General features: G+C 41.7%; 52 protein-coding genes and 2 pseudogenes. 34 read left to right on the forward strand and 20 right to left on the reverse strand.

Features of this window, described 5'->3' with window-relative positions; all coding sequences use genetic code 11:
* Together VB836_RS30400 and VB836_RS21900 are read right to left on the reverse strand one after the other, a co-directional pair.
* Positions 1-382, reverse strand: a 382-nt coding sequence (locus tag VB836_RS30400) for a helix-turn-helix domain-containing protein (RefSeq protein ID WP_323306958.1), incomplete at its 3' end; no start/stop codon positions are given.
* Positions 321-605: pseudogene (locus tag VB836_RS21900) on the reverse strand (IS607 family transposase); the annotation flags it as partial. The pseudogene VB836_RS21900 and the gene VB836_RS30400, both read right to left, overlap by 62 nt.
* 408 nt (positions 606-1,013) lie before the next feature.
* On the opposite strand from VB836_RS21900, the gene VB836_RS21905 reads away from it, so the two are divergent.
* The 6 genes from VB836_RS21905 (at position 1,014) to VB836_RS21930 (ending at position 3,631) form a co-directional block, all read left to right on the forward strand.
* Positions 1,014-1,355: a rubredoxin gene (locus VB836_RS21905; protein ID WP_046278839.1), complete on the forward strand. Its 342-nt coding sequence runs from the start codon at positions 1,014-1,016 to the stop codon at positions 1,353-1,355.
* Positions 1,356-1,381: 26 nt separating this feature from the next.
* Entirely contained in the window at positions 1,382-2,392 is a 1,011-nt protein-coding gene (locus VB836_RS21910; RefSeq protein ID WP_323222522.1) for a photosynthesis system II assembly factor Ycf48, read from the forward strand.
* A 298-nt stretch (positions 2,393-2,690) separates the two neighbouring features.
* Positions 2,691-2,942, forward strand: coding sequence for a cytochrome b559 subunit alpha (gene psbE / locus VB836_RS21915; RefSeq protein ID WP_046278841.1), 252 nt, complete (start codon positions 2,691-2,693; stop codon positions 2,940-2,942).
* Between the two features lie 22 nt (positions 2,943-2,964).
* The gene (gene psbF, locus VB836_RS21920) at positions 2,965-3,102 is read left to right on the forward strand and encodes a cytochrome b559 subunit beta (RefSeq protein ID WP_046278842.1); all 138 of its coding nucleotides are present in this window, start codon (positions 2,965-2,967) and stop codon (positions 3,100-3,102) included.
* A 9-nt stretch (positions 3,103-3,111) separates the two neighbouring features.
* Positions 3,112-3,231: a photosystem II reaction center protein L gene (locus VB836_RS21925; protein WP_072075572.1), complete on the forward strand. Its 120-nt coding sequence runs from the start codon at positions 3,112-3,114 to the stop codon at positions 3,229-3,231.
* Positions 3,232-3,511: 280 nt separating this feature from the next.
* On the forward strand, positions 3,512-3,631 hold the full coding sequence (locus VB836_RS21930; protein ID WP_023064980.1) for a photosystem II reaction center protein J: 120 nt from the start codon (positions 3,512-3,514) through the stop codon (positions 3,629-3,631).
* Between the two features lie 111 nt (positions 3,632-3,742).
* On the opposite strand, the gene VB836_RS21935 is transcribed toward VB836_RS21930, so the two are convergent.
* Positions 3,743-4,393 carry a YdcF family protein gene (locus VB836_RS21935; RefSeq protein ID WP_323222525.1) on the reverse strand — a complete coding sequence of 217 codons (651 nt, stop codon included), beginning with the start codon at positions 4,391-4,393 and terminating at the stop codon, positions 3,743-3,745.
* A 247-nt stretch (positions 4,394-4,640) separates the two neighbouring features.
* On the opposite strand from VB836_RS21935, the gene VB836_RS21940 reads away from it, so the two are divergent.
* The 4 genes from VB836_RS21940 (at position 4,641) to VB836_RS21955 (ending at position 8,601) form a co-directional block, all read left to right on the forward strand.
* Positions 4,641-5,621, forward strand: a complete 981-nt coding sequence (locus tag VB836_RS21940; RefSeq protein WP_323222526.1) for a 2-keto-4-pentenoate hydratase — start codon at positions 4,641-4,643, stop codon at positions 5,619-5,621.
* Between the two features lie 170 nt (positions 5,622-5,791).
* The gene (locus VB836_RS21945; RefSeq protein WP_323222528.1) at positions 5,792-6,046 is read left to right on the forward strand and encodes a SemiSWEET transporter; all 255 of its coding nucleotides are present in this window, start codon (positions 5,792-5,794) and stop codon (positions 6,044-6,046) included.
* Between the two features lie 91 nt (positions 6,047-6,137).
* On the forward strand, positions 6,138-7,781 hold the full coding sequence (locus tag VB836_RS21950; protein WP_323222530.1) for a B12-binding domain-containing radical SAM protein: 1,644 nt from the start codon (positions 6,138-6,140) through the stop codon (positions 7,779-7,781).
* A 43-nt stretch (positions 7,782-7,824) separates the two neighbouring features.
* Positions 7,825-8,601: a WecB/TagA/CpsF family glycosyltransferase gene (locus VB836_RS21955; protein WP_323222532.1), complete on the forward strand. Its 777-nt coding sequence runs from the start codon at positions 7,825-7,827 to the stop codon at positions 8,599-8,601.
* A gap of 16 nt (positions 8,602-8,617) precedes the next feature.
* On the opposite strand, the gene VB836_RS21960 is transcribed toward VB836_RS21955, so the two are convergent.
* From VB836_RS21960 to thyD, 5 genes and pseudogenes are all read right to left on the reverse strand, one after another.
* A complete protein-coding gene (locus VB836_RS21960; protein WP_323222534.1) occupies positions 8,618-10,120 on the reverse strand; it encodes a sugar transferase in 1,503 nt (500 codons plus the stop codon).
* A 270-nt stretch (positions 10,121-10,390) separates the two neighbouring features.
* Entirely contained in the window at positions 10,391-10,741 is a 351-nt protein-coding gene (locus tag VB836_RS21965; protein WP_323222537.1) for a hypothetical protein, read from the reverse strand.
* Positions 10,742-10,787: 46 nt separating this feature from the next.
* Positions 10,788-11,117 (reverse strand): annotated as a pseudogene (locus VB836_RS21970) (helix-turn-helix domain-containing protein); the annotation flags it as partial.
* 221 nt (positions 11,118-11,338) lie between these two features.
* On the reverse strand, positions 11,339-12,739 hold the full coding sequence (locus VB836_RS21975) for a DUF697 domain-containing protein (RefSeq protein WP_323222539.1): 1,401 nt from the start codon (positions 12,737-12,739) through the stop codon (positions 11,339-11,341).
* A 2-nt stretch (positions 12,740-12,741) separates the two neighbouring features.
* Positions 12,742-13,662 (reverse strand): thylakoid membrane protein ThyD, encoded by a 921-nt coding sequence (thyD, locus tag VB836_RS21980; protein ID WP_323222541.1) that lies wholly within the window; start codon positions 13,660-13,662, stop codon positions 12,742-12,744.
* Positions 13,663-14,049: 387 nt separating this feature from the next.
* Between thyD and VB836_RS21985 the strand changes: the two genes are divergently transcribed.
* The 8 genes from VB836_RS21985 (at position 14,050) to VB836_RS22020 (ending at position 21,782) form a co-directional block, all read left to right on the forward strand.
* A complete protein-coding gene (locus VB836_RS21985; protein ID WP_323222543.1) occupies positions 14,050-15,693 on the forward strand; it encodes a DUF3352 domain-containing protein in 1,644 nt (547 codons plus the stop codon).
* A gap of 143 nt (positions 15,694-15,836) precedes the next feature.
* On the forward strand, positions 15,837-17,123 hold the full coding sequence (locus VB836_RS21990) for a WcaI family glycosyltransferase (protein WP_323222545.1): 1,287 nt from the start codon (positions 15,837-15,839) through the stop codon (positions 17,121-17,123).
* Positions 17,124-17,155: 32 nt separating this feature from the next.
* Positions 17,156-17,779 carry a bis(5'-nucleosyl)-tetraphosphatase (symmetrical) YqeK gene (gene yqeK, locus VB836_RS21995; RefSeq protein ID WP_323222547.1) on the forward strand — a complete coding sequence of 208 codons (624 nt, stop codon included), beginning with the start codon at positions 17,156-17,158 and terminating at the stop codon, positions 17,777-17,779.
* Positions 17,780-17,940: 161 nt separating this feature from the next.
* The gene (gene rsfS / locus VB836_RS22000; RefSeq protein ID WP_323222549.1) at positions 17,941-18,363 is read left to right on the forward strand and encodes a ribosome silencing factor; all 423 of its coding nucleotides are present in this window, start codon (positions 17,941-17,943) and stop codon (positions 18,361-18,363) included.
* A gap of 93 nt (positions 18,364-18,456) precedes the next feature.
* Positions 18,457-19,548 carry an RNA-guided endonuclease InsQ/TnpB family protein gene (locus tag VB836_RS22005; protein ID WP_323222551.1) on the forward strand — a complete coding sequence of 364 codons (1,092 nt, stop codon included), beginning with the start codon at positions 18,457-18,459 and terminating at the stop codon, positions 19,546-19,548.
* Between the two features lie 179 nt (positions 19,549-19,727).
* The gene (locus tag VB836_RS22010; protein WP_046277330.1) at positions 19,728-20,228 is read left to right on the forward strand and encodes a CGLD27 family protein; all 501 of its coding nucleotides are present in this window, start codon (positions 19,728-19,730) and stop codon (positions 20,226-20,228) included.
* Between the two features lie 108 nt (positions 20,229-20,336).
* Positions 20,337-21,290, forward strand: a complete 954-nt coding sequence (locus VB836_RS22015; RefSeq protein WP_323222554.1) for an asparaginase — start codon at positions 20,337-20,339, stop codon at positions 21,288-21,290.
* A 9-nt stretch (positions 21,291-21,299) separates the two neighbouring features.
* Entirely contained in the window at positions 21,300-21,782 is a 483-nt protein-coding gene (locus VB836_RS22020) for a GNAT family N-acetyltransferase (protein ID WP_323222556.1), read from the forward strand.
* Between the two features lie 173 nt (positions 21,783-21,955).
* On the opposite strand, the gene VB836_RS22025 is transcribed toward VB836_RS22020, so the two are convergent.
* From VB836_RS22025 to VB836_RS22050, 6 genes are all read right to left on the reverse strand, one after another.
* Positions 21,956-22,513 carry a carbonic anhydrase gene (locus VB836_RS22025; RefSeq protein ID WP_323222558.1) on the reverse strand — a complete coding sequence of 186 codons (558 nt, stop codon included), beginning with the start codon at positions 22,511-22,513 and terminating at the stop codon, positions 21,956-21,958.
* A gap of 169 nt (positions 22,514-22,682) precedes the next feature.
* The gene (locus VB836_RS22030; protein ID WP_323222560.1) at positions 22,683-24,374 is read right to left on the reverse strand and encodes a SulP family inorganic anion transporter; all 1,692 of its coding nucleotides are present in this window, start codon (positions 24,372-24,374) and stop codon (positions 22,683-22,685) included.
* Between the two features lie 51 nt (positions 24,375-24,425).
* A complete protein-coding gene (locus VB836_RS22035) occupies positions 24,426-24,746 on the reverse strand; it encodes an ArsR/SmtB family transcription factor (protein ID WP_323222562.1) in 321 nt (106 codons plus the stop codon).
* 70 nt (positions 24,747-24,816) lie between these two features.
* Entirely contained in the window at positions 24,817-25,449 is a 633-nt protein-coding gene (locus tag VB836_RS22040; protein WP_323222564.1) for a hypothetical protein, read from the reverse strand.
* A gap of 58 nt (positions 25,450-25,507) precedes the next feature.
* Positions 25,508-26,617, reverse strand: coding sequence for a glycine oxidase ThiO (gene thiO, locus VB836_RS22045; protein ID WP_323222566.1), 1,110 nt, complete (start codon positions 26,615-26,617; stop codon positions 25,508-25,510).
* A 142-nt stretch (positions 26,618-26,759) separates the two neighbouring features.
* Positions 26,760-28,553, reverse strand: coding sequence for a hypothetical protein (locus tag VB836_RS22050; RefSeq protein ID WP_323222568.1), 1,794 nt, complete (start codon positions 28,551-28,553; stop codon positions 26,760-26,762).
* 145 nt (positions 28,554-28,698) lie between these two features.
* On the opposite strand from VB836_RS22050, the gene VB836_RS22055 reads away from it, so the two are divergent.
* The gene (locus VB836_RS22055; protein ID WP_323222570.1) at positions 28,699-29,136 is read left to right on the forward strand and encodes a flagellar basal body L-ring protein FlgH; all 438 of its coding nucleotides are present in this window, start codon (positions 28,699-28,701) and stop codon (positions 29,134-29,136) included.
* Positions 29,137-29,173: 37 nt separating this feature from the next.
* On the opposite strand, the gene VB836_RS22060 is transcribed toward VB836_RS22055, so the two are convergent.
* Positions 29,174-31,015, reverse strand: coding sequence for a hypothetical protein (locus VB836_RS22060; protein ID WP_323222572.1), 1,842 nt, complete (start codon positions 31,013-31,015; stop codon positions 29,174-29,176).
* A gap of 44 nt (positions 31,016-31,059) precedes the next feature.
* On the opposite strand from VB836_RS22060, the gene VB836_RS22065 reads away from it, so the two are divergent.
* The 9 genes from VB836_RS22065 to VB836_RS22105 all read left to right on the forward strand — a co-directional run bounded on the left by VB836_RS22065 (position 31,060) and on the right by VB836_RS22105 (position 40,270).
* Positions 31,060-31,491 (forward strand): hypothetical protein, encoded by a 432-nt coding sequence (locus tag VB836_RS22065; protein WP_323222574.1) that lies wholly within the window; start codon positions 31,060-31,062, stop codon positions 31,489-31,491.
* A 22-nt stretch (positions 31,492-31,513) separates the two neighbouring features.
* The gene (locus tag VB836_RS22070; RefSeq protein WP_323222577.1) at positions 31,514-32,998 is read left to right on the forward strand and encodes a GMC family oxidoreductase; all 1,485 of its coding nucleotides are present in this window, start codon (positions 31,514-31,516) and stop codon (positions 32,996-32,998) included.
* 8 nt (positions 32,999-33,006) lie between these two features.
* Positions 33,007-34,074: an NAD-dependent epimerase/dehydratase family protein gene (locus tag VB836_RS22075; RefSeq protein WP_323222579.1), complete on the forward strand. Its 1,068-nt coding sequence runs from the start codon at positions 33,007-33,009 to the stop codon at positions 34,072-34,074.
* Positions 34,074-34,658: a YdcF family protein gene (locus tag VB836_RS22080; RefSeq protein ID WP_046280041.1), complete on the forward strand. Its 585-nt coding sequence runs from the start codon at positions 34,074-34,076 to the stop codon at positions 34,656-34,658. The genes VB836_RS22075 and VB836_RS22080 overlap by 1 nt, the downstream gene beginning before the upstream one ends.
* A 107-nt stretch (positions 34,659-34,765) precedes the next feature.
* Positions 34,766-35,791 carry an NAD-dependent epimerase/dehydratase family protein gene (locus tag VB836_RS22085; protein WP_046280042.1) on the forward strand — a complete coding sequence of 342 codons (1,026 nt, stop codon included), beginning with the start codon at positions 34,766-34,768 and terminating at the stop codon, positions 35,789-35,791.
* Between the two features lie 12 nt (positions 35,792-35,803).
* On the forward strand, positions 35,804-37,429 hold the full coding sequence (locus VB836_RS22090) for a hypothetical protein (RefSeq protein ID WP_323222583.1): 1,626 nt from the start codon (positions 35,804-35,806) through the stop codon (positions 37,427-37,429).
* Positions 37,430-37,448: 19 nt separating this feature from the next.
* On the forward strand, positions 37,449-37,799 hold the full coding sequence (locus VB836_RS22095; protein ID WP_323222585.1) for a DMT family transporter: 351 nt from the start codon (positions 37,449-37,451) through the stop codon (positions 37,797-37,799).
* 62 nt (positions 37,800-37,861) lie between these two features.
* Positions 37,862-38,923, forward strand: a complete 1,062-nt coding sequence (locus VB836_RS22100) for a UbiA prenyltransferase family protein (RefSeq protein ID WP_323222586.1) — start codon at positions 37,862-37,864, stop codon at positions 38,921-38,923.
* A 144-nt stretch (positions 38,924-39,067) separates the two neighbouring features.
* Positions 39,068-40,270: an argininosuccinate synthase gene (locus tag VB836_RS22105; protein ID WP_049561639.1), complete on the forward strand. Its 1,203-nt coding sequence runs from the start codon at positions 39,068-39,070 to the stop codon at positions 40,268-40,270.
* Between the two features lie 115 nt (positions 40,271-40,385).
* On the opposite strand, the gene VB836_RS22110 is transcribed toward VB836_RS22105, so the two are convergent.
* Both VB836_RS22110 and VB836_RS22115 read right to left on the reverse strand, forming a co-directional pair.
* A complete protein-coding gene (locus VB836_RS22110; RefSeq protein WP_323222588.1) occupies positions 40,386-41,411 on the reverse strand; it encodes a long-chain acyl-[acyl-carrier-protein] reductase in 1,026 nt (341 codons plus the stop codon).
* A 187-nt stretch (positions 41,412-41,598) separates the two neighbouring features.
* A complete protein-coding gene (locus VB836_RS22115; RefSeq protein WP_046278874.1) occupies positions 41,599-42,294 on the reverse strand; it encodes an aldehyde oxygenase (deformylating) in 696 nt (231 codons plus the stop codon).
* Positions 42,295-42,803: 509 nt separating this feature from the next.
* On the opposite strand from VB836_RS22115, the gene VB836_RS22120 reads away from it, so the two are divergent.
* Positions 42,804-43,610 (forward strand): carbohydrate ABC transporter permease, encoded by an 807-nt coding sequence (locus VB836_RS22120; protein ID WP_407659725.1) that lies wholly within the window; start codon positions 42,804-42,806, stop codon positions 43,608-43,610.
* A gap of 88 nt (positions 43,611-43,698) precedes the next feature.
* On the opposite strand, the gene VB836_RS22125 is transcribed toward VB836_RS22120, so the two are convergent.
* Together VB836_RS22125 and VB836_RS22130 are read right to left on the reverse strand one after the other, a co-directional pair.
* On the reverse strand, positions 43,699-44,082 hold the full coding sequence (locus VB836_RS22125; protein ID WP_046278876.1) for a hypothetical protein: 384 nt from the start codon (positions 44,080-44,082) through the stop codon (positions 43,699-43,701).
* A gap of 427 nt (positions 44,083-44,509) precedes the next feature.
* Positions 44,510-45,727 carry an RNA-guided endonuclease InsQ/TnpB family protein gene (locus tag VB836_RS22130; protein ID WP_323222592.1) on the reverse strand — a complete coding sequence of 406 codons (1,218 nt, stop codon included), beginning with the start codon at positions 45,725-45,727 and terminating at the stop codon, positions 44,510-44,512.
* A gap of 212 nt (positions 45,728-45,939) precedes the next feature.
* Here VB836_RS22130 and VB836_RS22135 point away from each other — a divergent pair, with 212 nt between their 5' ends.
* The 4 genes from VB836_RS22135 (at position 45,940) to VB836_RS22150 (ending at position 50,718) form a co-directional block, all read left to right on the forward strand.
* Entirely contained in the window at positions 45,940-47,418 is a 1,479-nt protein-coding gene (locus VB836_RS22135; RefSeq protein ID WP_323222594.1) for a CIA30 family protein, read from the forward strand.
* A gap of 308 nt (positions 47,419-47,726) precedes the next feature.
* Positions 47,727-48,632, forward strand: a complete 906-nt coding sequence (locus tag VB836_RS22140; protein WP_323222597.1) for a carbohydrate ABC transporter permease — start codon at positions 47,727-47,729, stop codon at positions 48,630-48,632.
* A 28-nt stretch (positions 48,633-48,660) separates the two neighbouring features.
* A complete protein-coding gene (locus tag VB836_RS22145) occupies positions 48,661-49,659 on the forward strand; it encodes an endonuclease/exonuclease/phosphatase family protein (protein WP_323222599.1) in 999 nt (332 codons plus the stop codon).
* Positions 49,660-49,968: 309 nt separating this feature from the next.
* Positions 49,969-50,718, forward strand: a complete 750-nt coding sequence (locus VB836_RS22150; protein ID WP_323222601.1) for a glutathione S-transferase family protein — start codon at positions 49,969-49,971, stop codon at positions 50,716-50,718.
* A 48-nt stretch (positions 50,719-50,766) separates the two neighbouring features.
* Here the strand turns inward: VB836_RS22150 and VB836_RS22155 are convergent, their stop codons facing one another.
* Entirely contained in the window at positions 50,767-51,183 is a 417-nt protein-coding gene (locus VB836_RS22155; protein WP_323222603.1) for a winged helix-turn-helix transcriptional regulator, read from the reverse strand.
* Positions 51,184-51,554: 371 nt separating this feature from the next.
* Between VB836_RS22155 and ppsA the strand changes: the two genes are divergently transcribed.
* Positions 51,555-54,095: a phosphoenolpyruvate synthase gene (gene ppsA, locus VB836_RS22160; protein WP_323222605.1), complete on the forward strand. Its 2,541-nt coding sequence runs from the start codon at positions 51,555-51,557 to the stop codon at positions 54,093-54,095.
* Positions 54,096-54,265 lie beyond the last annotated feature (170 nt).

Genomic DNA, 54,265 nt, shown 5'->3' on the forward strand with positions numbered 1-54,265 from the left:
CCGCTTTACAAGCATCCTTAACCGCTATTGACTTAATTTGGTAAGGTACTGACTTACAAAAGTCTGGCAATGAATTCAAAATACCTGTTTTAATTGCCTTCCAATTTGCCTTAGTATCAGGTTCTTGCAGGTATTTAACGGTGGTGTTAAAAACAAGTCTTGACACTCCAAACCACTGTCTAACGAGATTTCTTTGAGATGCTGTTAGGTATATCCGGATCTTCAGAGATCTTTTTCCCGTATTTTCTGAGTCCGTGCATTCGGCAACTAAAGACGTGAATGATGGAGAGAAGATAGGCGGTGAGTATGACGCTGGCGCGTCACGCTTCGCGAACAGTTTCCGGGCAGTGAACAGTGTTGTCCAGAACCACGATTTTTCCACCGTTATGTTTGACCATCCATTCAATAAGCTCGAATCCGAACCTAGCAAGTCTGTCGGGACAGGCAACAATAAGCGTGAACTGGTCGCCTCGCATAAGTCGTTCCAGTAAGGTTTGAAGACCTTTTCGCTTAAAGTTGAGTCCAGAGCCGATGTCTTTGATGATTTCGGCTTGTGGGAAGACGGACACCATGTAAGCAACTTGTCTATCCAAGTCGTCGAGCTGTTTTGTCTTGCTCTTTTTTGTTTTCCGTCAAAAGTGCCACGCTATTTCAGTGGAATTTTCACGATATCGGTGGATTCTCAACCTGAAAGCTAGTTTAAATATATCACAAGTTTGTTGGTCGAAATTCATCGAAGGAGCCGACCTTGCTGGTACAGCGCGAGCCTTCTTTCGACATTAAAGGTAAGTGAAGTAGGGAACAGTTTTTACAGGCAATTTTGCAATCATGCAAGAGGTAACAACAGTTTTTTCCCGACTCCCTCATCTTCCCGGGAACCCCATTCCCCCATTCCCTGTCCCCTGTCCTCTGTCCCCTGTTCCCTATTGCCTGTTTTTTGATTGGCTTTGGTGAGATTCTGTAATATTATGTAATAGACATTTTAAGAATTAACGACTCCTCCAGGTTAAGCTATGAGCGAGCAAGCTACTGAAGTCCAACCGCTAGATCAATACGAATGTAGAGCCTGCGGTTACGTTTACGAGCCAAACAAAGGGAGTTCAATGGGAAAAGTTGCAGTTCCGGCTGGAACTCCTTTTGAAGAACTACCCGGGGGCTGGCGTTGTCCAGTCTGTGGGGCGCCAAGAAGTCAGTTTGCCAATATTGGATCAAAAGAGGGGCCTTCGGGGTTCAAAGAAAATTTGAATTATGGCTTAGGAGTCAATACCCTCAGTTCTCAACAGAAAAATTTACTGATCTTTGGCGGACTTGCTTTAGGTTTTCTGTTCTTTATGAGCTTATATGCTTTGAAATAAAAGCGATTTGAATTGATCTAAAACCCATGAGTTTAATGAAATTTTTGCGAAAAATTCTAATTGTATTTGCCGTTCTTCTGCTTTGCACCAGTTGTAAATTTCTGCCCGTAATAAGTTATAACCCCTGGGAAGTCGTTCCCGCAGCAACCGATGCCAACTTATTTGATGTGGCTTTTTCAGAAACAGACCCGAATCATGGTTGGGTTGTTGGCAGTAATGCCACCCTTTTAGAAACAACCGACGGGGGTAAAACTTGGGAAACCAAAGCCCTAGATTTAGGCGAAGAAAAAGCTCGTTTAGCTTCAGTCAGTTTCTCCGGTTCTGAAGGTTGGGTTGTCGGTGAACCTTCCGTTTTATTACATACCACCGATGATGGCAACTCTTGGACTCGTATTCAACTCAGTTCAAAACTTCCCGGTGCGCCCTATAATATTGTTGCACTCGGCCCGCAGTCGGCCGAAATGACCACCGATATCGGTGCGATTTATGCCACAGAAGACGGGGGAACAAACTGGAAAGCTCTAGTCGAAGAAGCGGTTGGGGTTGTTCGTAGTATTGCCCGTTCCTCTGAGGGTGAATATATGACCGTATCCGCCAAGGGAAATTTCTACTCCACCTGGACACCGGGCGAAAAAGCTTGGCAACCTCATAACCGTTATAGCTCTAAACGGTTAGAAAATATTGGTTTTGGTGAAGATGGTCGTTTGTGGATGATCGCCCGTGGCGGTGAACTGCGGTTCGCTGACCCGGAAAATCCCGAAGAATGGAGTGAAGTGATTAAACCCGAGTATGCCACCAGTTGGGGATTATTGGATTTAGCCTATCGCACTTCCTCAGAAATTTGGGTCAGTGGCGGTAGTGGGAACTTGGTCTGTAGTTTTGATGGTGGAGAAACTTGGCTCAAAGATCGCGAAGTAGAAAATATTCCCGCGAACTTTAACCGCATTAAGTTTATCAACCCAGACAAAGGTTTTATCCTGGGTCAAAGAGGAACGCTATTAAGATATACACCGCAGTCTTCCCAAAGTGCCACTTAAACTCTAGACTAGGTTAAAGCAGATCAATGATTCGATTGGGTTGTTAGAAATTCGCCAATTTTGTATCATAATACATTGATAGGCGTTTAACACCCTGAAAAACTTTTGGAACTGAAACGCTAAGATGTCAGACTTGAGAAATGTTGGATTCCCCTCGTTTAAGAATCGGGATAAAAATAGAACCAGCCTTTGTTAAAAAGCAGAGGAAATTGGCTTTTCAACCCCACTCACAAAACGTAGTATAATTTCAAGTCTCTCATCCTTATTTGTAAACCGTTGTAATTGAGGAGAATTACGCATGGCAGGTGATACCGGAGAGCGTCCTTTTGGCGATATTATTACCAGTGTTCGTTACTGGGTGATTCATAGCATCACCATTCCCGCTTTGTTTATTGCAGGTTGGTTATTTGTCAGCACAGGCTTGGCTTATGATGCTTTTGGAACCCCCCGTCCTGATGAGTATTTCCCGACTCAAGAACGTCAAGAAATTCCGATTGTGTCTGATCGCTTTAGCGGTAAACAACAAATCGATGAATACACCGGGAAGTAGTTAAAATAAGGAGTTTAATAACATGAGTAGCAGTTCTAATCCCAATCAACCCGTAAGTTACCCAATTTTTACCGTTCGTTGGCTTGCTGTTCACACCCTGGCTGTCCCAACCGTATTTTTCTTAGGCGCGATCGCCGCAATGCAGTTTATTCAACGCTAGGAGGTTTTTATGGATCGTACTCCCAACCGGAATCGTCAGCCCGTCGAGTTAAACCGGACTTCTCTTTATCTGGGTTTACTCTTGATTTTTGTACTGGGTATTTTATTCTCCAGTTACTTCTTTAACTAAATATCGCGCCGGAGTCCCACTCCAAAAACGAGCGCGTTGGGGTTGGGATGAATTGTGCTCAAATAATCCTGTTGGCACAGAACACAAAAACGCGAAAACCAAGCGTAGAAAAATTTAGCCTGTGGAAGACGGGTGTCTGCCTGTGGACGCTGTGTAAGACCCATTTGTATCCGTACAAAAAGGCAACGGCTGATGAAGCAGGAAGCCTACACCATAGGCGAATAGCGTTGGTGATAGGTACTTCACGTCCGTAACGTTTTGAAATAAGAGGTAAAAAACCGTGTCTGGACAAGCTCGAATTCCGTTGTGGTTAGTAGCCACCGTTGCTGGAACTGGTGTTTTAGTCGTTGTTGGTATCTTCTTCTACGGTTCTTACGTGGGTGTTGGTTCAGCAATGTAAGACAGAAGCCATCTCTTGGCTAATGAGAAACAGAATCTTGGTTTGTATTTAGATCTCTAAAATCCCACTCGACACCGAGCGGGATTTTGAGTTTTTGATGGAGAATTGGTTTTAACTGGGTTCCGGTAAAGGGGCTGCATCTCGTTCCGCGATCGCCCTTCGTAAAGCATAACGGGGATTGAGGTTTTCTCCCGCCCAACCCGTAAACCTCCAAACAATAGCCCGACTCAGATCTCGCGCAATCCGAATACCCGATTCTGAGGGATAATCTTGGCTAGAAATCGCTACAGGTGTAAAAGCAATTCCTTGACTGCCAAAGACAACTGATGCGACGGCTGTCGCCCGAGGCATATGAAAATCTGAAGTGATCAAGTAAACATGAGAAATATCCCGTTTTTTCAAGTCTTCAACCAAAGTTGAAAAATTCGTCACCGTATCAACAGCCCGATAGTCTAGATGTACCCGCCCCAGATCAACCCCGGCTTGTTGAAAAATCTCCGTTGCGGTGCGGCGATCGACACCCGATGAAACCCAAACCTCTAAATGATCATGCTGTTTGGCAAACGAGGCCGTAAATTCTTCGCGATCTATACTTCCACCTAACATGAGAATGGCTTGAGGTTCGGGGGCTTGTTGAAGTGCTAAGGTGGAGCGAACTGTAATCACATTTGCTAAAGTTGTTAAGGCAACACCGACTGATAAGGCAGAGGTTACGCCTAGAGTTGGTAGATTGAAAGATTGAAAGAGTTGTTTGATATTCATATGACTCTTTTTAACTGACTTGCTCCCGTCAAAACAGCCTCTAAGTATTTTTAGAAATCGAGATGCACAAATTTCGCTAAACTTTTGTTAAATTCACTCACACCCTGATGCGATGAAACAGTGAGAATCAATCAGCATCAATATATAAGCTACAATCAAGACCTCAGCAGTGACTTCCCCAATAGAGAGGATAAACCCTCGCCCAAACGGGTGAAACTTCACTGGTTTGATCCATCTGTTTAAACTAATGCTGACTCGACTAAATAATTTGTGGCTACGATTCTCCATTGCTACTGTCTGTGCTAGTATTAGCACCCTCGTCTGTGTAAATTTGGCTAACGCAATTCGCTCTCCTCACAAATTCTCGACATCGGATAGCCTGCTATTAACCCCAGCACGAGAACTGGATCTCCTCTCCACCGAAATAATTGCCACAGACTCCAGTTTAGCGCAACAACTGGCAAATACCTACTTAAAACGTGAACCTGTTGCTGCTATCAATGAGAATCTCTCTCTACAACAAGGGATTAGCATACAAAAAGAATTTATTAAGATCCTTATTCCCCATTTAGGGCCTATCGTGGGTTATAAAGCCGCCCTGACAAATCCCATCGCCCAACAACGTTTCAATGTTTCTCATCCCGTGCGGGGTGTTCTCCTCAAACAGATGTTACTCGATAATGGTGCAGTTGTTTCGGCGGACTTTGGGGCTAGACCTCAATTTGAAGCCGATTTAATCGTTCGAGTCGGTAATGATAGCATTAACGAAGCCAGGACGCCCCAGGAATTGCTTGCAGGTTTAGATGCAGTGATTCCCTTTATCGAACTGCCCGATTTAGTTTATCAACCCGATGTTAAACTCAATGCAGCCGCTTTAGTCGCAATTAATGCGGGTGCGCGTTTAGGAGTTTTGGGAAAAGTGATCCCGCTTACCGCAACGCCGGACTGGGAAAAACGTTTAGGAAATTTTAAGGTTATTTTAGTTGATGAAAATGACCAGGAATTAGCCCAAGGTGAGGGTTCGGCTTTACTGGGACATCCTTTAAAAGCGGTATTATGGCTGCGGGATGATTTGAAAGCCGCAGGGATACGCCTTCAGCCCGGTGATTTGTTATCTCTGGGAACGATTACCCCGTTAATGCCAGTTCAAGCAAAAACCACCATTCGCGCCCGTTATATTGGCTTAGAAGCCAAAACTGTGGACGTTTCTGTGACCTTTTCAGAGTGAATAGTCAGAGGCAAAAGGCATGAGGCAAAAGGCAAAAGGGAAAAAACTTTTAACTGGTAAGGGTAATTCATGAATTGCCCCTACAAGACTGGTGACTGATAACTGTCTTCCGACACCTTAACGAATGATTGATTTAGAATGAGAGAGGCTAAATTCAGGGTAATACTGCGATGGATTTAATTACCGCAATTGGACTGCTGGCGGGTAGTTTAACGACAATTTCTTTTTTACCGCAAGTGATTAAAACCTGGAAAACCAAATCGACTCGTGATGTTTCCCTGCAAATGTTCGTGCTTTTTTGTTCGGGTGTATTTTTGTGGATAGTCTATGGACTTCTGATTGGGAATATTCCAATTATTGCCACCAATATTGTGACTTTTAGTTTAGCATCAATGATTCTGTTTTTCAAACTCAAATATCGTTAATCCTAACATTTTAATCACGACAGTCTATCCTTGATAACCTCTGTTAATTTTCACGGATTCATCTAAACTCGATCTAATTTTAACTTAACCTGTGAATACTTCTGTTTTCGACTCTGAACGTCTTCTGTTTACTCCGGCGACACCGGATATTAATGCCATTCCGATTATTTTTGCCTTTCCAAACCAGTATACTGTCGGAATTACCAGTTTAGGGTATCAAATTGTTTGGGCGACTTTGGCGTTGCGTTCCGATGTACAAGTTAGTCGGCTATTTACTGATATTTCTGAACCTCTACCCACCCAACCGGAATTACTCGGCTTTTCTGTATCTTGGGAACTCGATTATATCAATATTTTAGAACGATTAGAATTTCTCAATATTCCGATTCGTTCAATAAACCGAGAAGATTCTCATCCGTTAGTATTTGGAGGTGGGCCAGTTTTAACGGCAAATCCTGAACCCTTTGCTGACTTTTTTGATCTTATTTTATTGGGAGATGGAGAGGAATTATTACCCAATTTTATCACCGCCTATCAACAGGTGAGAACAGCGAACCGTCAAACCAAATTAAAACATCTTGCTCAAGTTCCCGGCGTTTATGTTCCGAGTTTGTATCAAGTCACTTACGAGAGTCCAGACGGTAAAATCACATCTATTGAACCAATTATAGCAGAAATTCCGGCAAAAGTTCACAAACAAACCTATCGCGGAAATACTTTATCTGCTTCTACAGTTGTTACCGAAAAAGCCGCCTGGGAAAATATTTTCATGGTGGAAGTGGTTCGCAGTTGTCCTGAAATGTGCCGCTTTTGTTTAGCCAGTTATCTAACATTACCGTTTAGAACCGCGAGTTTAGAAGCTTCACTCATTCCTGCTATTGAACAGGGTTTAAGCATTACGAACCGCATTGGTTTATTGGGGGCTTCTGTGACTCAACACCCAGAATTTTCTGAGTTATTAGACTATCTCAGTAAACCTCAATATGAAGATGTTAGGTTAAGTATTGCTTCAGTTAGAACGAATACAGTTACCGTTCAACTCGCAGAAACTTTAGCCAAGCGAGACACCAAAAGTTTAACCATAGCGATAGAAAGCGGAAGTGATAAAGTTCGTAAAATCATTAACAAGAAATTAGAAAACGAAGAAATTATTCAAGCCGCAATCAATGCTAAAATCGGAGGATTAAAAGCCTTAAAACTCTATGGAATGGTGGGAATTCCCGGAGAAAAACCGGAAGATTTAGAAGCAACGCTGGCTTTAATGAAACAACTCAAAAAAGCCGCTCCAGGTTTAAAATTAACCCTGGGTTGTAGTACCTTTGTTCCGAAATCTCACACGCCCTTTCAATGGTTTGGGGTGAACTCAGAAGCCGAAAAAAGACTCAAATTGTTAGAAAAAAATCTCAGAAAAGACGGGATTGATTTTCGCCCAGAAAGTTATAAATGGTCAGTCATTCAAGCCGTGATTTCTCGAGGCGATCGCCGTATCTCTCATCTGCTAGAATTAGTGAGAGACTATGGTGATTCTTTGGGCAGTTATCGACGAGCATTTAAACAGTTACGCGGACAATTACCCGAACTTGACTACTATGTTTTTGAGAATTGGCATCTTGATGATATTCTGCCTTGGCATCATCTACAAGGGCCACTTCCAGAAGCCACACTGAAAAAGCATTTAGCTGAGGCAAATTCTCACTTTCAAAAAGAGTTTAATTTGACTCAAATAACAGTATAATAAAAGTAGCCTAATCGCAGGTTATCTTCGTCGGGGAATTCTGATGATTGATTTAGGGAAATATAACCTTTTAGGGGTAAAAGTCAATGCGATTGACTATGAAAGTGCTGTCAATCACGTTATGAATGGGGCTAAAAATCAGCAATCTCTGATTGTCGCCGCTCAACCCGTTCATGGTATTATGACGGCAGTTTTAGATAAAGCTTATCGTTATCGTCTGAATCGTTTTGATTTAGTTTGCCCCGATGGTCAACCTGTGAGATGGGCTTTAAATTTACTCTACAAAACAAATCTCAAAGACCGAGTTTATGGGCCTAATTTAACATTATATATCTGTGAAAAAGCCGCCCAACAAGATACAGGTATTTTTTTATATGGTTCGACTCCCAAAGTTTTAGAAAAATTAGAATCTAATCTCATCCACAAATTTCCCCATCTGAAAATTTGCGGTTCTATTTCTCCTCCCTATCGCCCTTTAACTATCGAAGAAGATGCTGCTTTTATCCAACAAATTCAAACTTCGGAAGCCCGAATTGTCTTTGTGGGTTTAGGTTGTCCTCGTCAAGAAACTTGGGCATTTGAACATCGAGATTTGTTAAATTGTCCGATTCTTTGTGTGGGGGCGGCGTTTGATTTTCATGCAGGAAATATTCCTCAAGCCCCCAGTTGGATGCAACGAGGGGGCTTAGAATGGGCGTTTCGACTGTGGCAAGAACCCAAACGGCTTTGGAAACGATATGTTTTCCTGAACCCGCTTTATTTAATTCTATTATTTCTGCAATTTATTCGGGTACTTCCGGTTGAAAAGTGGTCAAAGTAATTAACTTTAGATGTAATTAATAAGCCCCTTTGCGTTTTAATACCACTTGAACTGTTTTCCACAAAATCTGAAAATCTAGCAACAGCGACCAGTTATTAATATACATCACATCAAGCCGAAAAGCATTCTCAAAATCAATAATATCTGAACGTCCAGAAACTTGCCACAACCCTGTAATTCCGGGTAAAACATTTTGTCGAGCAAAGTGATGAGGGGCAAATCCTTCTACATCTCGCAGAGGCAATGGACGCGGCCCTACTAAACTCATTTGACCAATCAAAACATTAATCAGTTGGGGGAGTTCATCTAAACTATATTGACGCAAAACCTTACCGACTTTTGTAATGCGAGGGTCATCTTTCATTTTAAAGAGAACACCGCCTTTAATTTCATTTTTAGCTTCCAATTCTTTCATCAATTGGTCAGCGTTAATCACCATTGTTCTAAATTTCCACACCTTAAAATGACGCCCTCGCAAACCTAAACGAGTTTGTTTGTAGAAAATCGGCCCCGGTGAGTCCAGTTTAATCAAAACTGCAATTAACAACAAAATCGGACTAGCAAAAATCACAATTAATACCGCAACTGTTAAATCAAATCCCCGTTTCACCCAGAAGTCTGTACCGACAATGGCGGGTGTTGTAAACTGAATGGTTGGCATTCGACCAATCATTTCAATTTGAGGGGATTGATAGGGAAGTTCTAAGCCCACAGGTAACACTCGTAAGTTAATTCCGGCGGTTTTTAAACTCCAGTAAAAGGACATAGAATTGGGGATGGACTGCCAAGAACAAACAAAGACTTCACCAACTTGTTGGTGTTGAATCTCTTGAAGAATAGACGGCCATTTCTTTTGTGCTTCAATCGTGGATAAATCAATTTGACCTGTGATTTTAAATTCTCGATTACTAATCAGTTTGAGTGCAATTTTTGCCGCCAAAGTATCTCTGGGTGTTCCGATGAGAAAAATCTTCCGGGTGAGTATTCCTTTGCTGCGAACTTTTATTACTGCTAACTCAAGCACAAACCGACCGAATAACACAAAAACAACGCTAAAAAACCAAGCCAGTAAGAAAAGAGATCGAGAAAGAAATATACCCGGTTTATACAGAAAAGCTAGTACAATGAAAATAATTTGCGCTAAAGTCAAACAACTGACTAAACGCAAAAAGCGACGACGAGTATCACGGCGACTATAAAGCCCTGCTGAGGCGATAATACTAATTGTCATCGCTAAAATGAGCAGCAGATAACCCGGTTTTTCAGGAGAGGAACCAATCAGATCAAAAGATTCTACACTCTGAAAATTTTTGTTACTAATAACAACCCATTTAGCAGTCAACCATCCCAGTGAAATAAAAGTGGCATCAAAGAGTAAAAGAATCAGATTTCGGACGAACGCAACGGCTGCGCCTTTGTCAAGATGAACTAAAATACTGGGAGCGCGTTGATCGTTAAATTGAGTGTTGTCAACTTTAGGATCATTTTTCTTTTCAGGGTTCGGCACATTTTTTAGCATTGTTTTGTCACTCGGGTTTAAAATTCATACAATTCAAATAAAGTTGCTCTCAAAATGAGAAATTTACTTGTCTCGTTCCGCAAAGAACAATTGATAAAACTGATAATATATCTACTCGTTGAAAATGCAACCCTGATGAAATTAACGAACCAAGAGAATCAATAGATCAGAATTGGAGTTTAGATAAACTCTAGCAAGCTCTAGTCGAGTTAAACTGTCAAATCAATAACTAAAGCGTTTTTTTCAAGAAAAAATAGAAAATATTTCAGGTCATCTCTGTACAGAACATTGACTCCGATCTCTAATATTTAGACTTGAGATTGTTTCCGGTAATCTTGTGAAGCTCATCGAGAGTTTAAATCGTGAAAATCTGTTGATATCTGTCTCGAATTCAGTGATCAACAATGGAACATCATCTGCTATCGAAAACTGATATAACACGGTACAAACCGTATTAAAGTTTCGTTCCTGCTTCATCTCGGACTGTCGGCAGTACCCGATCGACAGGCTCAAACCGAATAGCCTTCGGCGTAATGTTCGCGCATTGAGGCTTGCGTTCAAGTCGCGGCCGATTGATATGTGGCAAGCTTCACAGTTGAAAACTCGTTCTTTAAGCGGCATTTCTTGAACATGACCGCAGCTTGAACAAGTCTTAGATTATGGATAAAATCGTAAAGCTATCGTTTCTGCCTTTTTTCTTGAATTTAGGATGTTTGGCAACGCCTTGAAAAAAGCGACTGAAAGCTTCCCCTAAGTGCATGAAAGCAAATTGATAAACTCTAGAACTTAGCGTTGACTGCCAGGGATAGTTTGGCTTAATGTGATTGGTGTAGAACTTTTTTAGCTTATTCGTTGAAGGTTTTAAACCCTGTTTGTAAGCTTCATTCCACATCGCCAAAGCCCAATTCCAGACCCACCTAGAATATCCGGCGTGGGTCGCCATTAAGGTTCTTTGACGGTTGTTAAGTTTGAGTTGGGTTTGAAAGGCTCGTTGCATAGATCTATTATCTGATCTTACAGATAGTACCGTTTTGTACCATAAATCGTCTACTAAGTTACTTCTCCCTAACTGGGGATGGGGGTTTTCCCACAATTCCCCAATCTGATCGCAAATCTATCATACCAAATCCGGGTGAATTTCCCACTCTTTCTAAGATTATTTAACACAGCTTTAACGATGAACAATTGCCCATCTTTATTGTCAAAATATAAATAAGTTTAATTTTTTGTTAACTCTTGTCGCAATCGGTAAACAATTGTATCGCGGTCAACTTGGTTAATAATCTCTTGAATCACCGTATCAATACCCGATTCTCCCCAAGTACAGCCTTGCTCAAGATAAACCTGAGCCGCTCGACCCACCGTATAAGTTCCATAGGCGGAAATTGAAGCTTGAGTGAAAGCAACACCCGCATAAGTCGAAATATCCGTCGCTAATCCCGCCGCACTTTTACCGAATCCTAATATTGCACCGCTTCCCCATTCCGCCAGAATCATTCCCCCCGCACTTAATAGAATTTTTTGTAATAGCTTACTGGCTTGATAATTGGTAATGGGTAAACCATATAAACGAGCCAAAGACCGAATTAAAATTAAATCACTGATCGCCGTCGCCAACACATCAATAACTGCAATCGGATTAATCGCGATCGCGATCGCTTTATACTTCGTAAACTGCCAAATTAACGCCTCCGCTTCGGTTTGTTGAAGTTGAATTGTTTGATGAGCAATCTGTTTTTCCGCCTCTCGCGCCTGAACCAACGCATTTAACGCCAAAAGCGATCGCCCTTCTTGATAGAGAATATTAATAATCGTTTGTTTCAACTCATCAATTTGAGGCGGAGGAGTCTCCCATTCCTCAGTCACCCGACCATCAGGCCATTCCACCCGAACTTGAACCGCAGCAGGAACCGCCGCCACTCGCACCACCTCCACTAGAGAACTATCAGCAGGTTGAAATTCTCCCTGGGAGTTCAATTCCCAATCCGAAAACTCCAGATTCAGCCCATCAGTAGTCGTCAACCGTTGTAAATTCTGGTAAATAGCCTGCTGTTCTGCGTCCGTGTACAGGTCAATCTTATTAAAAACAACAATCAGAGGTTTTTGAGCCTTTCGCAACTCACAGAGCGCTTCATACTCCGTGCGAGTCAGATCACCCGATACCACAAACAAGATCAAATCCGCCTGACGAGTCACCTCACGCGCCATTTCACCCCGAACTTGACCCCCCACCTCATCGAGTCCTGGCGTATCAATTAATTCCACCGCAATGCTGTCTCGTTGATCATCATAGCGAGAAGGAACCGTCCACCGGACTGATCGCGGCCATTGCGTCACCCCGTTCAGTGGGCCTGTTTGTAGAACAGTCTCCCCCAAAAGCGCATTCAAAACCGCAGACTTTCCCCGACTCACCAAGCCAAAAACCGCAATTCGCACTAAACCGCCATCCAGTTTCTCTAAACTCCCAGCCAAAACATCCAACTGAGTTTTCAGAGTCGCTTGCAATTGAGGGGGGTTTTGTCGTTGGCGTCGTTTGTGAGAATAGCGAATCATCGCCTGTCGTAAACTGCTACGAGCGCGGTTGAGATCCCAGGAGTCGAGGGAGTCAGAGGAAGTCATAATTATTTAACAATATCTTCTAGGGCAGGTTTAACGGTGGGATATTGATAGTCAAAATGGTAAGAGAGCGTTCGCTTGGGGATAACTTGTTGACCTTCAAGAACCAACTGCGCCGAATCCCCTAACAGCGCTTCTAAGGCAAAATCCGGTACAGGGAGCCAAGAAGGACGGTGTAGAACCTCTCCCAAACTGTGACAGAGTTGTTCCATGCGAACCGGGTTAGGAGCGGTACCATTAACCACACCTTCAACTTCAGAGTGAGTCAGAGCAAAAATGATCAAATTCACTAAATCATCCCGATGAATCCAAGAAAACCACTGTTTCCCCGATCCGATTGGGCCTCCAGCAAACAGTTTAAACGGGGTTAGCATTTTAGCCAATGCGCCGCCCATCCCCAAAACAATCCCGGTACGGACAATCACCAGCCGAGTTCCGGCTTCTGTGACCTTTTGAGCGGCTGATTCCCAAGCTTTACACACCTGCGCGAGAAAATCATCTCCTGGCGGACTCATTTCATCAAACTTCGCTGTTTCGCTGGTTCCGTAATAGCCAATCGCCGAAGCATTCACCAAAACAGAGGGTTTAGAATCGGCTTGTAAAATCGCTTCGACGAGTTTTTCGGTACCTTGGGCGCGACTATTGATAATTTCCTGTTTGCGTTGGGCAGTCCAGCGCCCCTCGGCGATCGAAGCGCCCGCTAAATTAACCACACCCTGACAATTTGCGATCGCCTGTTGCCAAGATCCTGATTCTGTGGGAGTATAACCGACAATTTCTAAGCGGGGATAGGCAGAATTCGGAAAAATCCGCCTTCCGCGTTCCGGGTTGCGGGTCAGCACTAGCACCTGATGTCCCTCTTGATGCAGTCGCTCGACGAGGCGAGTTCCTACAAATCCTGTTGCTCCAGTAATTGCTACTTTCATCAAATTTTAACTGCTGAGTGAGCGGGTTCAGACTTGATCGGTGATCAACTCCAAACTCGTTTTTGATTATACCGAGCCGCAAGACGACTCTATCCTCTGTTGTCAATTCCTCCCAACTCAGACACAATTAAAACATTGGCTCTCAAGAGCGTTATACCCTGATCAGTGACCAGTGAACAGCGCTAACCTTGCGACGGGGGCGCAATAGTCGTGATCCGAAGTTTGCAAGAGAGTGAGGCGGGTTCAGCAACAGATGTATGTCTTGCCACAAAAAACTGATATAAACCCGCCCTCAGTGATAGTGACCCGTTTTTTTAGGGGTTAGGGTTTAACACACCATTCCCCATTCTCCAACACCTGACTTCTGAACTCGGTGAACTCGAAAAAATGCCACTTAAGAAACTTAACTTATTAGCTGGAGCGGCTGCTATCGTCTCTATAGGTGCTTTGACGAGTCTGCTTTATCTCAAAAGCATGGGAGTTCGAGCTTATAGTTTAGCCGAAAGTGCCAAACTCGTCCCCGATGAAGCAATGATGGCAACCTTTATCTCACCGACCCCCGAGGCGATCGCTCACCTGAAACAGTTCGGCACACCAGAAACCCGAACCTGGATCACTCAAAGTTTAACCACCTTCAAACAACAAAGTCTAGCAGGGACGAGCCTCAATTTTGAGCGAGATCTCCAGCCTTGGATGGGGGGAGTCATGGTTGCCCTTCTACCCGCCCAAGAGGGACAGGAAATAGAAGATTTTAATCTTCTGATGGTTGTGGGTATCAAGAACCCGATTAAAGCTTGGCATTTTTCCCGCAAGTTTAACGCCACCGCCAACATTAAGCGTCAACAACGAGAGTATAGAGGCGTCGAGATTATTGAATATACCGAGCCTGGAGGTAAGCGTTACAATGTTGCTTTACTCAACTCTCATCTGGTGGTTGCGGCTGACCCTACAGCGATCGAACGAGCCATAGAGACTACAAAAGGTGAGCCAGCCCTTGCTAGTTTAACCGGAACAGAGCAGACGTTTTTAAACAGTGTTGATGTTCCTTATCCGATTGCTACCCTTTATATTGCAGAATATCCCAGGTTGATTGAGCAGATCACCCGGGATTTTTCTAGTTCTTCCCCACTATCAATGCAGGTTTTATCCCAACTCAAGCCCATTGAGTCTGTTGTTGTCGGTATTGGGGTGGATCAAGACGGAATTCGTCTCAAAGCCACAACTCAACTCAATGATCGCGCCCTTCAGCCCTCTGATCAACCTCAGCTTGACTCCCTGGTGACTCGATTTCCGGCTGATACCATCGGATTGATTCAAACTCAAGGTATTCAGCAAGTTTGGTCAGAAATTGTTACCTTAGCCGAGGAAAATAGGGATCTCAATCGATGGGTTATACAAATCAGACGGGGACTCAATGCCATTAATTTAGATGCGGATCAAGATGTTTTTGGCTGGATGGATGGTGAATTTGCTTTGGGTTTGATCGCTTCAGAAGAAGGGGTGCTAGCCGCTTTGGGGTTGGGTGGCGTTTTGTTACTCGAAACGAGCGATCGCCCCGCCGCCGAGAAAATGCTGACTCAACTCGATACCGTTGTCGCTCGAAGCAATCCTCCGGTGAATGTTGAACAACGAGCGATCGGGGAAATCCAAGTCACGGAATGGAAAGATCCTCGACAAGGGACTTTGTTTGGACATGGTTGGCTGCGATCCAATTTGGTGTTTATTGCCTTTGGAGGGCCTGTTGTTGAAGCGATCGCCACCGAACCTCAAAAACCCCTTCAGACTAATCCTCGCTTTCAGACTGTGACTCAATCCTTACCCCAGCCCAACCATAGTTATGTCTATCTTGATATCGAAAAGCTAGTCACTTGGGCGACAGGTTATCTGATCGCCGCCCCCGCTATAGCCGTTCAACCCAATGCAATCGCCGTGTTAAATTCAGTTCAGGGGTTGGGTATCAGTGCAACTCGTCTGGATCAAGAAACGGCTAGAGTAGAAATGATTTTAACCCTTAAACCCAAAAGAAACTGATCTTTGACTCACCAATGCTCGGATGTTCGTCTCAACGAGGTTGAGCAATCAGAGTCAAAATAAAGGTTTGAGGATAATCTTGAAAAAGCTAGTTTTAATTAAACTAGACTTCGATGATCTACCTTGAAGAATTGAAGAAGACCATGCGTATTTTGATCTACTCCTATAACTACCATCCAGAACCGATTGGCATTGCCCCTTTAATGACTGAGTTAGCTGAGGGTTTAGTTGCAAAAGGTCACGAAGTTCGGGTTGTGACCGGAATGCCCAACTACCCCCAACGTCGCATTTATGATGAATACCGGGGAAAATCTTATGTTACGGAACAGAAAAATGGGGTGACAATTCAACGCAGTTATATTTTTGTGCGAGGCCCAGAACCGGGTGTGCTTGATCGCATTTTACTGGATGGGAGTTTTATTTTTACCAGTTTATTTCAAGCGATTAATGGTTGGCGACCGGATGTAATTTTTGCCACTGAACCTCCTTTATTGGTTTGTGTTCCTGTGGCTCTTTACGCTTGGGTTAATCGCTGTCCTTTTGTGTTAAATATTCAAGATATCGTCTCAGAAGCGGCTGTGCGGGTTAATCTGCTCAAAAAAGGTGGGCCTCTGGTTGGAATTGCTGAAAAGTTAGAAAAATTTGCCTATTGGCGAGCAGACCAACTGAGTGTCATTGCTACCGGATTTATTGATTCGTTAGAACGACAAGGGGTTCACCCTCAGAAAATTACCTATATTCCCAATTGGGTTGATACGAATTTTATTCGACCTTTACCGAAAGAAAATAACCCGTTCCGACAAGCTCACCAGCTTCAAGATAAATTTGTTGTGTTGTATTCGGGTAATATTGCCCTAACTCAAGGTTTAGAAACAGTAATTCAAGCGGCGGCACAGTTACAATATATTCCTGAAATTGTCTTTGTAATTGTCGGTGAAGCCAGTGCTTTGGTTCATTTACAGGATTATTGTGAGACTTATAATGCTCATAATGTTCGGTTGCTGCCGTTTGAACCTCGGGAAAAATTGCCGGAGATGCTATCGGCTGCTGATGTGGGATTAGTGGTTCAAAAAAGTCAAGTAACGGTTTTTAATCTGCCTTCAAAAATACCTGTTCTATTGGCGAGTGGATGTGCGATTGTTGCTTCAGTTCCTGATAGCGGAACGGCGAAAGAAGCGGTTGAAAATAGTGGGGCGGGTCTAGTGGTTCCTCCTGAAGATGCAGAGGCACTAGCAGCGAGTTTATTAGAACTGTATCACGACCCCGAGAGAGTTAAATTCTTAGGTCAACAAGGTCGTCAATATGCCGAGGAATTCTTCTCTTTTGAGCAAGCTTTGAAACAGTATGAAGCCTTATTCTCTCAGGTGATTTCTGCGGGAAAACTACAACGATACAATGAGTCGAAAAGTAACAATTTAAACCAAAATTGAGAAGCCAGAATTGCTAAAATTTAACGATTATTATGACCTCAACAGAATCTCAGCCGATGACTTATCCCTTGATCGATCTTCACTTGCGAGAACAAGTGTTAAACTGGTTGTCTGATCAGGTGCCACGCTCTCGGATCGAACATATTCTCAGGGTTGAACAAATGGCAATTGATTTAGCGATTCAGCATCAGCTTAATGTGGCGATCGCTCAAATTGCAGGTTTAATGCACGATTTAGCCAAGTATTTTCAGCCACAAGTGCTATTAAAAATGGCGATCGCAGAGGGAGTAGAATTGGATGAGATTTTGGAGAGTCATCCTCATTTATTACACGCCGATATTAGTGCCGTTGTTGCGAGAAAAGAATTTGGTATTGAAGATCAAGAGGTTTTAGACGCGATCGCCAACCATACCCTGGGAAAACCTCAGTTGAGTCCTCTATCTTGTGTCGTTTTTCTGGCTGATACTCTAGAACCAGGTCGAGGGGATACAGCCGAACTGCAAGCGCTCAGATCCCTTTGTAATGAGAACTTGTATCATGCTGTCTGGAAAACCTGTGATTACACGCTAGCTTATCTGATGAAAACCTGCCGAGTTGTTCATCCGCGAATAATCTTAACTCGCAACTGGGCATTACAAACCTATCAGGGGCGTTAGAAAGCCCTGAAGTTGCATTCTAGGTAGCTGTGATCACATCAAACATTAAGTTTCAGATCAACCCTCACCCCGAACTCTAAAATCGACTGCTACAATATCTAAACAAACACTCAGATTCTGTCTGGGAGGCTATCTAGTTGCACAAAAGCTGAAAGAACTTAATGCTAAATCACGCCAAAGCCGAATACTATACTCGGCAAACGACTGCCCCTGATCTAGAGATAGACGACGAACGGACTCTAGAAACAGTCCGACTGGTCGCTCTAGCAGCCGAAGACCGGAAAGCCGAAGAGATTACCGTGCTGAAGGTTTCAGAAATTTCCTACCTTGCAGACTACTTCGTGATCGTCACCGGCTTTTCTACTGTTCAAGTTCGAGCAATTTATCAAGCGATCGCCAAGCAGGTTGAACAGGACACTCAACGAGTTCCTCTCAGTATTGAAGGACAACGAGAAGGAACATGGATTTTGATGGATTATGGAGATGTAATTGTCCATATCATGCTCCCCGAAGAGCGAGAGTTCTACAGTTTAGAAGCCTTCTGGGGTCATGCTGAACGGATCGATGTGTTGACGCTCCTGTAAATTTAACGATTAGGCAAACTGAGAAGGAGCAGTAACTTAGTAGACGATTTATGGTACAACACGGTACTATCTGTAAGATCAGATAATAGATCTATGCAACGAGCCTTCAAGACCCAACTCAAACTTAATAACCGTCAAAAGACCTTAATGGCTAAACACGCGGGATATTCTAGGTGGGTCTGGAATTGGGCCTTAGCGATGTGGAATGAAGCTTACAAGCAGGGTTTAAAACCTTCAACGAATAAGCTAAAAAAGTTCTACACCAATCACATTAAGCCCAACTATCCCTGGCAGTCAACGCTAAGTTCTAGAGTTTATCAATTTGCTTTCATGCACTTGGGAGAAGCATTTAGCCGATTTTTTCAAGGCATTGCCAAACATCCTAAGTTCAAGAAAAAAGGCAGAAATGATAGCTTTACTTTAGATAATTGTGGCAAAGTAATGAGGTTTTCAGGGAGGAAATTGAAGCTTCCTTTTATTGGATGGATATTCACTTATGAACCCCTACCTGAAATCAACACAAAGCGAGTCACAATTAGTCGAGTAGCTGATTCTTGGTATCTGTCTGTAGCCTACGAATTTGAACCAGAACAGACTGTTAAATCAAGAGAATACCTGGGTGTTGATGTTGGGGTTAAGGTATTAGCGACCTGTTCAGATGGTACTGTTTTTGCAAATCCCAGAGCTTACAAAAAAGCACAGAAAAATCTGGCTCGACTTCAGCGCGAACTCTCGAGAAAACAGAAGGGTTCTAACAACAGGAATCAAGCTAGACTGAGACTTGCAAAAGCACATCAAAGAGTGGCTAACATTCGCAAAGATACAATTCACAAACTAACCTCATGGCTATGCAAAAACCACGCAGTTATCGGGTTAGAAGACTTGAATGTTTCTGGGATGATGAAAAATCATAAATTAGCGGGTGCTATTGCCGATTCTGCTCTTTATGAAATTCGCCGCCAAGTCGAGTATAAGTCCGAGTGGTACGGCTCAGTAGTAGTTTTTGCTGACAGATTTTATCCGTCAACTAAGACTTGTTCAAGTTGCGGTCACGTTCAAGAAATGCCACTGAAAGAACGAGTTTTTAACTGTAATAATTGCGGTGTAAGCGTTGACCGTGATTTAAATGCCAGCCTAAATTTAGAAGGTTATGCCGAGGGCTTCTCGGTTTATTTGCCTGTCTGACCGGGTGCTGCCGACAGTCCGGGGTGATGCAGGAAGTAAACATTAACACGGTTTGTACCGCGTTATATCAGTTTTATAAAGCAGTATGAAAAACTTCCAATTTTGATCAACGGTTACAGTCGGCTCCGTCGTTCTACGATGAAGTGATCTGTGACTCCCCAATTCAAAAAAAAGTAGTTATGAGAGATGTGTCTATTTCAGTTTGCCCAGTTCCCCCAGAACAGCGCCCTGTCAATGAATATCAAGAATTGCAAGAGTCTTGGTTTTTTAGCTGGGTCACTCTTGAATGGCATCAATATCTGAGAAAATTGGCTTGGGTCTGGGGCTGGAGTTGGTTAATATTCGGGCCAGTAGCCGCCGCGAGTTTCCCCCCTCAAAAGGCAATGGTGCAGTTTCTAGTCAGTGGGGGAGCCGGAGCGACTTTGATGTTAACCTTGGTGGTGACTCGATTATATTTAGGTTGGTCTTACGTGCGATCGCGGCTTACGAGTACAAGTATTTGTTATGAAGAGTCAGGCTGGTATGATGGACAAACTTGGCAGAAAACTCCTGAATTTCAGGCTCAAGATCTGCTGATTTTATCCTATCAAGTGCAACCTCTACTCAAACGACTACGACGTACTTTTTATGGTTTAGCCTTGTTCGTCGCGGTAGATGGATTAATTTGGTTGTGTTTGTAATTGCAGTCAAATCAGCCATAAACTATCTGTGGCCAACAATTAAACCCCTGAGCGAGTCGTCTGATCCCGGCAATGTATACTAATACTTCATTCAAAACTCACACTGTCATGACAAGGGCAAAACGAACACAGTCGGCGGAACTAGAAGTTAGACTCTTACGGGAAGGAATCTGTGAGTCTATCCATCGCATTCAAGCCACAGTTTGCGATACTCGCGGGCGAGTGCTATCGGTAGCCGGAAGTGCAGAGACAGGAACGTTTGTGCGTTCAGCCCTCAAGCCGTTCCAAGCTTTAGCCGTGACTAACACGGGTACACTCGAACGCTATGATTTAACGGATGTCGATCTGGCGATTATTTGTAGTTCTCATCAAGGGACCATCGGACAAGCCCGACGAGCTTTTAATATTCTCTGGCATTGTGATGTTGATCCGGTTTATCTTCAATGTCCGACTCCCAAAGACAAACGGAGTCCTCTACAACATGGATGTTCGGGTAAACACGCGGGAATGTTGGCAGTCTGTCGTCAACGCCATTGGCCTTTAGAAACCTATTTACAGCCTAAACATCCGGTACAACAACTGATTCTCGGTAAAGTGGCTGAGATGCTAAAAATGCCACCCGATGAAATCATAGTAGCGAAAGATGACTGCGGCGCACCGACTTATTATCTGGAATTGGGTCAAATTGCGACTTTGTATGCTCAGTTGGCATCTGGGGATAATCTGGATATGGAACGGATTGTCCGCTCGATGACACATCACCCTGAAATGGTGGCTGGAGAAGGGCATTTAGATACGGAATTGATGCGGATGACTCAAGGTGAACTGGTGAGTAAATCCGGTGCTGAAGGGGTTCAGTGTATTGGTCGCATTGGCGAGGGGATGGGTTTAGCGATTAAGGTCATTGATGGGGCGAAACGCGCTAAATATGCGGTGGCGATTCAGTTATTAAAGCAGATGGGCTGGATTACGCCAACTCAGTCTGAAGCGTTATCTGAACAATTTCTAACCCTTGATGAATATAGACGCTTAGAAGTGGTGGGAGAATTGTCTATCATTTAGTGTTTTGGAATGGAAAAGGACATTAATATTCGGAATATTCGACCGAATGATTACCAACCGATTATTAGCGTCCTGAATGAATGGTGGGGAGGACGACCAATGAGTGGGATGCTTCCGAAACTCTTTTTTGTTCACTTTTGTCTAACGAGTTTTATTGCAGAAATTGATCAGGAAATCGTCGGGTTTTTGATCGGGTTTTTGTCTCAAACTTATTCAGAAGAAGCTTATATTCATTTTGTGGGAGTTCATCCAGAGTTCAGAAAAAAAGGAATAGGACGTGCATTATATGAGCAGTTTTTTCAAACGGTTCAAACATTCAGTTGTAGACGAGTGAAATGTGTAACATCTCCTTTTAATAAAAGTTCAATTGCCTATCATTTATCAATGGGATTTGAAGCAGAACCCAGTGAAATAGAAGACAATGGTATGTTCTATCATCGAGAATATGATGGTATTGGAGAAGATCGTGTGTTATTTGTCAAGCATCTATGAGTACATGAAAAGTATCTGTGTTTATTGTGGTTCAAATATTGGCGATCGCAACGACTCGAGGATGTTGATGAATATTAAAAGCTTCACCCTGCAAACTTTGCTGCTGACTGTGACTGAAAGGTTGTAGCATCACCTGATATATGTCCCCAACAGTGATGCAGTGTGGTGATCGCTTAATCAGGTTTCTCGCCAGTCGGACTCATATTTCCCTTGAATGAGATCCCTGATGAATGGATCATACTTGACAACAAAATCGGTATAATTTCACCGTTGAGCTTGGCAAAATATAGCTCTACATCAATGTCTGGATAGCGGTTAAGAATAGACAAATACGCCCGATTCAAGTAATCTACATGAACTTGCTTCTCTCGTTGCGGATCTGAACTTAACTCCGGGTCAAATTTACTGGCATAGGCGCCACAGTCCTGATGGTCGAGAATAATCACTTTTTTGATGTGATGGAGTCGATAAGATAAATCTAATTGATCCCAAAAAGCAACTGTATCAGCATTGTGGGGAAATCCAGCTAAAGCTAGAGAGGCTCCGGCTAACGCTGTCCAATCATACTGATTCCCTAATTTTTGCATTGCTAAAAAGTCAAACTCCAATGCTAGAAAACGAAAGTCAATACAACTCAGAACAAAGGCTTGCGCTTGATGTTTTTCGGCCAAGGCAGGTGAAGCTAATTGCCAGAAAGGTAACGCAATAGCTGCTGGTAGGAGAGATTTCAAAAAATGACGGCGATTAACTAATGTAGGAGTATGACAGCAAAGACAGGGATTCCTCTTTGGTCTGTTGATCAGATGGTTCATGTTTCACCGAATGGATATTATGTTATGGGGTGATTGTGTTTAGGCGGTTTGATCGCGGATGTGTTTTCCCCATAACTTCAAAAGAATTTTAGTCTTCTTTTAAAGTAACCAACTCTCTGGGTTCAGGCTTTATAGCTAAAGGTTTAGAGGATTCTTCAATTCCAGGAGTTAGGGTATAAATTGCCTCAGTTGTTGTTTCAAAACAATTTGACAACCCAATTTTTGCCAATATTCCTGATCGCTCTAGGAGTTGTTGAACTTCGGGCTGCAAACCTGTAAGAATTAAGCGGCAATCGTGGCGTTTTAGATCATGGTAAATATCTTCGAGCGCCACTAACCCAGTGGTATCCATATTGGGAACAAATCGCAGCCGCAAAATCAGATACTTGACTTCGGGTTCATCCCGCAGGAAGGTCACAAACCGTTCGGCAGCACCAAAAAATACAGGCCCATCTACCCGATAAACAGCTATTTGCTTGCTTAACTCCAGGGGAACGCCAGGAGGAAAGACTTCGGTTTCTGGTATTTTGACCAGGCTCAAATCACTCATCCGCTTGATGAACAAAGCACCTGCTGCAATTAATCCAACTTCTACAGCGAGAACTAAGTCAAAACAAATGGTAACTAGCCAGGTAAGAATCATCACAGCAAAGTCGGAGTAGGTCGCACGCATCAGCAAGCCGATCGCTTCCCACTCAATCATCCGCAGGCTAACGACCATGAGAATGCCAGCCAATGCCGCTAGGGGAATTTGTGCCGCTAGGGGAGCTAAAGCCAGGACGATGATCGCTAAGGCAACCCCATGAGTCACGCCAGAAAGTCGGGTTTTGCCTCCAGCACGAACATTAACGGCAGTACGAGCGATCGCGCCCGTCGCCGGAATTCCCCCAAAAAACGGCACGACGATATTCGCCAACCCTTGACCGATCAGTTCCCTGTCACTATTGTGTTTCTCGCTGACGGTCATGCCATCCGCTACCACTGCCGACAGCAACGACTCAATACTCCCCAGTGCTGCCAGTGCCAATGCGGGATTAATCAATTCTCGCAGCAGAGTGAAATCATTCCAGTGGGGAATGCCTTGCGCCATGGGTAACGATTGGGGAATCGAGCCGATAGTGGGGACGTGGAGGTGAAAAAAGGACGCGACAGCCGTTGCTAGGACTAACCCCACTAAAGAACCCGGTATAGTAGTATTAATCCGAGGCCAAAGCAGTTTTGTGACAATCACAACCATCGCCAACCCGACCGAGACCCAATTTGCACCCTCTATATGGGTTGCACTGTCCCACAATCCAGGGAGAAAATGTTCGCTACGGGGCAGTTGCAAGCCAAAGAAATTATTGAGCTGGCCGCAAAAAATAATCACGGCGATACCATTGGTAAACCCTGCCGTCACCGGATAGGGAATAAACTTCACCAGCCGTCCGAGTTTGGCAATCCCCAAAGCAACCTGGATAATTCCGGCCATGACCCCAGCAATCCAAACCTTTTCGATGCCGTACTTGGCGACAATTCCCACTAGGACGACTGCCATTGCCCCGGTAGGCCCTGTTATCTGAACGGGTGAACCCCCAAAGATTGCCGCCACAATCCCCGCCACAATCGCGGTGTAGAGTCCGGCTTTTGGCTCCACCCCACTCGCCACTGCAAAAGCCAGTGCCAAAGGCAGTGCCACCACTGCTGCGGTGAGTCCACCCGTCAAATCGCCACGCCAGTTACTCCATAAGCGATTCAAGCGAAAATGTTGAACTGTATCAGTATTTGCTTTAGTCCACATATCCAATCAATTTCCGACTCTTAATTTGTGAATTGATGCAGGAACTCGTTCTCATTCGAGTTGTTCCAGGGTTGTGCGAACATTAACCAGGTGGTTGTTAAAAACTTCTAAGGAGGCATCCAGCACCTTGAAAATCGCCGTATCACTCACTGAATAATAGACGTAGTTGCCTTGCTTACGGCTCACCACCAGATTCGCCTTACGCAAAATAGCCAACTGCTGAGATACCGAAGAGGCATCTACCTCGATCCACTCGGCAATGTAGTTGACGCTTTTCTCCCCCAGTCGCAAGGTATCCAAGATTTGAATCCGCACAGGGTTAGATAAAACCTTGAAAAAGTCAGCCTTGAAGTAACTTGGTTTAAATGCCATCTAGCTATCTATGTACCTTAAAAGTTTTGCGGATAGTATCAATGTAGCACAACATTGCTCTAACGGTTTGTTACCAATAATCATCGGTAATCCAAAGTAACCGCACTAGCGCAATTCCCGTCATTCCAGCGACAATCGTCCAGGTGAGGGTTAAACCGAGAACATCTGCTAAAAAAAGCTCAGTTGTTTGACGCATCACACCGCCAAACGCCCAACCGACAGACAACCCGACTGTCCAACAAAGCGGACTCACCCACAGCCATTTCCAAGCGCGAGGAACTTGTATTCTCAGGGCTAACCATTGCAAAAATCCGATGCAGATTCCCACCTGACTACCGTCTATAGCCCCATAAGAAATGCGCTGCAATAGGTCTAAAGTTCGGGGAGCAACCCAAGCAATTGCTCCAATATGGGAGTATCCTAATACTGTCCAACCGATGATACTGGCAAAAATCCATTGCCAAGGTTGATAGATGTATTGTCTGAGAACGCACCATTGAGCGAAACCGATAACTGTTCCTCCCACTGCTCCGGCTAATATTCCCATATCGGGGCGTTCACCAATTTCGACCCAAAGTAAACTGACGAAAAAACCGATAATGCTGACAAATACCCACTTCAACCAGAAACCATATTTCGTTTTAATGGGGTAGGGATAGGCTTGAGGGTTCACGAATTGTTTTGTTTTGAGATCGAAATTCATCTAACCTCAAGGAAGTCAGGACAGAAAGACCCGAGCAGCAGTGTTAGAGTTCCCGATTTTAACGTTGAAGTGGGGCGGGAGAAAACCGTTCCCAACTAAAGTGTTTTAATAAAGGATCGGATTTTTGGTCTAGGACGGACTCAGCAATAAGTTTAGCGGTAATGGGAGCGAGTAAAATACCGTTGCGGTAATGACCAACTGCGAGGGTTAAGTTGTCAAAAGGGCTGGTTCCTAAAATGGGGAGTAAATCTGGAGTGGTTGGTCGAAAGCCCCACCAAAATTCTTGTATGGGAAAATCACGTAAAACGGGGTAGATACGGATAGCGCCCGCCAGTAGCGTTTGAACACCGTCTGGGGTTAAACCGACGCTAAAACCGACATCTTCGAGGGTTGCGCCAATCACGATTAAACCATCTCGACGAGGAACGATGTAAATTTCGGTTCCAAATAAGACTTGTTTGAGGGGAAGGGACTCGAAAGATTCTGGGACTTTCAGCGACAGCATTTGTCCTTTTCGCGGATAAACGGGAACTTGCGGAAGCAGTTGTCCTGACCAGGCGCCGGCTGTTAAGATGTAGTGTGAACCTGTGATGGCGCCCTGATTGGTTTGAAGGGCTTCTATGGTTTTTGAGTTGCGGGCGATCGCTTCAACTTCTACCCCTTCGAGGATTTGAACGCCTAACTGTTGGCTAGCGGTTTGTAAGGCTTTGACTAAATAACGACGGTTATCGACTTGAGCATCTTGGGGAAACCACCAACCGCCCACGACTTCTACGCCTAAACCGGGTTGATGTTTGTGAATGGCTTGTTGATCGAGCCAAATTGCCGGAGAATTAGGAGGTTGATAGAGTTCTGTGTGATCGGGAATTTCGTAAACGGGAGCGAGAATTCCACAGTGCCAGTAACCTGTATCTAGACCTGTGATTTCTTCGAGTTTGCTTATCCACTCCCGGTACAAGGCGCGACTGCGTAAGCCTAACTCTAACATTGGCCCTGGTGGAATGACTTCGGCTTGGGGTGCTAACATTCCTGCGGCGACATGACCTGCTGCTTCCTGGAAGTTGCGACTGAGGACTGTGACATGGGCGCCTCGCAGTTTGAGTTCGACTGCTAGGGACAACCCGATTAATCCACCGCCAATAATAATGATGTCATCAGAAGCATTCATTGTGATTCCGAGTTCGGCTATTCTATTTACTAGAGTACCAAATTAATGACGATTTTGTTCAAAAAAATGAGTCATTCTCTAGGATGAAAATTTAACCGCTTGCAAGAATTTTATCTTTATTTTGGGATCGTTTCTAAGCTGACTATTGCTCTGAAGGGGTAGAATCTAATCGGGTTATACTGACTTGATTTTTGAGTTTTAGGAATTGATTGTCTATCGGATCATAGATCCAAGCGTGAATAATGCTATTTCCAAAGGGGAGAACATCGGCTGATAGTTCGACTTGCCATTTGAGGCGGTGTTCAGATGAAGATGGGTTTGAGTTTAAGGGTTGAGAAGTTGATTCTAGGGCGTAGGCGTTTGCGAAAAAAGATTGTTTTTGGGCTTGAGAAAATAGAATAAGATTAGAGTGGTTAGAACTTAGTGATTGCTGAATCCATCCTTCTAGTTTAACAGATTTTGCTGTTGATGAACTTAAAATTTGATCGGAATCTAAAGGAGAGGTTATTTCACCATAATTTTGTTTGGGATAAGAAATGAAAGCGACATTTTGAGCGAATTCTCTAAATTTTAAGCGTTTCAAGTGTTCCGCAGAATCCCAGATGACTTGTACCCAAGAGGCTGAATGGATCTGAAGTAAGCAACTTTGAGGATTCGTTTTCAAAAAAGCTGATTGTTCTAAATAGTTAATCAGATGAAAACAAGTTTTTCCCCCTTGGATCAAGGGTAAATGAGATTGAAGATAAAAAGCAAAATTAGCGGATAAAACTAAATTTAAACCGATCAATATTCCTGTTAAAAACCCAAAAATAAATAATTTATTATCACGGGAAATAATTATAGAGTGATTTGAATTATGTAAAAATATTCGTTGACTGAGTTGAATAATAGCAATGGGAAGTAAAATCGTATGAGTCGTATATCGAGAGGCTAAAATGGCATAATCAGGCCCTAACCCGGAGCGACCGACAGCGATTAAAAGACTACACAATAAGGAAAATAAACTGATAGAAATCCAAGGGGATAAGTTTGGGTTTAAATCAAGTTTATGGTCAGAGGTAATAGCTGAATAGATTAAGCTTAAAAAAATTAATATTATGATTCCTCCCAGTAACCAATTCCACTCATTGGAATCGAGAAAAGGGACAGCAATGAGATTGAGAAAGAAATGAATGGTTGCGAAAAGTTTGTTGTCAGAGACAGTCGGAACAGTATCGGTTTCTTGTCGATAATTAATGGAGTAGATGAGACTAGAAAAGATAAATAGAAAGATCCAAACTAACAATCTGTGTTTTTTCTGTTTGTAGCTTCCTTCTACCGTCCAAACAGTCGGAATTATCCCTAACCAAGATAAGAGTCCTTGGGCTGATGAAAAGCTAGCAATACCGCATAAAAAAGCTGCAATTGTTAATCGGGTTTGAGGTTTAAAGGATTGAGTTGATAAGACTAGACAGGAGAGAATCACACAAAGATTAATTAAGAAAATCGCAATTTGAAATCCCCAAAGCCAGTTTTCATGTTGAACCCAAGAAAAGAGTAAAATGCAGCTTGATAAATTCGCTAAATGGAGGCTATTTTGAGTAGATTGAGCAGTTTTTTTAGCCAGAAAATACAAGGCCAAAAAGGTTGATATTGCTAAAATTATGTTAAAATAAAGTTCCCATGTAATATTCCAGTTGGAAGAAAAAGATAAGCAAATAAAAATCAGTTTAGGGAAAAATAGGCGATGACTGTTGTGTTGAGCGAATAAATTTTTTAGGGTGAGATCACCTGTGGAAAATTTCTCAAACCAATAGGGAAGTATCCATTGATCGAATCGGGGGACATTGACACTAAAGAAGCTGACAAATCCACAAACTCCCAAAATAGGAATAAGATATAAACTCAATAAAGTTAAGGAACGACGCGAGAAGATAGCGGGCTTTTTTTGAGTCATCGCCAGGAACAATGGGTGAACAGAGTCAGGATAAAAGACGCAAATCTAGATACTGTTTTTCTCAAGTTGAGAGATAATAGAATTGAGTCAAGACTGGGGATTAATCAACAAAAGGAGTTTTTAGGTGAAAGGTTTAATACAACTAATGATGATTATAGCCTGTGGAAGTTGGATAGTCGTTGAGGAGAATTTAGCGATCGCCAAACCCACTTATAAAAGTGATTTCAGCATTGTACAAAATCTCGACAATACAGCCGAATTAAGTGTATCTCAAGAAGGAACGGGTGTCTATTCTTTAAACAATCGTTTTCGCGGCACAATAACTTCTGTTTCTGTTAAAGTCAATGAAAATGGAGAAACAGAACTTATTTTTCGTAATAATGATCAACAATTAGCCCGTTTTAAAGGTCAATTGATCCGCAGAGATCCCTACGGTATTAGAGTTAATCTAACAGAGTCAGATATCTTAGATGCGAGTGGAGTAGCCAACATTCAATATAGTTCAGATAAATCATTGATTTATTCAATTTTTGTTGCTGGAACAGTAGAAAATCAGATTTTTTCGATTAATTTTAGCCGATAATCTCTGATTGAGATATCAATTTTTTAAGGATTGAAGTCTACTGAATATAAATCTGTATTTCTCCAGCTAATTTTACAAATTGTCTGTCTTTCGGATCGTAAACCCAAGCTTTAATGATATTGTCTCCCGATGTTAAATTTTCGCTAGAAAATGTGAGATCCCATCGAGAATTTTTGTAGGTTTCAGAGTTGAGAAATTGAACGACATCTGGACTGCCTAAGTTAATATAAGCATTAGCAAAAAAAGATTGATTATCGTTTGTTGATAGAAAGACAAGTTTAGGTTGTTTAGGTTGATTAGGGAGAACAGCCCAGCCATCTATTCTAACGCTTCCACCTATCGGTATAGTCAGAGTTTTTTCTGTTGTCCAAGGAGAACTAATAAAACCATGAACTTGACTAGGTTCTTCGACAAAGGGAATATCTTCTGCAAAGTTTCTGAAGTTAATTTTTTTGAGACGTTCAACTTGTTGTGAGAGTCCAACTGTTGTCGGAACCATTGAAACAAAACAGTTTGCGGGAGAGTTTTCAAAGAATTGTGAGTTTTCCAAGTCTAGATAATTAATTAAATATAAGCAGGTATGAGAAATGTTACTCGGTTGATAAAATTGGGTTTTTGCTGTGGTTAAACTTTGAGATGAACGCATCCAAATAAAACTGGTAATCAGCCCCAATGAAAAGCTAAAAGCTAAAATTTTATTAAGCAAAGTCGGTGAAGTTGAGTTTTGTTCTTTTAAAGATAAATGTAAATTGAATAAATGCAGAATAGCAATGAGTAATAAAATCGAATGGGTTGTATATCTCGACGTTGTTAACCCATAGTCTGCACCTAAATCTGCTCGGCCAATTGTCATCAATATACTGCACAAAATAGAAAATAAACCGATAGATAACCAAGGAGCGGACTCGGAGAAAAAAACGACTCTAAAAGGATTGAAAATAGATGGACGTTGTACCCAAAAACGCAAGATAAGAAATACAAAACAGGAGATGATAATCAATCCAAAAATCAGAGAAACTGCTGAATTTTTCGTTAAAGGTGCGGCTACAACATTTAAAAAAAAGTGAGTGTAAACTCTTAATTTATGCCAAATAGAATCATAATTGACGGTTTCATAATATTCAGTTATCGGTACTGAACTATATTGAATTGAATAAGCAAAACTAGAAACACCAAACAACATCAACCAGAAAATAAATCGTTTAATTCTTTGACCTGGAGAAGTTGCTGATACTGTTAGAATAGAGGGAATTAATGCTAACCATGAAACTAAACCTTGTGCTGAAGAAAAACTAGCAATTATACAAAGAATTCCAGCAAGCTTTAGCTTAGTCTGGGGGTTGAAAGGCGGATAAGCTAAAATAAAGCTAGCGAGAATAACGCAGAAATTGATTAAATATAGAGCGATTTGAAACCCCCATAACCAGTTCGTATATTGAACCCAAGAGAACATTAACAAACAGGTGATCAAATTAAGGGTATGAAATAAAAATATACTTGTGGTTTGAGTTGTTAATTCTGCAAGCTTGTATAAAATAAAAAATGAAAGCGTAGCTAAACAAAAACTCCAGTACAACTCATATATAATATTCCAGTTTGATAAAAAAGCTGTTGCAGCAAAGATTAGCTTGGGAAAAATCATGCGATGATTATTATTTAGCTCCCAAAGTTCGCCAAACACGGAGGGTAAATTAACCTCAGCGATCGCCTCAAATAAATCAACTAAAGCCCATTGATCAGCCCAAATGGGTACATCGACTCCCAATATTTTAATAAAGCCAAAAGTAGCCAAAATCGGCAATAAATATAAAAACCAGAGAAATCCGTAAAAAATAGAAGGATTTTTCTCTTTTTCAAGCTGAGTTTCTAGCAACTTCATTTAAGATTTGATTCTTGATCTTTTTAAAGTTAGAATGATATACTATGCCTGTTGAACTGTCAAGACTCGAACAACACCAAATCCTCAAAAATTTGCTTGTTATTGAAATAATGATCAATCAGCTTTTCACAAATACGGCTTCTGCACTGTGTTACTCTATCATCCAACACTGTTGTCAATCAAGTATCTCTCCCCTGAATTTTCCCCATAATGATGTGGTTCGCTTTGTTTTGCAACAACATAGTCGAATGCCTGACTATCTGCGATTTCCTATTATATTTCTAACACTTTTTTTTAACTTTTGGGGTATTATTATCATGGGTTCTCCCTTTCATCGTCAACCTCACACCTTACGTTTACAACAAATTTCAGCCTGGAAAAATGCACCCTTTAGCTTTAGTCGAGATTTAATGCGTTTTTATGAAAGCTTGGTTGTATTATGCTGGCAATCCTATCAAATTAATACTCTAGAGTAGAGAATAAGGAAAAAATAAATCAATGTCTAAATCCACACCAAACAACAGAATAATTCATCTAAAATCCCCTCTAACTTGTGAAATTGCAGTCATCGGTTCAGGACCAGGAGGGGCAATTACTGCTTGTTTATTAGCGGAAGCAGGGCGAGATGTTTTATTAATAGAAGAAGGTTCCTATTTACCCTTGAAATCTTGTCCGCCTTTTTCCCAAACAGAACTCGAACAAAAGTACCGAAACGGGGGTTTAACCGCAGCTTTTGGCAAGCCGAAAATTCAATATGTAGAAGGGCGATGTGTGGGAGGTGGAAGCGAAATTAATAGCGGACTTTATCACCGAACACCACCGGAAATATTAGAAGAATGGCAAAGAGAATTTGCAGTTGAAGCCCTAACAGAAGCCGATTTAATCCCTCATTTTGAAGCCTGTGAACAAGCTGTTACCGTCTGTAAATTGCCAGGAAAACCACCGCTTGCTTCTCTTAAACTTCATCAGGGAGCAGTCAGTTTGGGTTGGCAATCTTTAGAAATTCCTCGCTGGTTTCGGTATCAAGAACAAACTGATCTTTCTGCAACGCCAAAAGGTACAAGACAGTCAATGACTGAAACCTTCATTCCTAGAGCGTTAAATGCAGGCTGTCAACTGTTAACGAATACTCGAATTAACCTGATTCGTCAGCCGGGAAAATACTGGCTATTGAAAGGAGATTATTTTCTTAATGATCAACAAAAAGAAGCTGTAGAAATTCAAGCAGAAACTCTATTTATTTGTTGTGGAGCCATTCAAACTCCTGATTTATTAAGACGCAGTGGAATCACCCATAATATTGGGAATAATCTACAAATGCACCCGACTGTTAAAGTGATTGCTCAATTTAATGAAATTGTCAATTCAAAAGACATGGGAGTTCCGGTTCATCAAGTCAAAGAATTTGCGCCTAAATTGAGTTTTGGCTGTTCCATTAGTTCGCCACCCTATCTCGCTGTGGGGATGACAGATCACCCGCAATATAGACAGGAAGTAGAGCAAAATTGGCAACAAATGGCAATTTATTACGCCATGATAACAGGTTCAGGAAGAGGTTCTGTTCGCAATATTCCCGGATTTCGTGATCCACTGGTTCGCTATCGCCTGACTCAACAGGATTTAAAAGACTTATCAGAAGGATTGCAAAAATTATCTCAACTTTTGTTTGAAGCGGGAGCCAAAATATTGTATCCTAGTATTTCAAATTTCCCTCGATTAACTCAACCTGATGATCTCAAACAAATTCCCGAAATCTTACCCAAATCTCAAACGAATCTAATGACTGTTCATGTCATGTCATCCTGCCCAATGGGAGAAAATCTAGAAAAATGTGCAGCAAATTCTTTCGGAAAAGTGCATGGTTTTAATAACTTATATATTTCTGATGCCAGTCTACTTTGCACCGCCCCCGGTGTAAATCCTCAAGGTTCAATTATGGCGATCGCACGTCGAAATACTCTAAAATTTTTAGGAAAAGTTTAAAAGCAATCATGGAATTATCAACTCATATAGTGTTAGTAACCGGAGCGTTAGGTTGGTTGGGAACCAGTTTAGTTAAAGCCCTAGCCCAAGGATTAACAGATTGTCAACGTTTCAGTCAACCGCAACAAAATCTAAAAATTCGCTGTTTAATATTACCCAATCAAGATGCAACAATTTTGCAAAAAATATCAGAAAAAATCGAAGTAATAACAGGAGATTTACAAAATCCTCAAGATTGCGATCGCTTTTGTGAAGGTGCCAAAAATGCCATTTTATTTCACACCGCAGGAATTATTCATCCTCAAAAAATCAACGAATTTTATCAAATTAATGTAGAAGGAACCAAAAATTTACTGAATTCCGCCATTCAAGCCGGGATTAAACGAGCGGTTATTGTTTCCTCTAATTCGCCCTGTGGTTGTAATCCTCATCCTGATCATTTATTTGATGAAAAATCGCCCTACAACCCCTATATGAACTATGGGCGTTCTAAAATGTTAATGGAATTAGCCATAAAAGAATATTATCAAGCGGGAAAAATAGAAACGGTTGTTGTTCGTCCACCCTGGTTTTATGGCCCTAACCAACCGCCCAGACAAACCCTATTTTTTCAGATGATTCGAGAGGGAAAAGGGCCGATTGTTGGAGATGGAAATAACCTGCGATCAATGGCTTACGTTGATAACTTGTGTCAGGGTTTACTATTAGCAGCTATCACCGAAAAAGCCAACGGAGAAACCTACTGGATCGCCGATGAACGTCCTTACACGATGAATGAAATTATCAATACGGTTGAAAAATTGTTAGAGTCTGAATTTAATCAAACGTGCAAACATAAGCGGTTAAAACTTCCAGGAATTGCCAGTGAAGTTGCTCTGGGTGTTGATAGTTTTATCCAATCTTTAGGACTCTATCAGCAGAAAATACACGTTTTATCTGAGATGAATAAAACCATCGCTTGTTCCATTGCAAAAGCGAGACGAGAATTGAATTATGATCCGAAAATTTCCTTAGAAGAAGGAATGCGACGCAGTTTAAAATGGGTGTTTGAAAATTATGGAGGAATAGATGGATAATGACTGCTCATATTGTGATAACAGAAGGCTTAGTTTCCGAGGATAATACACCAGAAAAAACCCATTTTTTATCGGATTATTTTGAAGCGGTTCTTCAGCGAATTATTCAAGATGTTCCGTCAACTGAACCTGTATTTATCTCACCCGGAAACGCTTTTGGTTGTGCATTTTCCGAGGAAGAATATGCAGCTCAATATATTCATAATAAGCGACCAGAACTTAACGTAAAATACCCGATAAAAGTTCGTGATCGTCCCTATCTTGATACCTTTGATAACGCTAGACTTCTGCGAAAATGGCTAGAACAGGAAAAATTATGGCCACTAGAAGAGGTAATTTTATATTGCAACGCTCCTCATCATTTAAGAAGTAAAGCCATGTTTGAATTGTGTGAATTTAAAGTCAAACAAGTCATCAAATGTCGCCCCCAAAAGGTACAGCGAAAAATGGTTTCCCGTCTCTGGTTTTATAACTATCCCGTTGTTCAAACGATTTATGAGATCATCGCATTGTGTTATGATTTCAGTCGATGGCTTGTATGGAAAGTGAACCGTCTAAGATTACATCAAAATAACTTGAAATGAATCAAGTTTCTGTTCATTGTGTGAGTGACCTTTGAAATCCTTTACAAATTAACAGGATTCATGTATCGTTTTTGCAGATCAATGGTGTGAGGAGTGAACAAAAGTCAATGAAACATCTCGTTACAGGCGGCTCAGGATTTTTAGGGAATTTAATTGCTCGACGCTTATATGAACGGGGAGAAGACGTCAGCATCCTCGATATTTGGGAAGATCCAACCCGCCCCAAAGATATCAAATTTATTGACTGTGATATCTGTAATCGCCAAGGTGTCGCTGCGGCGATGAAAGGGGTTGATATTGTTCATCATAACGTCGCGTTAGTTCCCCTAACAAAATCCGGTCAAAAGTTTTGGGAAGTGAACGTAGAAGGCAGTAAAATCGCCGCAGAAGAAGCCGTAAAAGCCGACGTTCAGAGCTTTATTCACATGAGTTCTAGTGCTTTATTTGGGGATGCAAAATGTCCAATTAATAACGACACCCCGACTAAAGCGGTGGAAATTTATGGTCGAGCTAAACTAGCAGGAGAAATTGCTGTTCGAGAGGTTTGTGAACAAGGAAATTTACCTTTAATTGTCATTCGTCCCCGGACTATTTTAGGAGAAGGAAGACTCGGCATTTTTCAGATTTTATTTGAGTGGATTCAAGAAGGACGAAATGTGTATGTGATAGGCGATGGTAATATTAAATTTCAATTTGTTCACGCCTTAGATTTAATGGATGCTTATTTATTAGCCCTTGATTTAGGTAAACCCGGAATTTATAATGTCGGAACCGATCGCTTTGGAACCCTACGAGAAGGTTTAGAACATTTAATTAGTTACGCGGGAACTAAATCTCAAGTTAAAAGTCTACCAACAGGATTAACCATTAACACCTTAAGACTTTTAGATTTAGTCGGTTTGAGTCCCCTTGCACCTTGGCATTACTTAACCTATCATAAAGAGTTTTATTTTGATGTTAATCCTTTGTTACAACTCGGCTGGAAACCCAAATATTCTAATGATGAAATGTTCCAGGAAAGTTATGATTGGTTTCAGAAAAATTATGATAAATTACTGGCAGAAAAAGCTGGTTCTGCTCACCGACGTCCTGTTAAAGAAAAGCTACTTTGGGTTCTCAAAAAGTTTTCTTAAATACCATAAGCGATGTTTAAATTGTTCAATAAATATTCCTTCGATTTGAGTCTCCTAACTAGCTTCATCATTCTGAGTGTCTTCATCTACAGTCAAACGTTGAATACATTTTTCTTGTCTGATGACTTTGATCGAATTTATAATATTCAGCAAAACGGCATCTTTGGAGTTTGGACAACTTCACCCGAAATCTTTTTTAGACCGATTATTTCGATTACATTATTCATTGATTATGTAATTTGGCATTTAAACCCCTTGGGTTATCATTTAACGAATGTTATCTTTCATGCAGCTTGTTCTTTTCTCGTCTATATTCTGTCAATTTTACTGTTAAATAAAACTCAGCTTCCTCAGAAAAAAATTAGACTTATTTCTGTAATTGCTGGTTTCATTTTTTTAGTCTTACATAGTCATGTCGAGGCGGTTTCTTGGATTTCAGCCCGTGCCGATATCGTTGTTACTTTTTTTGTTTTAGCTGCTTTTTGTTTTTATCTACTCTATAAACAATCTTACAAACTTTTTCATCTCAGCATTTCATACCTTCTGTTTTTAGGAGGACTGTTTTCTAAAGAGTCAGCTTTAATTTTTCCCGGTTATATTTTTCTTTATGAACTTTACCAATTTTTCACTTCTCAAACTAAACTCAAATCAGTTTACCAAGTTTTCTATCTTCCCATTATCTATAGTACCGCTTGGCTGATTTATTTTCCTCTCAGATACTTAGGTCTTGGTAAATTATTAGGTGGATATGGTGGCGATGTTCATCTTGATTTTAACAGGTTTGTCATTTTTCAGGGATTTTATTCTAGTTTAAGAGTGATTATTCCTCCCCTCCCTCTCTCTCGTCCACTACTCTGGCAAATTTTATTTATTCTTTTCCTGACGGCAATCATACTATTTATTAAACAATCCTACAAACAAGGTTTTTTAGAGAAAAATATCGCCAGCTTCACTCTTTTTTTATTGAGTTTATTTTTATTGTCTCTACTTCCTTTTATTAATATTGGTGTCTCGATGCAAGATACACAATCTGAACGATTTTTATACTTTTCTTCTGCTATTTTGTCGATTTTAATAGCTGTAGTAATAGGGTTTTTGTTAATTCAACGTCCGCTTATTTTAATGATACTGATCACTTGTTTTTCCATTTTATCTCTCAATCAGACTTACCTTTCTAACCAAAACTGGAAAATTGCTAGTCAAGTCTCTCAACAAACGATTGAAAGTCTAAAATCTTTAAAAGAAAACCAGGGAATGTTTATAATGAACTTACCTGATAATTTGAAAAGTGCCTATATTTATCGAAATGGTTTCTATCCGGCTATTCAACTATTTTGTCCTTTCGTAAAAGTAGATTGGTTGATCATTGCATCATTCCAAAATCTTTTTAATTCTACAGATGAAGTAGAAGTAAGCAGTATCACTTCCCATGAATATCGGGTGACAATCCTCAACCCTGATAGTTATTTTATCAACGTTCCAGCACTGTTAGAAAAAAAACTAGAAGCAGATGGATTTGAACTCTCCAGTATAGACTTTGAGACTTACCGTTCTTATACGATAAAAATCAAGGATACCATTCGTTTACATCGAATATTTTACTACACAAACCAAAAATTAAAAAGAGTGCTAACTTAATGAAAAACGAGGCAATTAGATGAACTTAAATATCAGTGGTTGGGGTTTTGTTTTAATCGCCGCGATTAACAACTCTATCGGTAGTTTACTCTTAAAAAAATCCCGTTTAGTTGCAACAGATCCCAGTTTGATCGGTTTACTGCTTTCTCCCTGGTTTATCGCTGGATTGTGTGTTTATGGAATTAACGTGATTTTATTCGCCAAAGCCTTAGAAAAATTACCTGTTTCCGTCGCCTATCCCGTTTTTGCTGCAATTGGGTTTAGCTTAATTGCTTTAGGGGGGGGTTGGTTCTTCGGGGAACAACTGGAGATTAATCAATGGATAGGCTTAGGAATGATCCTCGCAGGGATTATAATCATGTCACGTTAAGAAATGCCGGGATTTTGATTGTCCCTTAACGGAATTATAGTGGTGTGCGTGAGGACTAAAAAATGAAAGAGACTTACAAAGAAAAAATTTCTTTATCCCCAAACTCTAACGACATCTCAGATTTTGATTCTTCGGTGGAGAGTCGTTGGAGTCTAGAGATTATTAAATTAATGCGTCCCCATCAATGGACGAAAAACTTTTTCTGTCTAGCGGGTGTTATTTTTGGGGAACGATTATTAGAACCCCAGTCTATTGCTTTAAGTAGTTTAACGGTTATTCTATTTTCAGCAATGGCTTCGGCAGTTTATATCTTTAATGATATTCAAGATGTGGAATGCGATCGCCGCCATCCCAAAAAACGATTTCGTCCAATTGCTAGCGGGAAAATAAACATTAAAACCGCTCTTTTTCTCGGGCTATTTTTAGCAACATTTTCTTTAGTAGGTGCCTTCCATTTAGGATTAGCAACTTTAACCTGTATGTTGCTGTATGCAGTGAATAATATCTTCTATTCTCTCCATCTCAAAAATGTCCCTTTATTTGATGTAAGCTGCATCGCCTTTGGTTTTGTTTTGCGACTGTTAGCGGGAATTTATGCGTTAGGAGATATTCCCACCGCTTGGATTACCCTTTGTACCTTTTTTCTGACTCTATTTTTAGGATTTGCCAAACGCCGATCCGAACTTTTATCCCTTCTCAATCAGACCCTAAATTCTGAGTTACAATCGGATTCAGAACCACAATTAGAACCTCATCAAACTCCCCTGATTAATCGACATTATCTCAAGCTTTTTTATCAACGGGGCAAAGCCAATAAACAACGTCCAGTATTAGCACAATATACCCTGCCTTTTTTAGATTCTTTACTCAATAGCACAGCGACTATGACCATTATGTGCTATGCTTTATTTACCATCGCATCTGATAAAAATCCCTCGCTGGTGATCACAGTGCCGATTGTTTATTATGCCGTGATGCACTATAAATGGATGGTAACAGTTCTGGCAATTGGAGAAGAACCCGATCAGATTGTGCTGCAAGATCAAGCCATTAAAATCAGCTTGCTGGTTTGGTTAGTTGCTTATCTGGCGATTGTATATTTTGACATTCATTTATTTGTCTGAACCGAAAGATCTGATCGCAACAGCTTAACGTTTGATCCCTGTCTCAACAAAGCAGAGATTAAAAAATCTGCATCATCTCTGACAACCCCTCAAAAAAAATGGGTGAATAATAAAAGTCTCACTTGTTTAGGAGAAAAGAAGCTCATGGGTCGCGCTACGAAAGCTGTATTAGCCTATTCCGGTGGAGTCGATACCTCCGTTTGTATCCCCTATTTAAAAAATGAGTTTGGGGTAGAAGGAGTGATCACACTCGCCGCCGACTTAGGACAGGGAGATGAACTCGAACCGATTAAGCAAAAAGCGCTTGATTCGGGTGCCGAGGAGTCTCTCGTGATTGATGTGCGGGAGAGATTTGTTAACGAATTCGCCTTTCCCGCCATTCAAGCCAATGCCTTTTATGAAAATCGTTATCCCCTCTCAACCGCTCTGGCTCGCCCTCTGATTGCTCAAATTTTAGTCGAAGCCGCCGAAAAATACGGAGCCGATGCGATCGCTCACGGTTGTACGGGAAAAGGAAACGATCAGGTGCGGTTTGATGTTTCCATCATGGCGCTCAACCCCAAACTGAAAATCCTCGCTCCCGCTAGAGAATGGGGAATGAGTCGGGAAGAAACCATTGCTTATGGCGAAAAATACGGAATTCAGTCTCCGGTGAAAAAGTCCTCTCCCTATAGCTTAGACCGCAATTTATTAGGGATGGCAATTGAAGCAGGTCCCCTCGAAGATCCCTGGGTTGAACCCCCGAATGATGTCTTCCGTCTCACCAAAGCGATTGAAGATACTCCCAACGAACCCGAATATGTAGAAATAGGCTTTGAGAAAGGGATTCCCGTGAGTTTAAACGGAGAATTTCTCGATGGAGTGGCGTTGATTACCAAGCTTAACCAAATGTCAGGTAATCATGGCATTGGGCGCATCGACATGATAGAAAACCGTTTAGTCGGGATTAAGTCTCGCGAGATTTATGAATGTCCGGCGATGACGGTGTTAATTCATGCTCATCGGGATCTCGAAAGTCTAACCTTGACTTCTGATGTGACGCGCTACAAGCGGGGAATTGAAGAAACCTACAGCCAACTGGTTTATAACGGCTTGTGGTTTAGTCCGTTGAAAGGAGCGCTCGATGCGTTTGTTCAGCAGACGCAAGAACGGGTGACAGGCGTAGTCCGGGTCAAACTGTTTAAAGGCAATGCGATCATGGCTGGGCGTCAATCCGCTAACTCTCTCTATAGCATGGATTTGGCAACCTATGGCGCTGAAGATGCCTTCGATCACAAAGCGGCTGAAGGGTTTATCTACGTTTGGGGATTACCGACACGAGTTTGGTCAGAGAAGCTGAGACAGTAAATGTATTTGTAGGGGCGGGGATTTACAGTGATCAGTTATGCAGTGACCAGTGATCAGTTGTCAGTTTGTTTTCACTGTGTACTGGTCACTGTTCACTAATTACTGGTAACTGTTTTTAGAGGGAAAGCAACAAGGGCCGGAAGCCATGTTTAACGGAAACTTTACCAATCAAATCCATTTTGTCAACGGTAATTTGATTGCGTCCCCAAGAAAAATTGGTGTAAATTTTTTCAAATTCCAACAACATCGATTCGGCAAAACAGGCAAACAGTTGACGGGCGGGGACTTGCATATTGACAATTTTCATAATTTTCCAGTCAATATCAAGGGAATGTTCAACAATACCGCCTTCTAAAATGTGAATGCCGGGATGTTGAATTTTGGTTGCCATATTCTTGGGATAACCGCCATCGATCAGCAAACAAGGTTGCTGCAAGGTGTTGGGATCGATTTCTATACCTTTTGCCATACTCGCCACCCAAACCACAACATCAGCCAGGGGAAGCGCTTCTTCTAGCCCTAAGATTTTACCCCGTCCGAGTTCTCCTTGCAGGTTTTGTAGACGTTCGCGATCGCGAGCAATTAGTAACAATTCTCCCACCTGAGTCCGTTGGTTGAGCCAACGACAAACTGCACTCCCAATGTCCCCTGTAGCCCCACAAACGGCGACTGTCGCATTCGATAAGTCTATGCCCAACTTCGGCGCCATCTGTTCAACTTGACGACAGATAATATAGGCGGTGTGGGTGTTTCCAGTGGTAAAGCGTTCAAACTCTAGCTTGATGTTGCGGACTTGCCGGATTTTATCCAAATTAAAATTTTCAAAAATAATGGAGGAGAATCCGCCCAAGGCAGTTATATTAATGCCATGTTTTTGAGCATGAGCCATCGCGTTAATGATCTTGCGTGTCGCGGCTTTAATACGACGACTGGCTAACATTTCGGGCAGAAAACAGGATTCGACATAGCGGCCTTCAATCACTTGGCCTGTAACGCTTGTCACCTTAATTTCATCCACAATTTGGGGCGGCGCACTGCACCAAAAATCCAACCCTTGATCGGCGTATTCTGGATAGCCCAAGTCTTTTGCAACCAACTGGGCGTGTTCCAAACTTGTCAGATGACCAATTAAACCAAACATAGTCCGTCACTACACTTTAGATAGATTTTAGATTTTAACTTGACCTGGGGCTGGATGTCGGTGAGGGTGCGATCGCTTGACCTCTGACCAACCAGAGTCGAGGATGATGAGATAGTGGATCATTGAGTCTGAAAACCTCCGAGTTCCTCGTCTCTGGCCGTTTTTAGAGTCCCATTGATTTGAGGATTTAGACGCCTTTGAGACCGTAGGCAGACATCCGCATGATGTCTCGGGTTGTGAACCCAATATTGCTCAGGGCTTCGCCGTAAGCAATCATAAAGTCCTCAACGAGAGCATCTTTTTCCATGCCCAAAATCTCTGCATCATTTTCAACTTCGTTGAGCATTTTCCAGACTAAAGGTAAGTTCTGGGCGTTAGCTTCTTCGAGTTCAGCTTTAGACTCCTCAAAATGAGCTTTGAGCCATTCCTCACCAAAGTTGAGGTGCATATACTCGTCTTTGACGACTCCTTCGGTGATTTTGCGAGCAAAGGGGTCAGCAACCGGGATATAGATGTTGTAAGCTGCGATCGCAAAGCTTTCGATAATCAAAGATTGAATCAGCAAACAAGTAACAACCTTTCCATCGGCGGCTGCGGCTTGGAAATTCTGATGCAATGGGCTAAAGAACTGACGGGCAAACTCCATATCGGGAGTCACGTCCAGATTGCGACCACAGGCTTGGAATCCCTTCATGTGACGGTTTTCCATCTTCGAGAGACGCACTAACTCGTCTTTTTCATCCGGTAACATTTCACCCAGCTTGATGTAGTTATCGTGGGCTTCTTGCTCTCCCTCGATCACAATCGCATTAATTCGGCTGTAGGCATCTTTGTAAGTATTGGTATTAAAGTCGATTTCTGCAATGGCTTCAAGCTGTGGCATAGATTTACTAGCTCCTCATTATCAATGAGTTCAATCAGTTTATTTTGACCTGTTTTAGCTCCTGATCAGCCAGAAGACTGATTTCAGGAGTTCGTTTATTTTGACAGAAGCTGAGATATTGACGATATCGAGTTCGCCCAGAATTGGGGACGTTCTCAGATTGTGTTTGATCTCAACCGCTTAGTGTAACGCTTCGGATCGCGTTTTTCTGGTGTCCAGTTCTTCAACTTCTCTAGAAATGATTTGGCGCTAACGCCTGAGCCTTGTTGATTTGATCGCCATCTTGGGAGAGGATTAAAACAACACTCGACGTTTATTGACCTGGCATCACTCCCGCTTAGGAGGAAATACTGAACCTATAGTTACTTTACCTATTTAAGCGAAGATTTGGCTAATTTTATCCTCATCTCAAGAGGGTAGGGTGCGTTGATCGAGCAAAATTGCAGCTTTTATAAGTTTCGCTTAATTCTTTCGCCTACACACCTCACACAAGACTTATGGGAAAATTGATGCAATCCTCAAAATTTCTCCTGTGGCTGAGTTTAGCGTTGTTGTCGCTGGGGGCGGTGCTGGTACTTCTCCCCTTGGTGATTGTTGTACTGACTTCGTTATCTGGGGTGGGTTCGGCTGAAAACCCTGGCAAATTTACGCTGGCTTTTTATCGAGAAGCTTGGCAACGGGGTAACTTTTTGTTAGCTTTTGCTAATTCTACTTTAGTTGCGCTTGCGGTTACAGGATTTCAGATGATCACTTCGGCTTTAGCGGGTTATGCCCTGGCTCGTTTAAGGTTTCGTGGACGACAGGCAGTTTTATTGATTGTTTTAACAACTCTAATTATACCCTTTCAGTTGTTGGTTATTCCAATTTTTATGGTTCTCAAGTGGGGAGATCTGATCAATACCTACTGGGCTTTAATTTTACCGACGGCTGTCAATGGGTTTGGAATTTTTCTGCTTCGTCAATATTTCCTAACCATTCCTGTAGAATTGGAGGAAGCTGCTGCTCTCGATGGGGCGAATCGTTGGCAGATTTTGTGGCAGGTGATTCTTCCCTGTGCTAAACCTGCATTGGTGACGCTGTTTTTGTTTACCTTTATTGGCGAGTGGAATGATTTGTTTAAGCCTTTGGTTTTTACTACTCGACCTGAACTGAAAACCGTCCAGTTAGCTTTAGCTGAGTTTCAAGAACAGTTTACCAGTAGTTGGTCTTTAATGATGGCGGCGGTTGTGATTTCGACTGTGCCTGTTGTGGTGTTATTTCTCCTCGGTCAGCGTCAGTTTATTCGGGGTATTGCGGCTACGGGAATTAAAAACTAACGTTTAAATTGAATAAAAAAATAATGCCACCTTTCGAGCAGCAATTCTGACAAACTTTTGACAACTGACTGCGTTTGTCTCTCCAGTTTTAACTGATGTAAGACTTTTTCCGCCAAGATTTACCCAGATTGATCACCGTAGCGGTTACAATCTCAATCAGCTTTAATAAGCTGCTTGAATGAGCGATTGTCCAAATATTAACCGCTAAACACAAGCTCCCTAAAGCCAGTAAAATGTAGGTGGGCATCATTACCACCCCAATACTAAACCAACTGTAAACGTGCAGTAGCATCAGCACAGCATAAAAGCTTGCAAATCCTATCATTAACCGCACTTTAACCGCAGAGTATCTCATCCCTGTAAAAACCAAGGTTTGCAGAGTTGCCAGCACATTGGCGGGAACTAGAAACGCACAAATGGTCAGACAATTGGCACGGGAAAACTCAGCAATTGCATTAATATCTACTAGCATCTTTGTGTAACTCAGTGAAATCATTAACAGATTAACTTTACAGATGTTTTGGGTTTGATTTCTGACATCTCGTTAACATTTTTGCTTACTTATCTTTATTCAAACCACTCGTCCAAATATTGGTGAACATCATAACCATTCCCCCAACAAAAATCACAATTGCTAGTCCACCAAAAATTACATTTTCCCAATCTATCGTTTCCATAAAGCTCCGATTTAGATCTACACCGATTTACCGTAGCACAAATACTTAGCATCTGTGATCGCTTTCCCGCAGCTACACAGCCAGACTCAGCAGAGGCGAATGTTCTCAAGTTCCAGCACTTCTAGCCAACTCCCGCCCCGAACTATCGATTTGAAGTTTGTAACGTATCTTAATTTGACATCCTCCCCACCCTGCTGACGCTGAGGGTAGGGATTCCCATCATCACTGACAGGGTTTCCTGGTTCGTCGAGCAACCTTGCTTGTCTGAGTTTCCACCTTCAAGTAGCGGGTCATCTCATCCCCAGGCGTTACTTTCCGAGTGCCCCTCGGTAGTTGAGCATTACCTTGTAATGCCTTCATCAAAATGTTGATGGCAGCGTTTGTGTCACGGTCATCTAAATAACCGCATTGCGGACATTTATGTGTGCGCGTGGACAAGGATTTCTTGACCTCGGAACCACAGTTAGAGCAATTTTGAGAAGTGTAATGAGGTGCAACAGCAATCACTGGCACGTCAAACACTTTTCCGAAATACTCCAACCACTGCCTAAACAATGTCCAACTAGCATCAGATATTGACTTGGCTAGATGGTGGTTCTTAACCATATTCCGCACTTTTAGATCTTCAATGGCTACCAAGTCTGCCGACAGGATTTGCGCCCTTGCAGTCTTTACCGCAAAGTCTTTACGCCGCCTTGATATCTTGAGATGCGTTTTACCTAACTGTTTAATGGCTTTGAGGCGATTTTTTGACCCTTTAGTTCTACGAGAAACACGTTTTTGTGCGCGTTTTAAAGACTTCTCGGCTTTCCTCAAGAACCTTGGGTTTTCTATTTTGTTGCCATCGGAGTCAGTGTAGAAATGGTTTAAACCGACATCTATTCCTACCATCCGATTTGTGGGTTTATGTTGTTCATTTCGCTCTTGGTCGATGGAAAACTGAACGTAATATCCATCGGCTCGACGCACGACACGAACGCGCTTAATCTGCTTTTTTTGATAAAAATGCAAATCGCGAGTTCCCCACATTCTAAAAGTTCCAGCCTTAAAGCCATCCCTAAATGTAATGGTTAATCGGTCATCCGATAACACCCATCCATCAACTTTGTACTCGACTGAGCCATGAGTTTGATGTTTCTTAAATTTAGGGAAACCTTTCTTTCCCGAAACCTTTTTCTTGCAATTATCAAAGAATCTGGCAATGGCACTCCATGCCCTTTCTGCACTAGCTTGACAGGCTTGCGCTGAAAGTTTTTTGCACCATTCAAATTGTTCTCTGAGTATTTTGCAATACTTGTTCAAATCATACCTGTTGACCCTTTTGTTATCCATCCAGTACCGAAGGCAACTATTACGAACAAAAAGGGCGGTACGAATCATTTCGTCCAAGATGGCGTACTGCTCAGATGTTCCTCGTAATTTGGCTTCAAATACTAACATGGATGTTTCAACGCTATGTCGGATATCTTAAACATAGGATACAAGGATTGTAAAAAAGCGAGTACATTGAGTACCCGTTTTTTACTGAGGGGAGTCCATGTACCCCCACCCTACTTCACTTCGTTCCGTTGAGCATGGGGTTCTATTGCTCCCCCAAACCCCCACGCTTGGATAGAAGAAGGTAGACTTGACAAAACAGGCAGGAAATGAGTATGTCCGAACAAAAAAAAGCCAATTGGGATGCTGGACGGTTTTTAAAAACCTTGGGTTACTTTGGGGTGGTTCCCTTTATAGGTAGTATAAGCTGGATTCAGCAACTATTCGGTAACAATAAAAACAAACCCCAGGCGAAACCCGAAGTCATCTTAGTTGCAGGTGCGACAGGAGGCGTCGGGAAACGAGTGGTTAAGCGGTTACAGCAACAAGGCGTGAAAGTGCGTGCGTTAGTTAGAGATGCCAAAAGAGCGAAAAAAATCCTCGGAAATACAGTAGAAATTATCGAAGCTGATTTGACTATTCCTGAGACGTTAACCCCTGAAGTAATGAAAGATGTAACGGCAATTATTTGCTGTACCGGAACCAAAGTTCAACCCGTCGAAGGGGATACTCCAACCCGAGAAAAATACTACCAAGGTATTAAATTTTATCTGCCGGAAGTGGTAGATGTTCCCGAAAAGGTAGAATATGAAGGCATGAAGAATTTAATCAATGCTGCGTTTCCCACTCTCAAAAATAGTGGTGAAAAACTCCTGTTTGATTTTAGCAAACCAACGGAAGATTTAAAAGAAACTTGGGGGGCTTTAGATGATATTGTGATGGGAGGCGTGAGTGAAAGTTCGATTCGATTGATTGGCGATGCGGCTTTATTTACGGGGAATGTTTCAACTGCCAATTCGGGTGGGTTTGCTTCGGTGAGAACCCGCAATTTTGAACCCGCAATGAATTTATCGGGTTATCAAGGAATTGAATTGCGAGTCAAAGGAGATGGAAAGCGCTATAAATTCATTCTGCGGAATGATTCTAAATGGGATAGTATTGCTTACTGTTATTCGTTTGATACTGTTTACAATATTACCACAACTCTTCGCATTCCGTTTAATCAATTAATTCCGGTATTTCGGGCAAAAACCCTTAAAGACGGCTCACCCTTTGACCCCAGTACGGTTTATTCTATTCAACTGATGTTGAGTAAGTTTGAATACGATAAACAACTCAATCCTAAATTTTCACCGGGAATTTTTCAATTACAAATTGAGTCGATTAAAGCCTATGGGGGGGAAAAATTCCCTCGGTTTGTTCAGATTAGTTCAGCCGGAGTGACTCGCCCGGGTAAACCGGGATTAAACCTAGAAGAAGAACCGCCTGCCGTCCGTTTAAATGAACAATTGGGGGGGATTTTAACCTGGAAATTGAAAGGAGAAGATGTGATTCGTTCCAGTGGAATTCCTTACACGATTATTCGACCTTGTGCATTAACAGAAGAACCAGGAGGGAAAGCGTTAACATTCGCTCAAGGTGATACAATCAAAGGTCAAGTGAGTCGAGAAGATATCGCTGAACTGTGTATTCAAGCGTTGAATTTCCCGCAAGCTTGTAATGTTACTTTTGAGGTTAAATCCCAACAAAATGGTTACAAAATAGGAGACTGGACAGGTTTATTTTCGAGTATTAAACCTGATTCTAAAAATTAAATCTTGTAGGGGCGGGTTCATTACAGTTATCAGTTTTCAGTTTTCAGTGACCAGTGTTTACAGTTATCAGTTTTCAGTTATCATTTTACCTGACAACAACCTTGACACCTATTGACTGTTAACTGTTAACTGTTAACTGGTTACTGCACGGTACTTGTTCACTGTAAAAACCCGCCCCCTCCCCCACAAGAATTAATGGTTAGTTGGGGCGGGTTTATTAAAGTTGTTTGTTGGAGACATAGATTTTTGCAGAACCTGCCTCTACAATATAAAATATAAAATGAATAATGTTCTTTCAAAAAAGATTAATGAAACTAAAAATTAACCCAAAATTTACCCCTTATTTGTTTTTACTTCCCGCCCTATTAATTTTGGGGTTAACGGTATTTTGGCCAGCGTTGCAAGCGTTTTATCTGAGTTTCTTTAGTTATGATTTATTGCAACCGCCGCAATGGATAGGGTTAAGAAACTTTCAACGGTTGTGGAGTGATGAAGTATTTTGGAAGACGCTACAAAACACCGTAATTTATAGTGTTTTTGTCGTTCCCATTTTAGCAATTTTTCCATTGGGTTTAGCGATTTTAGTGAATCAAAAACTGCGGGGAATTCATTGGTTTAGAACCGCTTATTATGTTCCGGTTGTTATTTCAATGGTTGTAGCAGGACTCGCTTGGAAATGGTTATATTCAGAAACGGGTTTACTCAATCAACTCCTGCAATACAGCTTATCTTTTGTTCTCCCGGATTCAAAATTACCGACCATTCCTTGGTTAACCAGTCCTGATTTAGCCTTATTTAGCGTCATGGCGGTAACAATTTGGAAAGGGTTAGGTTATTATATGGTTATTTATTTAGCGGGCTTACAATCTATTCCCGCCGAATTATATGAAGCGGCGAGTTTAGAGGGGTCTGACGGTTGGCGAAAACATTGGGATATTACACTTCCCTTGATGCGTCCTTATATTGTTTTAGTGGCGGTTATTTCTGCGATTTCAGCTACGAAAGTTTTTGAAGAAGTTTATATTATGACCCAAGGAGGGCCGCGTAATAGTTCAAAAACAATTGTCTATTATCTCTATGAACAAGCGTTTCAAAATTTAGAGATTGGTTATGCTTGTACTATTGGATTGATTTTGTTTTTAATTGTTCTCGGATTGTCAGTTTTACGATTAGCCCTTACTCAATTGACCTCTAGTGATACTCCAACTTTATAACCATTTCCATGAATTGCCATTAACAACAATGTTAGATTTTATGACGCTGTTGTTGCTGATTTTTTGCGGTTTTTCTAGCAGTCTTTTTTCGTTTTATTTATGGGCAAGTTCACCGAGTTATCCCCAAGCTAAATATGCGGAAATATTAACTTCTAATTTTCCACCTCAACGGCATATAAAAGAGACTTATACAGTTATTACTTATAATATTGGTTATCTTTCGGGTTTAACGAATAATCAAGCGGTACAACGTAAAAAAGCGTTATTTGATGAAAATCTAGAGATCGCAATTGCAGCTTTAAAACCCTGGAATGCTGATTTTATTGCGTTGCAAGAAATTGATTTTGCTTCTAAACGTTCCTATGATGTTAATCAAGTTCAAGCGTTAGCAAATGCGTTACAATTTACGATGCAAGCAATAGCAATTAATTGGGATAAGAATTATGTTCCTTTTCCCCTTTTTCCCTTTTCTACACATTTTGGTAAGATGCTATCAGGACAGGCGGTTTTGAGTCGATATCCCATTGAACTTAATGAACGAATTGTGTTAGAACGAGTTGCCAATAAGCCTTTTTATGAAAATGCGTTTTATTTGGATAGACTCGCCCTGGTTTGCCGAATTAAAATAGCCAACCAAATACTTATTTTAATTAACGTTCATTTAGAAGCCTTTGATCAAAAAACTCGTCTCAAACAATCTCAATTTATCTTAGAACTCTTTCTCAGTTTTTCCCAAAAATATCCGGTTTTATTAATTGGTGATTTCAACAGCGAACCCCCTTCAGAAAAAAATTTAGAACCCACTATTAATCTATTTCTCAATACACCCGGAATTGAGTCTGCTTTTCCCCCAGAAACGTTAAATAATCCCAAAAATGCGACTTATCCCTCTGATCAACCCCGTCAAACTATTGATTATATTTTCTACAATTCAAATCGAATTCAAGCAATAGAATGGCAAGTCATAACAGGTATTCTAGCTTCCGATCATTTACCTGTGATGATGAAATTTAGGATAATATCTTAAAATAAAAACCCGGTTTCTTTCAGGTTAGAGGGGCGGGTTTATATAGGTTAAAACTGGGAAATATAAATGGGTTCGGAACCCGCCCCTACAGGTTTCCGCGTTTTTTAAGGGCGGGTTTATATAGGTTGAAACTGTGAAATATAAATGGGTTCGGAACCCGCCCCTACAGGTTTCCGCGTTTTTTAAGGGCGGGTTTATATAGGTTGAAACTGGGAAATATAAATTTTTGACTGAACCCGCCCCTACTGGTTTCCGGGTTTTTTGGTGCAAGTAGAATGCTAAAATTGTAAAAACTCTAAAAAATTTAAAATGATGTCAGCAGAAAACTTAGTCCATTCCCAATCTTCTCAACCCATTCTATTCTACGCTAACCCTTATTGTCCCTACGCCCAACGCAGTTGGATAACTTTACGACAGCTAAATATTCCTTTTTCCTACGAACATATTGAACTGGGAAAAGATAACAAAACCGACTGGTTTCTCGCCCTGAACCCCAATGGTGCTGTTCCCGTTATCAAACAGAATGATATCATTATTTATGAATCTTTGGTGATTAATGAATATCTTTCTGAAGTGTTTGGAAATCCTGAAAACAAGCTGTTACCTGAAAATCCGGTATTAAAAGCAAAAGCCCGAATTTTAATTAGCCGTTGTGATGCCAAATTTGTCAAACTTGCTTATACCTATCTGTCGCACAAACCCACAGACAGCCAAGAAAGCACCGCCAAAGATGAAGAATTACGCAACACTTTAGAAGCTGAATTACGCTTTCTGGATGATATCTTGGCGGAGTCGCAGGGAAGGTATTTTTTAGGTGAAATTCTCAGTTTAGTTGATATTGCTTTTATTCCCTTTTTTGAACGAATGTTGGTGGCACTGGAAACTTGGAAAGGCTTCAATATCAAAAGTTTGAATTTCAACGCTCTCAACCGTTGGTTAGATGCTATGTCAAGCCTCGATAGCTATCAGGGAACCCAAATGGAACCCGAGAAAATTAAAGAAGTTTATTCCCGCTTTTTAGGCTCAGATTATTTTAAAAAAGTGGGTATTGCTAATTGAATCTTAAAGGGGCGAACACTTGGGTTTTCTTAAGTATCTTTTAAGGTTTTAGGCTTCTTTTCGCTGTTGAACTTCTGAATTCAGTTTCAACGGATGAAAAGCATCCTCTTGGGAGAGTAAACGCTGTCCAACTTGTTTGAGAATGGCGATCGCAGGTTGCAGTTCCCGCCCTTTTTCTGTAATAGAATATTCGACGTGAGGCGGAATCTCAGCATAAACCTTGCGTCTAATTATACCATGTTTTTCTAAGGTTCGCAAACGCAATGTTAGGGTTTTTGAGCTAATCCCCGGTAACGCCTCAGCGAGTTCATGGGTACGGCGATCGCCATTTAAAAGTTCTCGCAAAATACCAATCGACCACTTCGTGCCAATCAGTTCTATTGTATACTCAATCGGACAGTTTTGATCAACTCGTTGTTTGGTTTGAGTTGCATGACTATTGCTGCAATATTTGTTAATGTTCATTTGCAAAAATTAGTAACTTTTATTAAACCTATCAATTCCCCGGATTTACCTTTTTTAATAATAGCCTAGACTGCCGCATTGACGCTATTTCTTTACGTTTGGTAACTAAGGGTCAATTATGTATCTATATTGTAAATGGTATCAAACGTAATACTCTATGAGTAGAGGAGAATAAAAGATCAAAACCAAATACAAGAGAGTTAAATCGAGTGAGGTTTGCTAGGGATCAAAAAATTCTCTAGGTTTCTCAAGTATCTAGATGATTGAGAATGTCATTGGATCAAGTCTACATTCTCAACCCAAAACCACTCAAAATCAAAACATAAATTCAACTTACACCAGACTATTTCTAAAGTTTGGAGGGCTTTAATATGGTTGCGACAACAGCATTTACTCAATCTACCGAAACCACCAAAGAAAAAGCATTTGTTTTGTGGTTTGAAGAAGTTGGAATTTCTGACATTCCCTTCGTGGGCGGGAAAAACGCATCATTGGGAGAAATGATTCAACAACTCAGCCCCAAAGGTGTGAAGGTTCCCACAGGTTTCGCCACAACAGCTTATGCTTATCGTTACTTTGTAGAATCTGCTGGACTGGAAATAAAACTCCGGGAATTATTCGCAGATTTAGACGTAGAAGATGTTAATAACTTACGCAAACGAGGTAAAAAAGCCCGCTCATTAATTCTCGATACTCCCTTCCCTCCTGAACTCGAAGAAGCGATTGTTAAAGCCTATCGAAAACTCTGTGAACGTTACACCTTATCAACCGAAGTAGGCGACCTATTTAACCCGGAAAATCAAGCCGAATATAAACGTTATATTGCTGATGTCGATGTGGCGGTTCGTTCCAGTGCAACCGCAGAAGATTTACCCGACGCCAGCTTTGCAGGTCAACAAGAAACCTACCTAAACGTTTATGGTGAAGACGCAGTTTTAGAATCTTGTCATAAATGTTTTGCGTCAATTTTTACTGACCGGGCTATCTCTTATCGTACTATCAAAAACTTCGATCATTTTACCGTTGCGTTGTCCGTTGGGGTTCAGAAAATGGTGCGTTCTGACCTGGCAACTTCTGGGGTCATGTTCTCCATTGATACCGAAACAGGCTTCAAAAATGCCGCGTTAGTTACTGCTGCTTATGGCTTAGGTGAAAACGTCGTGCAAGGCGCTGTTAACCCCGATGAATATTTCGTCTTTAAACCCACTTTAAAACAAGGATTCCGCCCAATTCTGGAAAAACGTCTCGGCACCAAAGAGATGAAAATGGTGTACGATATTGGCGGTTCAAAACTGACTAAAAACGTCTCTGTTCCAATTTCTGAACGGGAAAAATACTGCTTAAGTGATGACGAAATTCTCCATCTAGCAGACTGGGCTTGTACGATTGAAAACCACTATTCGCAAGTGCGGGGAAGTTATACCCCGATGGATATTGAATGGGCAAAAGACGGTTTAACAGGGGAATTATTCATCGTTCAAGCCCGCCCAGAAACCGTACAATCGCAAAAATCTGGTAGCGTTTTAAGGAGTTATAAACTCAAAGGAACAGGCGATGTTCTAACTCTCGGTCGGGCTGTTGGGGAAATGATTGGTCAAGGAAAAGCACGGGTAATTTTAGATGTTCATCGCATCGATGAATTCCAAGCCGGAGAAGTTTTAGTCACCAATAAAACCGACCCCGACTGGGAACCGATTATGAAAAGAGCGAGTGCAATTGTGACCAACTCAGGAGGAAGAACTTGTCACGCGGCGATTATTGCACGAGAAATGGGAATTCCTGCAATTGTTGGCTGTGGCGATGCAACACAAGTGGTAAAAACAGGTGAAAATATTACCGTTTGTTGTGCAGAAGGTGAAGAAGGTCGCGTTTATCAAGGATTAGTTCCGTTTGAAGTTGAAGAAACAGTTCTTGATAATTTACCGACCACTAAAACCAAAATTTTAATGAATGTGGGCAACCCGGAAGAAGCCTTTGGGTTAGCCTCTATTCCTTGCGATGGTGTGGGTTTAGCCCGGTTAGAATTTATTATCGCCAACCATATTAAAGCCCACCCGTTAGCGTTGATTCATTACGATGAATTGGAGGATGAATTAACCAAACGAGAAATTGCTGAACTGACGAAGATTTACGACCATAAACCCGATTTCTTTGTGGATAAATTAGCGCATGGTATTGGGATGATTGCGGCTGCATTTTATCCCAATCCAGTGATTGTGCGGATGTCGGACTTCAAGAGTAATGAATACGCTAATTTGTTGGGGGGTCGTCAGTTTGAACCGAAGGAAGAAAACCCGATGATTGGTTGGCGGGGTGCCTCTCGGTATTATGACCCGAAATATCGTGAAGCTTATGCACTGGAATGTAAAGCTTTGAAGCGAGTTCGAGATGAAATGGGATTAACAAACGTTGTACCGATGATTCCCTTCTGTCGGACTCCCGATGAGGGTCGCAAAGTGTTAGCTGAAATGGAGAAAAACGGCTTAAAACGCGGTGAAAATGGCTTACAAGTTTATGTGATGTGTGAGTTACCTAGTAACGTTATTTTTGCCGATGAATTTGCTCAAGTGTTTGATGGGTTCTCGATTGGTTCTAATGATTTAACCCAATTAACATTAGGATTAGACCGAGATTCGGCCTTAGTTGCTCATATTTTTGATGAACGCAATGAAGCGGTGCGTCGGATGGTAACAATTGCCATTAAAGCGGCGAAAAAATATGACCGCAAGATTGGCATTTGTGGTCAAGCGCCGAGTGATTATCCTGAATTTGCTCGGTTCTTGGTTGAGTTAGGAATTGATTCTATCAGTTTGAACCCGGACTCTGTAATTAAGACGATTCTCGATATCGGAAAAATGGAAGAATCGGGAACTCTTTTAGACGATATTATGGAGGTTTCTAAAGCGAGATAGATGTTGAAAAACCCGGTAACTTCTAGGAAGCCGGGTTGATAGGTGTTGAAAAACCCGGTAACTTCTAGGAAGCCGGGTTGATAGGTGTTGAAAAACCCGGTAACTTCTAGGAAGCCGGGTTGATAGGTGTTGAAAAACCCGGTAACTTCTAGGAAGCCGGGTTGATAGGT

The sequence above is a fragment of the Limnoraphis robusta BA-68 BA1 genome, from assembly GCF_034932365.1.
In the GTDB taxonomy this organism is placed as follows: Bacteria; Cyanobacteriota; Cyanobacteriia; order Cyanobacteriales; family Microcoleaceae; genus Capilliphycus; species Capilliphycus robustus.

Coding starts and splice junctions, on each gene's coding strand:
- VB836_RS22135 (WP_323222594.1), top strand. CDS start 45,940: ATGTCCGAACAAAAAAAAGCCAATTGGGATGCTGGACGGTTTTTAAAA.
- VB836_RS21925 (WP_072075572.1), top strand. CDS start 3,112: ATGGATCGTACTCCCAACCGGAATCGTCAGCCCGTCGAGTTAAACCGG.
- VB836_RS22035 (WP_323222562.1), bottom strand. CDS start 24,746: ATGGCATTTAAACCAAGTTACTTCAAGGCTGACTTTTTCAAGGTTTTA.
- VB836_RS22030 (WP_323222560.1), bottom strand. CDS start 24,374: ATGTGGACTAAAGCAAATACTGATACAGTTCAACATTTTCGCTTGAAT.
- VB836_RS22110 (WP_323222588.1), bottom strand. CDS start 41,411: ATGTTTGGTTTAATTGGTCATCTGACAAGTTTGGAACACGCCCAGTTG.
- VB836_RS22015 (WP_323222554.1), top strand. CDS start 20,337: ATGACAAGGGCAAAACGAACACAGTCGGCGGAACTAGAAGTTAGACTC.
- VB836_RS22100 (WP_323222586.1), top strand. CDS start 37,862: ATGAAAGAGACTTACAAAGAAAAAATTTCTTTATCCCCAAACTCTAAC.
- VB836_RS22105 (WP_049561639.1), top strand. CDS start 39,068: ATGGGTCGCGCTACGAAAGCTGTATTAGCCTATTCCGGTGGAGTCGAT.
- VB836_RS22115 (WP_046278874.1), bottom strand. CDS start 42,294: ATGCCACAGCTTGAAGCCATTGCAGAAATCGACTTTAATACCAATACT.
- yqeK (WP_323222547.1), top strand. CDS start 17,156: ATGACCTCAACAGAATCTCAGCCGATGACTTATCCCTTGATCGATCTT.
- VB836_RS22055 (WP_323222570.1), top strand. CDS start 28,699: ATGATGATTATAGCCTGTGGAAGTTGGATAGTCGTTGAGGAGAATTTA.
- VB836_RS22090 (WP_323222583.1), top strand. CDS start 35,804: ATGTTTAAATTGTTCAATAAATATTCCTTCGATTTGAGTCTCCTAACT.
- VB836_RS22155 (WP_323222603.1), bottom strand. CDS start 51,183: ATGAACATTAACAAATATTGCAGCAATAGTCATGCAACTCAAACCAAA.
- VB836_RS21960 (WP_323222534.1), bottom strand. CDS start 10,120: ATGCTAAAAAATGTGCCGAACCCTGAAAAGAAAAATGATCCTAAAGTT.
- VB836_RS22060 (WP_323222572.1), bottom strand. CDS start 31,015: ATGAAGTTGCTAGAAACTCAGCTTGAAAAAGAGAAAAATCCTTCTATT.
- VB836_RS21905 (WP_046278839.1), top strand. CDS start 1,014: ATGAGCGAGCAAGCTACTGAAGTCCAACCGCTAGATCAATACGAATGT.
- VB836_RS22085 (WP_046280042.1), top strand. CDS start 34,766: ATGAAACATCTCGTTACAGGCGGCTCAGGATTTTTAGGGAATTTAATT.
- VB836_RS21975 (WP_323222539.1), bottom strand. CDS start 12,739: ATGACTTCCTCTGACTCCCTCGACTCCTGGGATCTCAACCGCGCTCGT.
- VB836_RS21955 (WP_323222532.1), top strand. CDS start 7,825: ATGATTGATTTAGGGAAATATAACCTTTTAGGGGTAAAAGTCAATGCG.
- thyD (WP_323222541.1), bottom strand. CDS start 13,662: ATGAAAGTAGCAATTACTGGAGCAACAGGATTTGTAGGAACTCGCCTC.
- VB836_RS21910 (WP_323222522.1), top strand. CDS start 1,382: ATGAGTTTAATGAAATTTTTGCGAAAAATTCTAATTGTATTTGCCGTT.
- VB836_RS21985 (WP_323222543.1), top strand. CDS start 14,050: ATGCCACTTAAGAAACTTAACTTATTAGCTGGAGCGGCTGCTATCGTC.
- VB836_RS22010 (WP_046277330.1), top strand. CDS start 19,728: ATGAGAGATGTGTCTATTTCAGTTTGCCCAGTTCCCCCAGAACAGCGC.
- VB836_RS22050 (WP_323222568.1), bottom strand. CDS start 28,553: ATGACTCAAAAAAAGCCCGCTATCTTCTCGCGTCGTTCCTTAACTTTA.
- VB836_RS22125 (WP_046278876.1), bottom strand. CDS start 44,082: ATGCTAGTAGATATTAATGCAATTGCTGAGTTTTCCCGTGCCAATTGT.
- VB836_RS22130 (WP_323222592.1), bottom strand. CDS start 45,727: ATGTTAGTATTTGAAGCCAAATTACGAGGAACATCTGAGCAGTACGCC.
- VB836_RS21940 (WP_323222526.1), top strand. CDS start 4,641: ATGCTGACTCGACTAAATAATTTGTGGCTACGATTCTCCATTGCTACT.
- psbE (WP_046278841.1), top strand. CDS start 2,691: ATGGCAGGTGATACCGGAGAGCGTCCTTTTGGCGATATTATTACCAGT.
- VB836_RS22070 (WP_323222577.1), top strand. CDS start 31,514: ATGTCTAAATCCACACCAAACAACAGAATAATTCATCTAAAATCCCCT.
- VB836_RS21965 (WP_323222537.1), bottom strand. CDS start 10,741: ATGCCGCTTAAAGAACGAGTTTTCAACTGTGAAGCTTGCCACATATCA.
- VB836_RS22095 (WP_323222585.1), top strand. CDS start 37,449: ATGAACTTAAATATCAGTGGTTGGGGTTTTGTTTTAATCGCCGCGATT.
- VB836_RS21945 (WP_323222528.1), top strand. CDS start 5,792: ATGGATTTAATTACCGCAATTGGACTGCTGGCGGGTAGTTTAACGACA.
- VB836_RS22005 (WP_323222551.1), top strand. CDS start 18,457: ATGCAACGAGCCTTCAAGACCCAACTCAAACTTAATAACCGTCAAAAG.
- VB836_RS22120 (WP_407659725.1), top strand. CDS start 42,804: ATGCAATCCTCAAAATTTCTCCTGTGGCTGAGTTTAGCGTTGTTGTCG.
- VB836_RS21990 (WP_323222545.1), top strand. CDS start 15,837: ATGCGTATTTTGATCTACTCCTATAACTACCATCCAGAACCGATTGGC.
- thiO (WP_323222566.1), bottom strand. CDS start 26,617: ATGAATGCTTCTGATGACATCATTATTATTGGCGGTGGATTAATCGGG.
- VB836_RS22020 (WP_323222556.1), top strand. CDS start 21,300: ATGGAAAAGGACATTAATATTCGGAATATTCGACCGAATGATTACCAA.
- VB836_RS22140 (WP_323222597.1), top strand. CDS start 47,727: ATGAAACTAAAAATTAACCCAAAATTTACCCCTTATTTGTTTTTACTT.
- VB836_RS21935 (WP_323222525.1), bottom strand. CDS start 4,393: ATGAATATCAAACAACTCTTTCAATCTTTCAATCTACCAACTCTAGGC.
- ppsA (WP_323222605.1), top strand. CDS start 51,555: ATGGTTGCGACAACAGCATTTACTCAATCTACCGAAACCACCAAAGAA.
- VB836_RS22075 (WP_323222579.1), top strand. CDS start 33,007: ATGGAATTATCAACTCATATAGTGTTAGTAACCGGAGCGTTAGGTTGG.
- VB836_RS22080 (WP_046280041.1), top strand. CDS start 34,074: ATGACTGCTCATATTGTGATAACAGAAGGCTTAGTTTCCGAGGATAAT.
- VB836_RS22145 (WP_323222599.1), top strand. CDS start 48,661: ATGTTAGATTTTATGACGCTGTTGTTGCTGATTTTTTGCGGTTTTTCT.
- VB836_RS22040 (WP_323222564.1), bottom strand. CDS start 25,449: ATGAATTTCGATCTCAAAACAAAACAATTCGTGAACCCTCAAGCCTAT.
- VB836_RS22150 (WP_323222601.1), top strand. CDS start 49,969: ATGATGTCAGCAGAAAACTTAGTCCATTCCCAATCTTCTCAACCCATT.
- VB836_RS22065 (WP_323222574.1), top strand. CDS start 31,060: ATGCCTGTTGAACTGTCAAGACTCGAACAACACCAAATCCTCAAAAAT.
- psbF (WP_046278842.1), top strand. CDS start 2,965: ATGAGTAGCAGTTCTAATCCCAATCAACCCGTAAGTTACCCAATTTTT.
- rsfS (WP_323222549.1), top strand. CDS start 17,941: ATGCTAAATCACGCCAAAGCCGAATACTATACTCGGCAAACGACTGCC.